The sequence below is a fragment of the Actinokineospora sp. NPDC051303 genome (assembly GCF_055586285.1).
The window spans coordinates 1-57671 of sequence record NZ_JBVJIN010000036.1; the positions used below are offsets into that span (position 1 = coordinate 1).

Here is a 57671-nt window from a genome sequence, read left to right on the forward strand (position 1 = left end):
ACCACCTCAAACGCCTCCGCATACACCGGATACGCCCCATGAAGCTCACGCCCCATCCCCACCCGCTGCGCACCCTGACCAGTAAACAAAAACCCGACTTTGCCGCGCATCGAGGTGCCTGAGGCGCCACTCGCCAACGCGCGCAGGCCCGTCACCAAGGCGTCGCGGTCGGCGCCGACCACCGCGGCCCGGTGCTCGAACGACGCCCGAGCGGTGGCCAGCGTGAAACCGATGTCCACCGGATTCTCCGTGACCACAGTGGACAGCAGCCGATCGGCGTTTGCGGCGAGCGCGGCGGCCGATTTCGCCGACAGCAGCAACGGGACCGCGGGCACGGCGGCGGCCTCGGGCACGGGCCGCGCGGTCGGCCGCTCGATGATGACGTGCGCATTGGTGCCGCTGATGCCGAAGGACGACACCCCGGCACGACGCGGGCGGTCCCGCTCCGGCCACTCGCGCTCCTCGGTGAGCAGCGAAACCGCGCCCGTGCTCCAGTCCACGTGCGGGGTCGGCTCGTCGACGTGCAGAGTGCGGGGCAGCACGCCGTGCCGCATGGCCTCGATCATCTTGATCACACCGCCGACACCCGCGGCTGCCTGCGCGTGCCCGATATTGGACTTCAACGACCCCAACCACAACGGCTCAGACCGGTCCTGACCATAGGTCGCCAACAACGCCTGCGCCTCGATCGGATCGCCCAACGTCGTGCCCGTCCCATGCGCCTCCACAACATCCACATCGGACGAAACCAAACCCGCGTTCGCCAGCGCCTGACGAATCACCCGCTCCTGCGACGGACCATTCGGGGCAGTCAAACCATTCGACGCGCCGTCCTGGTTCACCGCGGAACCACGCAGCACCGCGAGCACCGTGTGCCCGTTGCGCTCGGCGTCGGACAGCCGCTCCAGCATGAGCAGCCCGGCGCCCTCACCCCAGCCCGCGCCGTCCGCCGCGGCGGAGAAGGACTTGCACCGCCCGTCGGGCGACAGCGCGCGCTGGCGGGAGAACTCGACGAACGTCGTCGGGGTGGACATGACCGTGGCGCCGCCCGCGAGCGCGTAGTCGCACTCCCCCGACCGCAGTGCGTTCGCCGCGAGGTGGACCGCGACGAGCGAGGACGAGCACGCCGTGTCGACGGTGACCGCGGGCCCCTCGAAACCGAAGGCGTAGGACAGCCGTCCGGATGCGACGCTGCCCGCGCTCCCGTTGAACAGGTAGCCCTCGAAGCCGTCGCCAGGCAGGTCCGGGCGCGAGCCGTAGTCGTTGTACATGACTCCGACGAACACGCCGGTGCGGCTGCCGCGCAGCGCGGCGGGCACGATCCCGGCGCGTTCGACGGCCTCCCACGCGGTCTCCAGCAGCAACCGCTGCTGCGGGTCCGCGGCCAACGCCTCCCTCGGCGACATGCCGAAGAAGGCCGCGTCGAACTCGCCCGCGTCGTGCAGGAAGCCACCTCCGGTCGAGTAGGACTTGCCCACCTGGTCGGGGTCCGGGTCAAACAGATCCTCGGCCCAGCCCCGGTCGGTCGGGAACGGCGTCACCGCGTCGACCCCCTCGGCGACCAGCCGCCACAGGTCCTCCGGGCCGCGCACGCCCCCGGGATAGCGGCAGCCGACGCCGACGATCGCGATCGGCTCGGTGGTCGCGATCGCCGCGACGGCCGCGGCCGGATCGGTCCCACCGCCGGGCAACCGTGCGGACAGGTAGGCCGCGACGGCGGCCGGGGTCGGGTGATCGAAGACCAGCGTGGTGGGCAGCCGCAGCCCGGTCGCGGCGGCGACGCGGTTGCGCAACTCGACCGCGGTCAGCGAGTCGAGGCCGAGGTCCTGGAACGCGCGCTCGACCACGATGCCCGTGTGGTCGGGGTGTCCGAGCACGGCGGCCACCTGCGCGGCCACCAGGTCGAGCAGGGCGCGCTCACGATCCTGCGGGGCCAATCCGGCCAGCCGGGCGGCAGGCGAGTCGACCGGGGCGGTGCGACGGGTGGCGGGCCGCACCAGCCCGCGCAGCAGCACGGGGATGTCCTCGGCCCGCGCTCGCAGCGTGGCGGTGTCCAGGCCGGTGACCGCGAGGGCCGGTTCACCGGAGGCGACCGCCTGGTCGAACGAGACCATCGCCTCGGCCGGATCCAGCGGGAGCAGCCCGGTTCTGGCCATCCGCCTGCGGTCGATCTCGCTCATCGCGCCGGTCATGCCGCCGGTCTGCTCCCACACACCCCACGCCAGCGAGGTGGCGGGCAGCCCGTTCGCCCTGCGGTGCTGGGCGAGGGCGTCGAGGTAGACGTTGCCCGCCGCGTAGTTGCCCTGTCCCGCCGCGCCGATCAGACCGGTGATCGAGGAGTACAGCACGAACGCCTCAAGGTCGGCGGTGAGCTCGTGCAGGTGCCAGGCGGCGTCCATCTTGGGCCGCAGCACCCGGTCGACCTGGTCCGCGGTCAGTGCGTCGATCACGCCGTCGTCCAGCACCCCAGCGGTGTGCACGACCGCCGTCACGGGGTGCTCCGCCAACAGCGCGGCCACCGCGGCGCGATCGGACACATCGCACGCGACGAGCCGTGCCCGCGCCCCCATGCCCGCCAGGTCGTCGAGCAGCGCCGCCGCGGCGGGAGCCGCCGCTCCGCGCCTGCTGACCAGCACCAGGTCCGTCGCGCCGTGCTCGACGACCAGGTGCCTGGCGACCAAGCCGCCAAGTTCCCCGGTGGCCCCGGTGATCAGCACCGGCCCACCGGCCCAGTCCGGGGCGGGGGCGTCGACGGCCGCGCCGTGGCGGACCAAGCGGGGCGCGAACGCCTCGCCGCCGCGCACGGCGAGCTGCGGCTCGCCCGTGCCAAGGAGATCGGCCACCAATTCGTCAGGCAGGTCGGCATCGGTGTCCAGGAGGGTGAACCGCCCGGGGTTCTCCGTCTGCGCGGAGCGCAGCAGACCCCACACGCCCGCGTGCGTCAGCCCCGGCACGTCCTCATCGCCGACCGCGACGGCCCGTCGGGTGACCACGACCAAGCGGGACTCCGCCAACCGCTCGTCGGCGAGGAACTCTTGCGCCAGCCCGAGAACGCGGTGCGTCACCGCACGCGCCGACCCTCCACCCGCGTGCGCCAGCACCACCGGGCCCCGAGCGTCACCGAGGCGGAGATCGTCGCCGTCGAGCACGTCCCACCCGCCTGCCGACGTGCGGGCAGGCCGCACCGGGTCCCACCGCACCCGGTACAGGCGGTCGCCCTCGGTTCGGCCCGCCTCGCGCAGCGCCGCCCTCGACACCGCGCGCAGCGCCAGCGACGAGACGGCCGCGACCGGCGTGCCGGTCTCATCGGCGACCAACAGCGACGCGGTCCTCGGGTCGCCGCGCGACACCCGGACCCGCAGCGCGGTCGCGCCGGAGGCGAGCACCCGCACGCCGGACCAGGCGAACGGCAGGAGCAGGTCGTCGCCGTCCTGGGCGACACCGGGCAGCAGCGCGTGCAACGCGGCGTCGAGCAGAGCCGGGTGCAGCAGGAACCCGTCCTGGTCCGCGATGTCCGCGGCGACCTCGGCGAAAATCGAGTCGCCGTCCCGCCAGACCCGCCGCAGGCCGCGGAACAACGGCCCGTAGCCGTATCCGAGGTCGAGCAACCGGTCGTAGACGTCGCCGAGGTCCGCTTCGGACCCCGCAGGGGGCCACTCGGTCAGGCTGTCCATCGGGCTGCCCAGGTCCGCGGTGAGGACGCCGCCCGCGTGCCGCAGCCAGGGCCACTCGCCGGACCCGTCAGGTCGCGAGTGGACGTCGAAGGCACGCCTGCCGAACTCGTCGGCCGCGCCGACGACCACCCGTAGCGCCACGCCGCCCCGCTCCGGCAGCACCATCGGGGTGGCGATCGTCAACTCGTCGACGAGGTCGGCGCCGACCTGCCCGCCCGCCCACGCCGCAAGTTCGACGTACGCGGTGCCGGGGAGCAGCACGGTCCCCAGCACGGCATGGTCTGCCAGCCAGGGATGGGTCTCCAGCGACAGCCTGCCGGTGTAGACCACGGCGCCGCCCTCCAAATCGACCGCCGCGCTCACCAACGGGTGCCCCGCGGCGCGCTGGCCGAACCCGGTCGCGTCCGCGGCGCCGGGGGTGGGCGCCTGCCAGTAGGTCTCGCGCTGGAAGGCATAGGTCGGCGCGTCGACGAGCCGCGCGCCGGTCCCGCGCAGCGGGACAGTCCAGTCGACCGGCAGCCCCCGCGTGTACGCCTCGGCGGCCGAGCCCAGAAATCGGTCCAGGCCACCCTGGTCGCGACGCAGCGAGCCGGTGACCACCGCGTCGACGCCCGCGGCCTCCACGGTCTCCTGGACGCCGACGGTCAGCACCGGGTGCGGGCTCGACTCAAGGAAGAACCGGAACCCCTGCTCGGCGAGCGCGCGCACCGCCGGTGCGAACCGCACGGTCTCGCGCAGGTTGCGGTACCAGTAGCCCGCGTCGAGCGCGGTGGTGTCCAGCCAGTCGCCGGTGACCGTGGAGAAGAACGGCACCGCGGCCGCCACCGGCTCGATTCCCGCCAGCGCCTCGGTGATCCGGTCCGCCAGCGGTTCCACGTGCGCCGAGTGTGAGGCGTAGTCGACCGGGACACGACGCGCCCGGATCCGCTTGGCCGCGCACTCGGCGACCAGCGCGTCGAGCGCCTCGGTGTCGCCCGCGACCACAGTGGCCGAGGGCCCGTTGACCGCAGCCACGGAGATCCGGTCCGCCCAGGGCGCCAGCAGCGCCTCGACGTCGTCGGCCGGGAGCATCACGGAGACCATGCCGCCGAGGTCCGTGATCGCCGAGATCGCCCGCGAGCGCAGCACGACCACCTTGGCCGCGTCGCGCAGGGTCAGCGCGCCCGCCACACAGGCCGCCGCGATCTCGCCCTGGGAGTGTCCCAGCACCGCGGCGGGCTCGACACCGTGCGACCGCCACAGGTCCGCGAGCGCGACCATCACCGCGAACAGCGCGGGCTGCACCACGTCGACGCGCTCCATCGACGGCGATCCCGGCGCCCCGAGCAGCACGTCGGTCAGCGACCAGTCCACGAACTCCGACAGCGCTAGCTCGCACTCGGCGATCCTGGCGGCGAACACCGGCGCGGACGTGAGCAAGGCCGCGGCCATCTCCGGCCACTGCGAGCCCTGCCCCGGGAAGACGAACACCACGTCGCCGCCGTCGGCCATCGCGGACCCGCTGACCGTGTCCGGCCAGGTGTCGTCGTCGCCCGCGACCGCGCCGAGCCCGGCCACTGGGTCCTCCCCGAGCACGACGGCCCGATGCGGAAGCGATGACCGACCCGCCGCCAGGGTCCACGCGAGGTCGAGCGGGCGCACACTCCCCGCGGCGAGCAGGTCGCGCGCTCTGGCGGCCTGCGCGCGCAGCGCCTCGGCGCTGTGCGCGGACACCACGAACGGCAGCGCGGCAGGCTCCTGTCCCTCCTCGACGAGTGGAGCCGCGACCTGCTCGACGATGACGTGGGCGTTGGTGCCGCTGATGCCGAACGACGACACCGCCGCCCGCCGGGGCCGGTCCACCGACGGCCAGTCCCGCGCCTCGGTCAGCAGCCGCACCGAACCGCTGTCCCAGTCGACATGTCGGGTCGGCTCGTCGACGTGCAGGGTCTTCGGCAGCACCCCGTGCCGCATGGCCTCGATCATCTTGATCACGCCGCCGACGCCCGCGGCGGCCTGGGCGTGCCCGATGTTGGATTTGAGGGAGCCGAGCCACAGCGGCTCGCAGCGGTCCTGGCCGTAGGTCGCCAGCAGCGCCCGCGCCTCGATCGGGTCGCCCAGAGTCGTGCCGGTGCCGTGCGCCTCGACAGCGTCCACATCGGACGGTGTGAGACCGGCGTCGGCCAACGCCTGATTGATGACCCGTTCCTGCGACGGTCCGTGGGGCGCCGACAGGCCGTTCGAGGCGCCGTCCTGGTTGATCGCCGAACCTCGGATCACCGCCAGCACCCGGTGGCCGTGGCGCTCGGCGTCGGACAGCCGCTCCAGCAGGAGCAGGCCGACGCCCTCCGCCCAGCCGGTCCCGTCGGCCGCGTCAGCGAACGCTTTGGACCGCCCGTCCGGCGCGAGCCCGCGCTGCCGGGAGAACTCGACGAACATGCCAGGGGTCGCCATGACCGTCGCCCCGCCCGCGAGCGCCAGCGTCGTCTCGCCCTGCCGCAGCGACCGCACGGCGAGGTGCAGCGCGACCAGCGACGACGAGCACGCGGTGTCGACCGTGACGGCAGGGCCGACCAGACCGAGTTGGTAGGCCACGCGCCCGGAAAGCACGCTCGGGGTCCCGCCGGTCAGCAGGTGCCCCGCGCTGTCGCTGGCCTCGTGCATCCTCGGCCCGTAATCCTGCGCGGTGGCGCCGACGAACACCCCCGCGCGGGCGCCGCGGAAGTCCTCGGGGGCCAGCCCCGCGTGCTCGAAGGACTCCCACGCGGTCTCCAGCAGCAGCCGCTGCTGCGGGTCCATCGCCAGTGCCTCTCGCGGCGAGATGCCGAAGAACTCCGCGTCGAACTCCCCCGCATCATGCAGGAAGCCGCCCTCGCGGACATAGGTCTTCCCCACGCTGTCCGGGTCGGGGTCGAACAGGTCCTCCGCCCAGCCGCGCCCGGTCGGGAACGCCGACACCGCGTCGCCGCCCTCGGCGACCAGCCGCCACAGGTCCGCGGGTGTGGCTACTCCGCCGGGGTAGCGGCACGCCATGCCCACAACCGCGATCGGCTCGCCCGGCGCGGCCTCCCGCGCGATCTCGGCGGCGGCTTCCGTCGTGCCGGTCGTCCGCGCGCGCAGATACTCGATCAGCGCGGCGGGCGTCGGGTGGTCGAACAGCAGGCCGCTCGGCAGCGCCAGTCCGGTCGCGGCGGCCAGGCTGTCGCGCAATTCGACCGCGAGCAGGGAGTCGAAGCCGAGGTCGCGGAACGGCTTGTGCCGCTCCAAGGCCGTGCCGGGCGGGTACTCCAGGACGGCCGCGATGTGGGTGCGGACCAGGTCGTCGGCGGAGCGCTCCCTGGCTGGGGCAACAGGCGGGGCGGCCGAGGGGGGCGAGGTCAGAGCCAGGGGCGTCGCGGGACCGTCCACCCAATGGCGCCGCCGCTGGAAGGCGTAGGGGGGCAGGTCGATCAGGCGCGCGCCGGAGTCGGCATAGGCGTGGGTCCAGTCGACCGGAACGCCGCGGACGAACAGCCTGCCCAACGCGGACAGCGCGGTGCGGGGCTCCGGGCGGCCCGCGCGCAGCAGCGGCACGGTGGCCACCGCCGCCGGTTCGAGGACGGACTCCGCGGCCATCGCGGCGCAGACACCGTCGGGCCCGAGTTCGACGAAGGTCCGCACGCCGTCGGCTTCCATGGCGCGGACGGCGTCGAGGAACCGGACCGGGCGCCGCACCTGGTCCACCCAGTACTCCGGGTCGCCGAGGTCGGCGACGCCACCGGTCACGGTGGACACGACGGGAACGCGGGGCGCGTGGAAGGCCAATCCCGACACCACAGCGCGGAAGTCGTCGAGCATCGGCTCCATGAGCGGCGAGTGGAACGCGTGGCTCACCGTGAGCCGCTTGGTCTTCGCACCCCGCGCGGCGATTCGCGCGGCCACCTCGAGCACCGCGTCCTCCGCGCCGGAGACGACCACCGACGTCGGGCCGTTGACCGCGGCGATGGCAGCCCCCGCGCTCAGCAGCGGCGCCACGTCGGCCTCCGCCGCCTGCACGGCCACCATCGCGCCGCCCTCCGGCAGCGCCTGCATCAGCCTGCCGCGCGCCACGACCAGGGCCGCGGCGTCGGCGAGGGAGAGCACCCCCGCCACGTGCGCGGCGGCGATCTCGCCGACCGAGTGCCCGGCGAGCAGGTCCGGTCGCACGCCCCAGGAGGTCAGCCAGCCGAACAGCGCCACCTCGACGGCGAACAGCGCGGGCTGCGCCCACCCGGTCCGGCGCAGGTCGACGCCCTCGGCGATCACCTCGCGGAGCGGGCGATCCAGCAGGGGGTCGAGGTGCGCGCACACCTCGTCGAACTCCACGGCGAACACCGGCGAGGACTGGTAGAGGTCCAGTCCCATCGCGATCCGCTGCGCGCCCTGGCCGGTGAACAGGAACCCGACGCCGCCAGGGGTCACGCTGCCGGAGACGACCGAGGCGGCCGGGCTCGCGTCAGCGACGGCGGCGAGGCCGTCGACGAGTTCGTCCGTTGTCTCGGCGAAGACCACGGCACGGTGCTCGAACACCGATCTGGTCGTCAGCGCCGACCAGCCAAGGTCCAGCACGCCGGACTGGGCGGCGGTTTCGCGCAGCCGGTCCGCCTGCGCGCGCAGGGCCTCGGCGTTCCGGCCGGAGACCACCACCGGAACCAGGTCGCGCACGGCCGCAGTCTCGGCGGAGTCCGACCGCGGGACGGGCGCAGCGGCGACCACGACGTGGCAGTTCGTGCCGCCCATGCCGAAGGAGCTGACACCCGCGACGAGCGGCCGATCGGGTCGCGGCCACGGACCGAGCTCGGTCCGCACCGCCAATCCCAGCTCCGACAACGGGATGCGGGGATTGGCGGTCTCGAAGTTCAGGCTGGCGGGCAGTTCCCGGTGCGCGATGGCGAGCAGCGTCTTGATCAGTCCGACGATCCCCGCAGCGCCCTCGAGGTGGCCGACGTTGGTCTTGGCCGATCCGACCGGCACCGGGGCGTCCGGCCTGCCGAGCACCGCGCCGAGGGCCGCCGCCTCGATCGGGTCGCCCACCGGGGTGCCGGTGCCGTGCAGTTCGACGTACTGGACTTCGGCCGGGTTGACACCGGCGCGGCGGTAGGCCAGCCGCAGCACCTGCTCCTGGGTGTCCTGGCCCGGCACGGTCAGGCCGGGGGTCGCTCCGTCGTTGTTCACCGCGCTGCCCAGGAGCACGCCGTGGATCCGGTCGCCGTCCGCCTCGGCCTGCCGCAACGGCTTGAGCACGACCACGCCGCCGCCCTCGCCACGCACGAATCCGTTCGCCCTGCTGTCGAAGGTGTGGCTGCGTCCGTCCGGGGATAGCCCGCCGAAGCGCTCAGCTGTCAACGCGCTCTGCGCCGACAGGTTCAGGTTGACACCGGCCACCAGCGCCGCCGACGACTCGCCACGGCGCAGGCTCTCGCAGGCAAGGTGCACCGCGACCAGCGACGAGGACTGCGCCGTGTCGACGGTCAGGCTGGGGCCGCGAAGCCCGAGCGCGTAGGACACCCGGTTGGCGATGACACCCCGGTTGGTGCCGGTGATCGTGTGCTGGGTGATGGCCGACTCGCCGTGCAGGTGGAGCAGGGACGCGTAGTCGTCGCGCAGGGCGCCGACGAACACGGCGGTGTCGGTGCCCGCGAGGCGTTCCGGCACGATCCTGGCGTCCTCCAACGCCTCCCACGCCAGTTCCAGCACCAGCCGCTGCTGGGGGTCCATGGTGACCGCCTCACGCGGGGACACCCCGAAGAAGGCGGCGTCGAAGTCCTCGACTCCGTCGAGGAAACCGCCCCAGCGGGCTCCTGGACCGAGCGAGGCGGGCCACCGGTCCGCAGGCGCCTCCCTGATCGCGTGGCGGCCCTCGGCGAGCAGCCGCCAGAACCGCGCAGGCGACGCGGCGCCAGGCAGGCGACAGGAGATCCCGACGACCGCGATGGCATTCTCCGAATCGTCGTCGCTCGAATAGGCGGTCGCGGAACCGTGCTCACTCGTCATCGCGCTCGATTGCCTTTCCTGATGAGGAAATCGCGGAAACCACCCGCCCGGCCACGTTGTGCGCGGCCACCGAGAGAAACGGCGGAGGTCGACTTCCCGCAACCTACTGAGCGCGCGGTAACCAATCGCTCTCCGACCGGTGATGAGCGCCGAATTACTTCTCAGTGAATGAGGGGTGGAGCGGGGCCCGATAGCGTGGCGGCACGTCGCGACTTCACGTTTCGTTCGGCGACGCGGCCACGCGGAGCACCGCCAAGCCCGACCTTTGGACAGAAAGTGGGACGGTTTCGCCATGACCAGCACGCTTGCCGATTTCGAACTCACCAGTGACGCAGAAAAACAGACCGAGCTCTATGTGCGCGCCTTCAACGCAGGCGACGCCGAGGCGGTCAACAGCATGTACACCGACGACGCGGTCTCGGTCTGGGAGCCGGGCAACCCGGTCTCCGGCGAGCAGCGCCGCACCGAGGTGGTCGAATTCCTGGCCCAGCGGCCGGTCATGACCGCCAAACTCAGGCACGTCTACGAGGCGGGCGACGCCACCCTGCTCGTCGTCGATTGGACTCTCGATGTCACCGGCGAGGACGGCGAGCAGCAGCACTTCGAGGGCGTCGGCCTCGACGTCCTGCGCCGGGGCGTCGACGGCAAGTGGCGCTACGCCATCGACGACCCCTTCGGCGACTCCCACTGACCGCGCCACGACGCCGAACCGATCAACGAGGAGAGACACATGGCCACGAACGAGGCTGAGGCAGTGCTGAAGGCGGTGCGCGAGGTCGTCCCCCGCCTGCGCGACAACGGGTTGGCAGCCGAGGACAACCGCTGGATCCCCGACGAGAACATCGAACTGCTCGACAAGGCCGGCCTGTTCCAGATCGCCGTGCCGCGCCGGTTCGGCGGCCTCGACCTGTCCCTGGCGGACCAGTTCGAGATCCTCACCGAGGTGGCCCGCGGCTGCGGGTCCACCGGCTGGGTCACGGTGGCCTGGGTGTCCACCGCCTGGATCGCCTCGCTGTACCCGGACCAGGCCCAAGCGGAGATCTTCGCGGGCGGGTCGGTCCGCATCTCCGGTGGCTTCGCGCCCACCGGCTCGGTCACGCCCACCGAGGGCGGCTACCTGCTCAACGGGACCTGGCGGTTCAATTCGGGCTGCCGAGGCGCGCATTGGGACCTGCTCGGCGTGGTCTTGGAGCAGCCCAATGGCGACCACCAGGAGCTCTACGCCATGGTGCCGATGTCCGAGCTGTCCATCGCCGACGACTGGCACGTCTCGTCCGCCGCGGCGACCGGCAGCTCCACCACCTCGGCCAAGGACGTGTTCGTGCCCGCGCACCGGATCATCGACGCGGGCGAGGCGCTGTTCGGCCTGACCGGGGACCGCTCGAACCAGGGCGCGAACGGCCGCAACTACGGCCTCATCGGGTTCGTCATGGCCGAGTCCGTCGCGGCCTACCTCGGCATGGCGAAGGCGGCCTTCGAGCTGTTCGTGGCGAAGGTGCCAGGCAAGCCGATCTCCTACACCGGCTGGACCGACCAGAGCCAGCACCCACACACCCAGATGCAGGTGGCGATCGCGGCGAACAAGATCACCGCGGCCGAGGCGCTGGCGCACAAGTGGATCACCGTCCTGCAGGAGCGCGCCGACGCGGGCGAGCAGCCCACGATCGAGGAGAAGGCCGTCGGCCGCGGTCAGTGCGGGTACGCCATCCAACTGGCCAAGGAGTCCGTCGACATGCTGCAGGCCATCAGCAGCGGCTCCGCGATCGCCAGGAACTCGCCGTTCCAGCGGTTCTTCCGCGACATGGCAGGCCTGTCGCTGCACGGGATGATGACGCCCAACGCGAACCTCGAGGTGCACGGCCGGGTCGCGCTCGGGCTGGACCCCGACACCATGCTGCTCTGATCGCGGCGTGAGAATGGCTGTCCCACCCGGCTCGTCGACCGGGTGGGACAGCCATTCTCACGCTCAGGCCAGCACTTGACGGGCGGCGCGGATGCCGGACTCGATGGCACCGTCGATGTAGCCGTTCCAGCCCTTGGCGACGTCGGCGGTGGCGAAACCCAGTCGCCCGGTCTGGCTCAGCAGCGCGGTCTGCAATCCGCTGAGCTGGCCGGGCCGCATGCAGGCCGCCGCGCCCTGGGAGAACTCCTCGGCTGCCCAGTCCTGCCCCTTGATCGCGACCACCTCCGCCCTCGGCTCGATGACCCGCACAGCGGCGCGGACCTGCGCGAGGTCGGTGAAGTCGAAGGTGTCGTGGAAGCTGAACCCGACGAACAGCCTGCCGTCGGCGAGGTCCGCGAACGGAATGAGGCTGGATATCTCGTCGCCTTCCGCGCCTTGGGCGAAGAACCGGCCCACGTCGCCGCGGATGTGCAACCAGGTCTTGGCCCCGTTCGGCACCCCGATTCCCTGGCTGGTGGCCGCGGTGTGCGCGGCGGGCAGTTCCGGGGTGAACCGGATTGTCCGCCACACGTTGACCGGGACGGCCACCACGGCCACCGGCGCCGAGAAGCGCTCCCCGGAGCGGGTGGTGACGTGCACGCCAGCGGCGTCCTCGGTGATCGCCGCGACCGGCGACCGCAGGCGGACCTGCGCGGCGGCGTCGCCGAGGATGGCGTTCAGCAGCGCCTTGGTCCCCGCCTCGATCCGGTACCGCCCGGTCGCGTTGCCCCAACTGCCGTAGTCCCAGCCCGCGAGCGACCACCAGCGGGCCATCTGCGTGTACGCCCCGCGTGCGCTGTCGCCGCCGGAATAGGCCGAGGTCAGACCATTGAGCCAGCTCTCGTCCTGCGGGGACAAAGCTAGCTGGTCGAGCCGGTCCCGCAGCGAGAACCGGTCTGCGGCGCGCACCGCGTCGGCGTGGAACAGCGGGTCGAACGGACGGTCGAACAAGGCTTCCGCACCGTCGAACAGCGAGGTGAACAACTCGCCGACGCGACCGAACGCCTCGGCGACCGGGAACGAGCGCGGCCCGTCCTGGGTGGGCATGATCGCCCGGTCCGGCCCGGCGTCCTCGACGATCCCGAGGCCGTAGCGCAGCAACTCGGCCCACACGTGCGGCTGACTCCAGTGCACCCAAGTTCCGCCGCGCTCGACGAGCCTGCCCTGGAAGGTGTCGGTCCAGGTCCGCCCGCCGAGCCGGTCGCGCGCCTCGAGCACCAGCGGGCGGCGCCCTCTTGCCCGCAGCTCGCGGGCTGCGGTGGCGCCCGCGAACCCGCCGCCGACCACGATCGCGTCGTAGCCGGTCTGACCGTCCACCGCCGCGGCCTGCCGGTGTCCGACGCCGACCGCTGCCACAGCCCCGGCGACCGCTCCCGCGGCCAGGACCCGCCTGCGGGGCATTCCATCCGATCCACTCACTGTCACGTCATCCACTCTTTCTCTGGTCGGCATTGTTGGTCCAAAATATCCAGTCTGCCCGGAAATACGGTCACTGTCCGCCCTTCGCCGGGGCCTAACCAGCCGATTACCCGACAATTACTGAATGGCCGCCACCATTCGATAGCATCGAAGTGTCACCCACCCGGCTAATCTGAGAAAGGGAGGCTGCTGACTCATGACCACCAACCTCGAAATCGAAGACCTGGATCTCACCGACGATCCGGTGGTTCAGAATGAAGTCTTCATGCTCGCCTTCAATTCCGGCGACGGGAACATCTTCAACCGACTCTACCGGGACGACGCGATCTCCAACCTGTCGGGCGCGCCCCTGCGTGGCGAGGAGCGCAAGCAGTTCATCGTGGACTTCATCGCGAAGAAGCCGCACCTGAAGTCCACTGTCCGCAACGCCTATATCGCTGGGGACACCTCCCTGATCGTGGTCGACTTCGATCTCGAGGTCACCGGCGAGGACGGCGAACGGGTGCTGCTGCACGGCTCGTGCACCGACGTGATGCGCCGTGGCGAGGACGGGAAGTGGATGATGGCCATCGACCGCCCGATCGCGGACTCGATGCCGCAGTAACCGCACGGTTGTCGGCCCCGGAACCAGCGTCGAGCACCGGTTCCGGGGCCGACACGCTTTGTCTGGTGTGGATGGCCATGGCGGTGGATGGCTATGGTGAAAGGGACCGCCGGGTAGGCGGTCCCTTTCACGTTTCGGGTGCGCGCGGTCAGACTCGGGCCGCACGCTCGTCGCCCGGCGCGGGCGCCGGGGCGGGCCGGGACCCCCGGGAGTTGCGCAGCACGCGCATCAGCATGCTCGGCCGCATCAGCGCCTCCGGCGGGTCGACCAGCCCGGTCACCCTCATGTACGCGCTGGCGACCTCGCCGTCGCGGGTCGCGGCCTCCAGCACACGGCCGACGTAGGCGTGCCCCACTTTGATCTTGAATGTTCGCTTGCCCTCGACCTGCGGAAAGCTCAGGTCGCCCGCGTTCATCAGCTCCCACGGCGGATCCAGCACATCCTTGGCCAATTCGCGCAGGAACACCCTCGGCCGTGCGTCGCCCTCGGCCAGGTGCTTGCGCAGCGCGAGGGCGCCGAGCGCGGCGATGGTCATGCCCTGGGCGTAGGTTGGGTTGAAGCTGCACACCGAGTCGCCCAGAACGATGAACCGCTCAGGGAACCGGTCCAACCGCTCGTACCTGCGTCGCAGGTTCGCCGGGAACTTGTAGGCGACCGGCTCGTCGAGCGGCTCGGATTCCTCGATGGCGTCGTGGATGTCGGGCACCGGCAGGGACCGGATGAACTCGTGGAACCCGGCCGCGTCCGCGGGCGGGTGCTCGCCCGCGAGGCCGTAGGCGGTGACCTCGATCTGGTCACCGTGCTTGCCGCAGATGGCCCCGCGCGGCCGGTCCGGCGAGGCGATGATGTTGATCGAGATGTCGCCCCGGTATGGGTCGGTCCGCAGCCGGTAGTGCCGGGTGGTGTACCCGATCCCGACGGCCAACCGCTCCTCCTCCACCCGGTCGTAGCCCAGTTCGGTGAGCCACACCGGAGTCCGCGTGCCCCGGCCCATGGCGTCGACGACGAGGTCCGCTCGCAACTCCTCCTCGGCCTGGTCGACCCCGTCGGTTCGGCGGATCCGCACGCCGGTGACCACGGCGTTGTCCGGCGTGGTGAGCAGGCCGAGGACATCGGTTCGCTCGATAAAGGTCACGTTGGGCAGGCGGCTGACCCGCTCGCGCACGTGGAACTCCAGCATCGGCCTGCTCACGGTCACCGCCACCAGGCCGGACCGGCCGCGGCTCAGCGGCTTGCCGTTGAAGAACCAGCGCAGGTGGCCTGCGGTGTCGCCAATGCCCGCGCCCGCGGCTGCCAACTCGGCGGTGAACCCGTCGAACAACTCCTCCAGCACCTGTTGACCGCGCGCGAGCAGGCCGTGGACCTGTCCGCCCTGGGGAACCCCGCGCCGAGGTCCGCGCACCCCGGTCAACTCGTCGCGATCGATCAGCAGGACCTCCGAGTGGGTCTCGGCGAGCACCCTGGCTGCGAACAGCCCGGTGATGCTGCCGCCGAGCACGACCGCACGGCCTCCGACGCGACCGCCCATCGCGGTCACCTCCTTCGTTGTTGTCGGACCGGTCCGAGAGCGGACCGGTCAGCGGACGGCGACAGGGGCGATCCAATGGAAGGCCCCGTCGTAGAACAGCAGCGCGGGCCCCTTGGCGCCCTCGCCGAGACCGAGCAGGGTCCCGACGAAAATCGAGTGGTCGCCGCTGGCGTAGGACTCGGTCAACTCGCATTCCAGCCAGGCCAACGCCCCGGAGATCAGCGGCGCCCCGGTGTGCTCGCCCGGCCGCCAGTCGAACCGCTCGAATTGGACCGCGCCCAGCGTTCTGCGCTTGTCGGCGAAGTGCCGCGCGACGTCTTCCTGGCCCGCCGCCAGGATCGACACCCCAAACCGGCCCGCCCCGGTGATCGCGCCGTGCATGACCGCGGTGTGCGCGACGCAAACCAGCACCCTCGGCGGGTCCAGCGAGACCGAATTGAACGCGTTGGCGGTCATTCCGTGTATTCGCTCGCCACCGACGGTGAGCACGGTGACCCCGGTGGCGAACCGGGACATCACCTGCCGCAGCGTGACGACCTGGTCGCCCAGCAGAGGAGAATTCACGATGTGCCCTTCTCGGTCATGACGTCGTTTCCGGCCGCATATCCCGTGTCGATACACCGAAAGCGACCTTACCGACGAACCGGTTGCACACGGTCACAGTGCGGTCATCGCCGCCGCTCAGCGCGACGATGAGCACGCGGTTACCCGATGATGACCAACCTCGGTACAGGATTCGCGCAGACGCCGCGCATATGCGCGGGACCATCCGCGCGTTTTCCGGCGATTCAGCCGCGCCGATAGCGTCGCCGCACCGGACGCCAAATGGCACGAATTTCCCGACAGTTTCCCGACACGACAGCGGAAAAGGGTAGGACATGACTGCGTCGAATACCGAACTCGAACTCGCCGAACCGAACATGCGCGGGCTGCTGGCCACGGTGGGGCTCGATGTCGAGTACGTCCGCGCGCGGGGGAACACCATGTTCGCCGCCGACGGCGACGGCGGCGAGTTCGCCGTGCTCGACCTCGTGGGCGGCTACGGCTCGCTGATCCTCGGCCACAACCACCCCGAGATCGTCGCGCACGCCCACGCGCTGCTCGCGGCGGACACCGCGGTGCACGCCCAGTTCTCCCGGCACGGGTCGGCGAACCGGCTCGCGGTCGCGCTGAACTCGATCATCGCACGGGAGCAGCCCGGTGACGAGCCGTACCACGCGATCTTCGCCAACACCGGGGCCGAGGCCATCGAGGCGGGAATCAAACACGCCGAACTCGACCGGGTGCTGCGGCTCACCGAACTCAACTCGCGGATCGAGGCGCACCTCGACCAGGCGAGCGCGGCCGTCCTCGACGGCACGGCGGTCGTGCCCGGCGGCGTCTACGAGCAGGTGGGAGTGTCTGACTTCGACGAGTTGGCCACCGAGGTGCGCAGGCGCAACGCCCGCCAGTCGGCCACGCCGCCGCTGTTTCTGGCATTGGAAGGCTCCTTCCACGGCAAACTCGCAAGCAGCGTGCAACTCACCCACAACCCGGAGTTCCGAAGGCCGTTCCAAGCGCTCGCCGCGCAGTGCCGGTTCGTCCCAGCCGACGAGCCCGGCGCGCTGGCGAAGATCATCGACGGTGAGCGGGCCACCCTGCTCGACCTGGTGCTCGTCGACGGCGAAGTGGCGATCGTGCCGGTCGACGCGCCGGTTTTCTCCGCGTTCCTCGTCGAGCCGGTGCAGGGCGAGGGCGGCATCAAGGTGCTCACCAGGGACTTCGCCGACGAGATCCAGCAGGCGTGTGCGGCGCTTGGCTGCCCGCTGATCGTCGACGAGATCCAGACCGGCATGGGCCGCTCCGGCTCGTTCCTGGCGAGTTCGGCCATCGGCCTGCGCGGCGACTACTACACCCTGTCCAAGAGCCTCGGCGGCGGGCTGGCCAAGGCCTCGGTGTTGCTCGTGCGCGCCTCCCGCTACCGCGGCGAGTTCGAGTTCGTGCACAGTTCGACCTTCGCCAAGGACGGCTTCTCCTGCGCAATCGCGCTCAAGGTGTTGGAACTGCTCGAGGCAGCAGACGGCCACGTCTACCGGCTCGCGGCGAGCAGGGGCGCCGCGCTGGCCGCGGCGCTGCGGGCCGTGCTTGCCGACTTCCCGGACGTCCTCACCGAGGTCCGGGGTGTCGGACTGATGCTCGGGCTGGAGTTCCACGACCAGTCGACGTCGCCGTCGGAGCCGGTGGCCGAGAGTGCCCGAGCCGGGCTGCTCGGCTACCTCATCGCCGGATATCTGCTGCGCGCGCACCGGATCAGGATCTTTCCGACCGCGAGCGCGGCGCGCACACTGCGGTTCGAGCCGTCGGTCCACCTCACCGACGCCGAGATCGCGCAGACCTGCGCGGCGCTGCGCGAGGTCTGCGCGATCCTGCGCGACGAGCCGGATCGGCTCGTCGCGGGCTGACCGGGAGGCGGTCGGACCGTGCCCTCGCTACCCGTGCGTGCGGGGCGAGGGCACGTTGCCGCTGAGATGAAGTTCCTCGTCCCGAGTGGAAACCCGCACGGGTTCCTGCCGCAGCAGCATTCGCACGTACTTGCGGCGGATGTCGGGCTCGTCACCTGCCTGGGCCAGCGAGGCCCCGCAGTACCCGCCTGCCAAGTGCTCCAACTCGCTGTCCATCGTCGCGGTGAGCGACTCGGCGACCCGGTCGAGGGCCGCGTCGGAGAGCGGCTCCAAGGTGATAGTGACCGAGTGGCGTCTGCCCACGTCCCAGTCGGGCCGCCGTTGGAGCAGTTCCCCTCTGGCAGTGGCGATCACCAGCAGCGGCGCCGACTCGGCACGGTCGGCCAGGTTCTTCACCGACTCGAGCAGGACGCTGTCGGCGTGGTGCAAGTCGTCGATCACGATCACCAGCGGGTGCTTCCTGGCGATGAGCAGCAGGCAGTGCCGCCAGGCGTCGAGCACCCGGCCGAGCTGCGCCCGCAGGTGCGCGGCGCCGTCCGGCTCGACCAGGGCCAGCAGGCAGGTGGCCAGCCGGGTGGCCTCCTCAGGACCGGTTAGGCCGCGCATCGCGGTGACTACCTTCTCGCGCACGGTGGCGGAGTTGTGGCCGCGCCGAACCCCGCAGTAGGCGGCGAAGATCTCGGCTTGCACCGCGAGTGGGTTCTCTCGCTCGTCCGGTCGGGCCTGCGCACGACCGATCAGGAAGCGCACCGGGTCCTGGCCCGCGGTCTCGATCCGCTCGAATTCCTTGACCAGCCTGGTCTTGCCGATACCCTGCTCACCCAGCACGGTCACCACGTGGCAGCGGCCGCGGTGGCGGACCCGGTTCAGCACGCCGTGCAGCACATCGAGTTCGCACTCGCGGTCGATCAGCGGCACCGCGGCATAGTCGGCGTAGTCCGGGGAGGACTGACCGATGCGCCAGCCGGAAGCCTCCTCGCCAACCCGCTGGTAGTCGATCGCGGCCTCGGTCGAGCGCCGGGTGTTGTCACAGACCCAGATCTCGCCCGCTGGCACCAGCGACAGCATCGACTGGCATCCGTCGAGCAGGGCGCCGCTGACCCGGGGCGGCCCGTCGGTCTGGTCGCCCCGGTAGCGCACACGTGCCTCGCCGGTGGCCACCGCGGCGTGGATGCTCAGGCCGCGCACCGCCGGCGTGGTCTGGGCGGCCAGCATCGCCGAGACGCCGAGCCGATCTCGGATCGAGCGGGCCGCGCCGACCGCGCGTTCGGAGTTCTCCCCCGGCACATTCGAACTGCTGAACACCGCCATCGACACCGATCCGAAGGACGCGGTGACCGCGCCGCCGAAGCACTCCACCGCCTCGCGGATGGTGGTGGCCATGCATTCGAAGGTTTCGTCGACGTCGTCGGCGTCCACCTCGTCGAAGTCGGGAGTGAGCTGGGTGCGCACCACCATCACGCTGACGTTCCTGCGCTCGGTCTCGCGGTCGGACTGCTGAGCGGGCTGGCCGACCCGCTCGGTCTCCGGGAAGTCCGACCCGGCGGGCACGATCTCCGGCGGCGCCGCGGCGTGGGGCGGGCCCTCGACAAGGGCGCGGTTGCCCCGCATCCCCTCGCCGAGGGCCACGTCGTGGACGGCGTCGTGAACGGCGTTGTGGCCGACCGCGACGGCGGCATGCGGCAGGACGAGCGCCGGATCATGGGTGAGGATCGCGTGCTGGAGCAGTTGCAGCTCACGACCCGGTTCGAGGCCGAGGTCGTCGACGAGTTTGGCGCGCACCCTGCTGTAGACGTTGAGCGCGTCGGCCTGCCTGCCGCAGCGGTAGAGCGCGAGCATGAGCTGGCGACAGGAGCGCTCGCGCAGCGCCTCGCTGTCGACCATCGCCTCCAAGTCGCCCAGAATGGCATGGTGGCGGCGACAGGCCAGCTCAGCCTCGAACCAGTCCTCCATGGCGTCGAGCCTGGAGTTCTGGACCGCGGTGAGTTCCGGCCACGCGGTGCCCGCCTCGACCAGGTCAGCCAGCGCCGGACCCCGCCACAGGCCGAGCGCGTCGCGCAGGACGGCGGCGGCGGGCTCGCCCGAGCCCGCGTCGAGTTCCGCCCTTCCCTTGGCCACCAAGTGGTGGAAGCGGTAGAGGTCGACCTGGTCGGGGTCGACGCAGAGCATGTATCCGGGCGCCTGGGTCAGCAGGGTGGGCGAGCCGGGGATACCGGATTCGACCAACATGCCGCGCAGCCCCCAGACCGCGTTCTGCAGGATCTTCCTGGCCGAGGTGGGTGTGTCGTCGGACCATAATGCTCTGAGTAACTGGCTGATCGCCACCACCCGATTCGCGTGCAGTAGCAGGAAACCCAGCGTGCCGCGCTGCTTGACTCCACCGAGCGCAACTTGTCCGCCGTCGACCAAGACCTCCAGCGGGCCCAACATCCGAAATTGCATAGCCCCCCCAGGGTTGTATTCGGAACTGAGCCACGATCCCAGTCCTAATGGATTCCGGCCCAGCGATACGAGTATTAAGTTTTGTCCCCGACCTGGTCCCGCCTCGATGCGTTGACCACACTGTGCCGTCAAAGTGCCGGCCAGCACTCTTCCGCGCCTTTACGCGCAAAGGAAGCATTTCCTCAAGGCTAGTGAGGACGCAAAGTCGCGTCAACACCGCGCGCGACGGCTACTTTCCGTGACTTGGTCACCCGGTGAGCCTACCTTGCGCACCGGGGATCGTGCCATGGATTCCGGCGTAGGTCATAGCTAAAGCGGATGACCAGGTAGCTTCTGTCCCTCGAAAGCATAGTCCGCAATGGAGTACGTCCGACCTGGGGAATCAGCCGCATAATGCCGTTCGCGTGCTTCGGGCGCCGCGCTGCCATTGGCCCAGTAGCAGCAGCCCGGTGACGCCGCATGCCGCCCGTTGTCGAGGAACGGATTGAAGCCGTCCGTGGTGCCGCGCAGGGCGTGCTACCAGCACCAGCGGCGGCCACGGCGCGCAATCGTTGCTGGTGGCGCGCACGAGGCTCTCGGCCTCCACCGCGTCAGGCACGGCGCCCAAGTCGGCGACCACGCAAGGCGGTGCGCAGGTCGGTGGCCTGGTGTCCGAGTACGAGGGCCAGATTATCGACGGGAACCACCACACCCGCCTCACCCGAGCAGGCCGGGCGGTCGGTGGTGGCAAGCGCGGCGAGCAGCAACGCCCGGACGGCAGCCGGGGCACCGGGGGCCGACCAGCCCGAGCCCACGCGCGGCGGCGAGGTCCAGGGCGTTCTCGCGACCGTCGCGCACCCCAGCCCCGGTGCCACCGCGGTGCGCGGTGCGTCCGAAAGATTGAAACAAGTCGCAGAAATGCGACCACGACGGCGGAGGCGATGGAACACACCTTCCTCACGGCGTCGGCGAGAACGTCGTCGTCTCCGTCGTTCCAGTGGGTGTCGAGGTCGTGGTCGAGGTCGGACTTGTCGTCGGCACGCAGATGCGCGAGGTGCTGCCAGGCCGGGGCGGTCGCCGCGACCTGCACCGTGCTGCCCGGCCGAGGACCATGGACCGGCCGGTGCGAGCGGTTGCCCAGGACGGACAGCAGGATCGCTCAGGCCACGAGAGCGAGCAGCGCCGTGGTGGCGATCAGGCCCCGCAGCACCCGTCCGGCGAGACGACCGCCGCTTGCCAGGGCTGATCGGGCGCGGCGGCCCGTGCTCGACCGCGCCGGTGTCCGACGTTCGGGTGTGCGATGGGGTGGTCACGACGCGCTTGATTCCTTGGCAGCACAGGGTTACACGTCGATCAGCACCCCGCCGGGCGACACCGGACAGGACGTCTCCTGGGCGCCGTGGTGGTGTCGTGCGACGTCGGCCGGGGCGCGCCGTCTCGTCCGCGCAGGTGGTGTGGCAGTCGGCCGCCGTGCTCGCCGCTGGCGCCGGTGCCCTGGTCCGCGCGGTTCGTCCGCTGCCGCTCTCGACTTCCTCGGCGGGCCGCTTGCGGGTGGGCCGGGTGAGCTCGCGGCGGGCGCGGGCATCACGCCAGCGGGTGAGATCGGCGGCCGGTAGGTCGATGAAGGCGGCCAGTTCATCGATGTCCATGACGTCCTGCACGACGGCGAGCACATCGCCGAGTTCACGCTCGATGTCGTCGAGCTGCTCGGCGAGTACCGCCCGAGCGCGTTTCGCGCTGCGGGCGGCATCAGCCTGTTGTACTCGGTGTTCGATGTCCTGGGTCGTCGCCATTCCGTTCCTCTTTCTTGTTGACAAGCTGGGGATCGGCGTTCGCGTGGCCAGGGATCGATTGTCTGAACTGTCGCGAGTTCGTTGATCGATCTCAGGCCCAGGTCGGTCCCTGCCCTGGTGGGTGTGGGTCCACTCGATCGCGTGCAGATTCAGATGGACGATATTCCCGACAAAATGCCGATGTTCATGGTGCATGTCGTCTCCTGATGAACAGAGATGCGCATAAGTCTCGTCCGTCCTGTGTGGACTGCGCGTCCGCAGGATCTCCTGGCTGATCAACGCAAGCGTGGCCGAGCAGCGTCCACTGTGAATAACAAGGCAGGGACGTTGGCCGCGTTCTTCGACTTCCTGGTGGTGCGATATCAGGGCAACATCCACGCCCTTACCGGACATGTACTCGAGCAGCCGGTGGACGAGTTCAACTGTCCGTCCAAACCGGACTACGCGGACCTGCGAGTGCCGCCGTCGCAGGACGAGGTCGAGACCTGTTCACGGCGTGGCGTGACGCGTTGCCGCATGCCCGGAAGTTCCTGCCGGCGGCACGGGACTACATGGTCGCCTCGTTGTGGCGCCGCGCTGGTTTGCGGATCAGCGAGTCGGTGATGCTGGACATCAGTGACTGGTGACCCGATCTGGGCGACCATGACAAGCCGCACGTCCGGGTACGGCCAGGGCAACCGGCGCCGCGGTCACAAACCCGTCTGGTGTCGGCGATCAACGATGTGGACGCATTGCTGGAGTGTGAGCCCACCGACCTGCTGATCCGCGAGCCCGAAAAAGTCGCGGAGCGCAAGCCACGGAAAACGGCGGAAGCCACCGGCGGCGCGAGCACGGTGGTAGCCCTGCGGTTCGGGCGGCATCGATCGGCACCTCCGGCGTGAGCGGTCGGCCGTGATCAAGGTTCTGCCGTGGGTGTGGCCAGCGGCCGGTCAAGCACCGTCAATCGGAGTACTGCTACACATACCAGCCCGGCGGCCCGGTGACCCCGCCGCCATGCCAACGCTGCGGCTCGAAGGAGAACTACTACAGCGCGGGCTTGTGCGTCCACTGCCACCGGTTCTCCCCGCTGAGGATCGACTCGTGCGAGGACTGCTACGCGTGGGGCGCGACCGCCGCCGCTTCTGGCTGCCCGTCGTGGCCGGGAACCTCGAACTCGGCTGGCCACCACTACAGGAAGGCATGCACTTTCATGACCTACGCCACACTCATCCAGACTTGGCTCATCGAAGAGGGGCGTCCCCCGCGTCCTGCGCCTGTTCCAGCTAGGGCACCGCCGCCGGGATGTCGATGACGACTACAGCCACGTCACAGACTCCATGGTCAAGCGCATGTTGATCAACCCGCGACACCGCTGGGAGCAGAATGCGAGCTGGACACGGGCCGAACACGACGCATACCAACGGAAGCGGCCTACCCCTTCCGGTTGGGTATCCGGGTCAGATCACACTGCTCCTCAACGGTCAACACCCCGCCAGCAAGATCCGCTAACAGGGTGTTGACCTGCATGTATAACCAGTGGGCGATACTGGGATCGAACCAGTGACCCCTTCGGTGTGAACGAAGTGCTCTCCCGCTGAGCTAATCGCCCGGCGCGGCTGGGCCGCGTCGACGTGGAAGAGAGTACAGGATCTCTCGGCTCAGGTGAAAAGCGGGGACCCCAGCCAGGGCCACTCGATGCCGAACCAGTCGCCGACCAGGGCGAATCCGTTCAGCAGCCAGATGGTGGCGACCACGATGACGCCGGTGAGCGCCAGGACGAGCAGGCGCACGGCGAGGCTCTGGCGCTTGAGCCAGTCGGTCCAGGCGTCGTACTTGCCGCGGGCGTAGGTGAGGACGCGGTGGGCCCAGCTGAACTCGACGGCGAGGATCGCCAGGCCCGCGAAGACGACGAGCCATCCCGGGCCGGGGTACGGGATCATCAGGATTCCGCCCGCGAGAACGAGTCCGCCGACCACGGCGACGCCCGTGCGCCATACGGCGCGGGTTGTCGGGTTCTTGTCCGCCCAGTCCGGGCGTGCCAGACCTTTCCGACGAGTCTCGCCTGCCACTAGATCACGCACCTTCCACCCATCTGGCCCATTGTGCTCTGGGAGTACCCAGATGGCAGCGGGAACGATCAGGCCTGGCCGTGACCTGCGGGAAGGTAACTCTGGCCACAACGAGGACCGGGCGGCCCAGGTCAGCGCGAGATTGGTGCGCCAGGCACATAAACGTCGGCGAATATTCGTGCTTGAGGCGCTACCAACTGGGAGAAAAACCAGCCAGTATGGGAAGCGCCTCGGAGCGGGTTTGTCACTTTGCGAAGCGGCACGGCTGCCCCGGGTGCGCGGCAGTGGCCCGGATGGGTGATGTCGGCTCGTTCGGCGTTCAGATCGGGGCGCTGGAGCGTCACATAGTAGGGGCTCAGTCGTTTGGGCTGGGAGGGGAGAAGAAGGGTAGCGACGATGCGAAACGATCACGTCACGCTGCGGTCCACCGCGGTGTTCGACCTCTTGGCGCCGAGGACCCCAGCGGTCCCGGTGAAGGTCGAACTGCGGTACGACACGCGTGATCCGTACGCGGTGGTTGCGGCGTTCCGCACCGGCCGCGCAGGCTGGGTCGAGTGGGTTTTCGCCCGCGACCTCCTCGCCGACGGCCTCATCGCCGAAGCGGGCGACGGCGATGTCCGGATCCGCCCCGCGGTGGACGACCCGGAGGTCGTCGTGATCGAACTCAGCTCGCCGTCGGGCCACGCCGTGTTCGAGGCGTCGGCCCAGGAACTCGCCGACTTCCTCGACCGCACCTACGACGTCGTCGTCCCTGGTAACGAGCACCTGTGGGTCGACGTCGACGAGGCGCTCACGCACCTGATCTCCACCGACCTCACCTGATCACCACCCCCCGATTTGGAGCGGCGAACCGGCGTCCGATAGAGTTCTGCTCGCACCACGGAGGAAGGGCCGGACGGGAAACCGCCCCGCAAGCCCCCAAACCGGTGGCTTGCGGACGTAGCGCAGCTGGTAGCGCATCACCTTGCCAAGGTGAGGGTCGCGGGTTCGAATCCCGTCGTCCGCTCGGAAGCGGTTCGGCCTCTGCGCCGGCCCCCCGGGGGCCAACCCTTCGGGATCCGGCGGAGTGGCCGAGTGGCTTAGGCAAGGGCCTGCAAAGCCCTGTACGCGGGTTCGATTCCCGCCTCCGCCTCGGGCGATTAGCTCAGTGGGAGAGCACTACCTTGACACGGTAGGGGTCACTGGTTCAATCCCAGTATCGCCCACCAGTTATATAGGCTGGTCAGAAGCCCCATTCCTCCTCGTGAGGGGTGGGGCTTCAGCCGTCTATGGGAGACGGATGGGAGACGGCGTCTTTCTTACCGTCCTGGGTGTCGATCATGAGCCTGGCGAGAACCGGTCCGAGGTGTGGGAACCACGTCACCAACTGTGACCGTTCCGCCGTCGTCAAGGCGAGCAGGCTCGATTCCCAGCGGACCTCCAGGGCATCGAGGATCTGCTTGCGCATGACGTCGGTCACATGGTCGTAGATCCGGGCGATGCCCTTCATCTTCTGTCCCAGCCTGGCTCGGCGGGCGACCTCGGGGACACCGTCCTCGGTAAGCCAGGTGGCGTGGGTGTGTCGTCCCTCGTGGAAGGTGAACCAGGGCAGGATCGCGGGCGCGTGGTCCTCGGCGTCGGGGTTGTCGGGGTGGACGCCGTCCCATGCGGGCCGCCAGTACCGTTGCCGGAAATTCGACCGTCGCCACGGTTTGCCTTCGGGCGTGACGAACGCCCAGGAGTGCCGGTGGCTGTCGAGCAGCATCTCGTAGAACGTGGCGATGCTCGGTGGAAGTTGGATCCAGCGCGTGCCTGCCGGGGTCTTCGTCCGGCCCTTGCGCGCCGCCGCACCGCGTCGTCGCCGTGACGGCGACGCGACCGAGGGTGCCTCGGTCTCGGTCATCGCCTCGCCGTACTTCTTGAGCACGCCGCCCACCTCCTTCAGCGGCGCCTGGATGCAGATCGCCTTCTTCGACTCGTCGTATTCGTGCCGCTGCTGTCCGGCCAGTTCGCTCCACCGGGCTCCGGTGTAGAAGTCGGCCAGGCACAGGGAGAACCCACTCAGGCCGAGTCCGCCTTCGTACAACCGCATCGCCGCCCGCAATGCCTGCACCGGAGAGGCCACCAAACGCTCGGGCGCGTACTCACCGGAGGTCACCCGGACACCGCTGCAAGGGCTGGCCGGAATGATCCGCGCCTTCACGGCTGCCTTGAGGAAGGTCGAGAACGTCGCGAAGATCGACGCCACAGTGGACTCGGCGTAGTCCTCGTGCAGCTCCGACACCCACTTCTCGATCTCGATGTAGCTGTTGAAGATTCCGATCATCGGCCATGCTGACCACTGTGGCAGCAGTTGGTTGTCCAGGTGGGACCTGTACTTCGCGGCTGTTCCTTCGCCGAGGCGAGGGCTGATCGCGGTCAGATACTCCTCGGCGAAATCCCTGAACGGGGTCTCGGCGTCCCGAGGGTCGATCCAGTTGTTCCGCCGAATCAATGACTCCTGATCGTTTCCCCAATTCTCCGCCGCGGTCTCCGAGGTGAAGCCCGCTTGGCTTCCCCAGGTCCCGTCGGGGCGCTTGTATCGCGCCCGCCATCCATTTCCTCTGCGTTCTGCGTGTGCCATTTTCTCCTACTCTTTCACTGGTTCACGCCACTCTCGGCCGGGAGCGGCGGGTTCGCATGGTCTGTCGTGTCATCTGGAGAATCTCCGCGATGTCCTCGCGGCTGAACCGGTAGTGTTTGCCGATTCGGTGGTGCGGAATATGACCGGCCGCCGCGAGATCGCGCAGGGTGCGTGGGGACATCCGGAACAGGTCGCCCAACTGTTCCGCGGTGAGCAGTTCCTCCGAGGACACGGGAGATCTCGCGACCAGTTGCCGGATCGCGCCGGTCAACTCCATCAGGCTCGTCACCAGGTGGTCATGCTGGTCGTCGGACCCATCTTGTCCTGGTCTGTGCAGCCCGTCGCCGTCGGACGAAACGGTCGGTTCGTTCAGGCTGGAGAAGTCGAAGGGGGAGTTCGTGACAGCGTCAGTCATCTCGCCCACCGCGCATTCGATGGGTAGGGAAGAGTCGCGGGAACACGGTTTGTGTCATCGCTTGTCGCCGGACACTCCGCTGGACGCGCACGTCACCCCTCCTGCCCGGAGCAACGAGCAGCCTGTCATCAAGCAAACTACTGGCTGACCTAGTCAGGTGCAACCTGACTAGGTCTAGTTTCACGCAAAGATCACCGGCTGTGTGCTGAACACGCCGGGAGTTGTCGACCATGTTGCGGCAACCGTCGGGGACACTGAGCCGTGTTCGACGTCGGCGCGAAGCGCTGATAGAAGGCGAGGACAGGGCGGCGTGAGGGTGCGGATCCGTTGGCGACTGCGGCAGGTGATGGCCTCGCGGGACGTGTGGACGGCCAAGGATCTGCGTGAACTGTTGGCCCGCCGCGGCGGTCTCGAACTGTCCAAGCAGTCGATCTCGGATCTGATCAACCACCAGCCGGTTCAGGTGAAGGTGAGAACGCTGGAAGCGTTGTGCACCACGCTGCGGTGCACACCGAACGAACTGTTCGGTATCGATGCGCCACGGGAGGTCTCGATCAGCGACGAGCCCGACGGCACCTGTCCGCAGGAAGATTGCTGACGACACACGCGGTTGGCGAGGAGCGGCGTTGGTTGTCATGCGGCTTTCGCCCTCCTGTCGCTTGTTTGCTCGGGGGCCGCGCCCAGCGTTACCTGGACTCGGCGGTGCCAGTTGAGCGCGAACCGGAGGCAGTTGGATTCGCTGCGGTGGCTGGCTGTGCAGCCGGGGATGTACCGGCCGCGCATGCTCCAGGACATCGAGTCCGAGCTGAATAGGGCCTCGGCGTATCGATTGAGGCCGGTGATCTTGATGCCGAAGCCGTGCAGGGTCAGGTCGCGCGTGGCGAACGCGCGCATGACGCGCTCGACTTCGACGCTGCTCTGGCGTCGGCAAACTGTGCCCACGCCGACCAGTGGCGCTGACTCCAGGTCGATGCCGGCGCGGCTGTAAAGCTCGGCGCAGCGCTCGTAGTCCGCCAAAGTCCAGCCCTGCAACACAGGCACGAAGGGAAGCTCAGGCACGAGCTCCCGCAGGCGAACGAAGTTGCGGACGGTGCGCCGTTGATGCTCGCGGACCGTCAGGCCGGTGCGCTTGAGGATGCTCTGTTCGCACATCCAGTCCTGGGGTGCGGCCCAGGCGAGGTTGCCGATCTCGTCGGCGTAGCGTCGGATCGCCCGGACGTAGTCCTTCTCGGTGGTTTGCCAGCGACCGTGGAGCTGCAGTTCGGTGAAGCCGCCGGAGTCGAGCGCCCATTCGGTGATGGATCTGGGCAGGGTGCGGCGGTGGCCGAGTCGACGGTGCGAGACCAGCAGCGGAATGTCGCGTACGCGCGTCAGCCAGATGGGTTGATGGATGCCCAGGTAAAACTTCACGCTGGCACCGCCCTCCGGCGAGCGCAGGCGCCCGCGAGCACGGCGACCGCAAGAACGGTGGTGGCGGTCTTTCCGGCGAGTTGGCCGGTGAGGTAGGTCAGTGAGCCGAAGGCCAAGGGCAGGAACAGGAGGCTGTCGATGAGCAGCCCGATCGCGTTCGACAGACCCACGGCGGCGAGGCGACTGCGCTGTCGTAGTGGGGTGTAGACGGCGAGGTCGACCAGTTCGGAGACGGCGAAGGCCGCCGCGCTGGCGAGCGCGATGCGCGGCTCGGCGACCAACCCGGACAACACCGCGCCGAGCGCGATCGCGAGCAGCGTTGTCCGGGTGCCGACAGCGTCCTGCAGGAGGTCCCGGACGGTGAACGCAAGCCCGGCGATGAGCGCGCCTGCGGGAACGTGCAGGCCCGCGACAGCGACCGCCGGCCAGAGCGTGGTGGCCCAGTTCGCCCCGGCGATCGTCGCCGCGTACGCGGCGAACAGGACCACGGCGGCGACGTTCCACCGGCAGGTAGTCATGCCGCACTCGGCCGGGTACTGGCCGAGTCCTCCACGTCGGGCGGACCTTCGGCGGGGCCGGGCTGGGCACGGTGGAAGGTGCGCTCGTCGACCAGTGGTTCGTGCATCTTTGGTGCCGAGGTGACCCACTGCTCGATGGGTGCCGGGCGGCCTGCGATGGTGCGGGCCCAGACCTGGCGCCCGGTGTATTTGGCGTTGGTGACGATTCGTCGGACGGTTTTGGCGGTCCAGCGCCCGTTGGGCACTGGTGCCGGGTACTGGCGCGGGGCGTTGTTGAGTCGCGTGGCGATCGTGGCGAACTTCAGGCCGTCTTCGGTGCGCCAGGTGAAGATCTGTTTGACGACCGCGGCGGTCTGCCAGTCCGGGACCAGGACTGTCCGCAGTTTGCTGTGTCCGTTGGTTTCGGTGACGCGGATGCGCAGGGCGCGGTAGCCGTAGGGCGGTGGGCCGATCTGGTAGCCAGCGCGGACGAGTTCAACCATGGCTTGGCGGGCGCGGCGGGTGGTCTCGGCATGGTGCGTGGCAAGGGCTGCCCACTGGATGCGGTTGCCGCGGGCATCGACGAGTGCGTCGTTACCGGTCTGCTCATTCGCTCGTGCTTCGGTGTCGACGGCGGAGGTATCCGACTGGCTTGTCCACAGGTTTGCCCACAGGCGGGACCACCACGATGGACAGGTCTCGACCATCGGTGTGCCGGTGCAACGGTGGCGTGCGCCGGCGCGCAATGCAGCGCGCTTGCGTCGGAACTCGGGGTGCCAGCCGCACTCGCGGCAGTACAGGCGGGTGGTCATGCCGCTCGCCCCCGGCCGGGGTGCTTGGCGCCGTTGACGGCGGGGCGGGTGACCTGGTCCTTGGTCGGCCACGGGATGCCAACTGCCGCAGCGGCGGCGAGTTCGGCGTCGTGGGCGAGCTGGAAGACAAACACCTCGTGGTGCGCGGTGAGCACGGTCGGCGTCCCGGCAGCGCGTGCTCGGGCGGCAGCGCGGCGTTCAGCGAGCGAGGTTCGGGTGACCAGTCGGCTGCCGCGCAGTCCGGCGGTCAGCGCGATGCACCGCTCGACGGGCGCCAGCCCGGCCGCAGTTGCGGTGGCGATGAGCGGGGTGGTCAGGTCGACCAGCGCACCGTCCGGGTTCCGGAGGGGTCGCGCGATGACGGCGACGTGTCCGCCGGGGCGCAGCAGCGGCTCGCAGTAGAGCAGTGTCGTGGCGAGGTCGGCGAGCGCGGACTCGATCGGGTCGTGGTCCGGACTGCTCTCTCGGTCCGTGGTGCGCGGGGTGGTCAGGACGAGTCCGACTCGCCCGATCAGCCCGGCGGCCTGGACGGTTGCGAGCACCTTGGGGCGGGCGTCGAGGACCGAGCCGTCGGGCCAAGCGCCTGCGGTTTTGGCGGCGGTGACGTTGGCGCGGGCGAGGGTCCACCACCGGTTGCGGGTGGTGAGTCCGAGCGCGTGACGGCCTATGCGCAGTGCCGCGGTCAGGACGGTGCCCGCGCCGCAGTCGGGGTCGAGGACGAGGTCGCCGGGGCGGGTGTAGGTGGCGATCGCGTGGGCGGCGAGGTCGGGCGGAATCCGGTCGGTGTCGGTCTCGGTGCCGGGCACACACCCGGCGTCGCGTAGCTGCGCGAGCGGGTCGCGCTGGCCGGTCGGCCAGACCGACAGAGGCGGGATCGGCGGCTCCCCCGGTGGCAGGGGGAGTGGCCAGGGCGACGTGGGGTGGTCAGTCACCGGAGGTCTCCTTCCTGTTGGCGGCGTCGGCCGGGGATGGTTGGTGGTTGGTGAACACGAAGAGGTCGTCGTGCACCTGCGTGTGCCGAGCTGGCGTCGCGGGCGCCTGCGGTCGGGCGTGCGGGGCCGGGGCCGCGACGGCCAGCGCGCCGTCTCGGACGGGCACGCGCAGCAGAGTGATGCGGTCGAGGTAGCGCAGCCCGGCGCGGCGCGCGGCGCGCACCAGCGAGCCGGCGGGGTCGGCGAGCCGACCGCGGGAGTGGTCACTGTTCGTGATGACGGCGAGGGTGCCGGTCGGGGTGAGTAGATCGGCCCAGTCGGTGGGGCGGAACCGGTCGAGGGTGCGTGGGTCGGCCGCGGTGATGACGAGGTCGTAGTGGTCCGGACCGACGCCGATCGTGTCCGAGTCCGGTCCAGGATGGCGGTGTGTCGACGGCCCGGCGGCCTGCTTGGTGGTCGGCGGGCCGGTGCGCGGTCGGGGGCCGGACTCGGACTCGGTCGAGGCGTCGCCGGGGTGTTCGCCGACCGGGTCGGGGTGCGCGATGGCGGTCTGGGTTTGGACGCCGCGGCCGAGCCGGACCACGGTCCAGCCCGCTTCGCGTAGTCCGGCGTACGGGCCGGGCCGTGACTGATTGCGGCCCCCGGTCGGTGACCACGACGCGGGCGGGGCAAGGTAGGGCGCGGGGGCGAGCAGCAGCACCCGCTGGCCGGGCTGGGTGTAGGTAGTGACGGTCTTGACGACCGCGGTCAGCAGCCAGGCGGCGAGCAGTCCGGCGCCCTCGTGGAGGTCGTCCTGGGCGCATGGCCACACGGTGCTCGGCCGGGCGGAACGCGAGTGGTGCCGCGTGGGGCGCAGGGTGCGCATGCGCGGTGTTCGCCGCCGCTGTGGTCGCTGGATCGGGATGGTCGGGTGGTCGGTCGGGCCGTGCTCCGGGGAACCGTCTCCCGGTGAGCCGTTGCCGTGTGTCGGGGTCATCGCGGGTCTCCTCCGACGACGTGGGTGCCGTGCGTTCTGCCCCCCCTTAACTCCGTATTTGGACACTGTTTTGGACACGTACCGTCAATCTCTTTACGTCGTGCCGACTCGGGCCAATCGTGACTCGAAGCGATTAACGGTTCCGCCGAAGCCGTGACCAAGGAACAGCTTTGTCGGTCGTCCCGCGCCGCCGTGAGCCGCTTCCCGGGTCAGTCGCAGCCAGATTTTCAAGATTTTTCCGATGATGCAGCGTGGATCTTGCCGCCGGGCCGCGTCGGGGGCCCGCAGTGACTACCAGGGCTGTACTAGCAAACGACTAGAACCGCAGCTCGGCGGCTACTAGGTTCGATCAACAATCGTAGGTCACAAGGCCAGATTTTGATCTTGACTCGACGCGCTGGTGGGGCGAAATAGTAGTTTTCTAGTAGCCTCGCCGCAGTTCGCTGGTTGGCGACTAGTGGTGGCGTGGTATTTCCGTGGTATCGGTTGTGACTTCCTGGTGTCGTTATTGTTCGCATCGACGCCGTGGGAGTCATGACATGGCAGTGCACTCTGTTTTTCGTCGCGGTGGCGACAACGTTGCCCCGAACTCATTGGATATCGCGCGGGACACGTTCACCTGGCTGGTGACCGGGCCGCATCCGATGTCGCTGAACGGCCGGGCGCTCCTTGCTGGGCGGCTTGGCCCGCGCCTACATCGCGGCGAAGACCTTCGGCATGGTCGCGGGCAAGACCGGCGCGATCGGCAAGTCCGGCGCCGCAGGCGCGACCAAGACCCGTGCAGGCGGCGGCAACGGTCGGGGCGGCGGTAACGGGTCCGCGGACCCGTCGTGGCCCACGCAGCCGCGCCTGGCGCCCACTCCGGACATGGTCGCCAAGCGGCTCAAGGCCGCCCATGACGCCGAGCGCGCCCGCGCGGCCCGCCGGTCGCGGCTGCCCTCGCAGGCACCCCGGTTCCTGCAACCCGGACCCCAGCAGAGCACCCACGACCCCGCCGTCACCCCGGCGAACCAGGGACCAGCCATGCCGCCTGAGTTCAGCTCCGCACCCGCCCCCGCGACCCCCACACCCCCGCAAGGGACACGGCCCGGACCGAAACCCCGGTTCCAAGCCCCTGGAGGACCGCGTCGACACGGCGCCACCCCGCCAAAGGCCCGCCCGATCCGCACCGCATCGGTGCCCCCGCAACTGCGGTTCCAACCGGCCAATCCGCCGCCACCGCCACCCCCTTCACCGCCGAAGTCGACCTCGGCGCCCGGCGTGCCGGTGTTTCGGCAACCGACGCCGGAGCCGCGTATCGGTGACGCCTACCGGCGCACCCAGTCCGTTCCACCGCCGGTGTTCCGCGCACCGAAACCCGCTCCAGGAGGTGAAGGGAAATGAGCCAGCCGGTAAGGATTCCCGCCGACGTCGACCGCGAGGACCGGGTGATTGGGCCGCTGACCGTGCGGCAGCTGTTCATCCTCGCTGTGACCGGGATCGTGCTGTACGGGGCATACCTACCGGTTCGACTCTTCCGGAAGGACACAGTCGATCATCACCGAGAGTATGTCCACCGACGAGGGGCAGGCCGTGCAACTGCTGCCGTTCACCCACCCGGATCACCTGGCCGAAGCCGAACGTCCGGTGATCATTGGTGGATGACGTCCTCGACGAGGTCTACGCGAAAAGCGCCCGATCCGGGCAGCCCGCGGAACTGCTCACCACCCACTTGGCGTTCACCCTGGCCTCGGGCAGGCGACTGCGCGAGCGCGTCGGCCGTCTGCAAGTCGCGGACGACGTCCTCGGCGGCGCCTACTGGGATGCCGTGCTCCTGGCCGCGTTGACCCACGATGCGGGCAAAGTGCCCGCGGGATTCCAGCAGATGCTCTCGGGCGCGGTGCGCGTGTGGGGCGAGCGGCACGAGGTCATGTCCCTCGGTTTCCTGCCCTCCTTGATCGACGACCCGGCACTGTTGGCGTGGGTCGCCGCCGGTGTCGCCACACACCATCGTCCCCTCACCGGACGCGCGGGGCACGACCTGCAGTTCCTTTATGGCTCCGCTCGAGTAGACCAACTTCTCGACCGGATGGGTCCCATCGAGGCCAGCGAGGTCTCGGCCCTGATCCGGTGGCTTCGCCTGCAAGCCGCCCAAGCCGGGCTACCGGTAACCAGTGACGAGTACCCGGCCAGCACCACCACGGTGATCGAGTTCGCGCACCAGCTGCTCGACAACCTGCTGGACAGGTGGGCCTACGGCGCCGAAACCGAGGAGGGGCTCGCGGCGGTGCTGTTGCAAGGCGCGGTCACCTTGTCCGACCATCTCTCCTCCGCGCACGGCCACCTGTCCCTCGACCAGCCGCTCGACGGCTCCTTCCCCCGACTCCTCCACGATGACTGGCAGGCGAAGGGAAAAACCCTCCGCGACCACCAACGCCGCGCGGCCGACGTCGACGGGCATCTGCTGCTGCGCGCACCGACCGGCAGCGGGAAGACCGAGGCGGCGCTGTTGTGGGCCGCGACCCAGGTGACCGCGATCGGCAAGGAAACCGGTGGTGTGCCGAGAGTGTTCTTCACACTGCCCTACCTGTCCTCGATCAATGCCATGGCCACCCGGTTGGAACAGACGCTGCGTTCCCCGGGGCCGTGGGTGTCGCGCACTCCCGTGCAGCGTCCTATCACCTCACAGCCGCGATCCGGGGCGAAGACGGCGCCGAGGAATCCGATGCCGGTGGACCTTGCCGGATCGACGCCGCGGCAAAGGCACTCTCACGCGCCGCCGCCACCCGCCTGTTCCAGGAGAGCGTCCGGGTCGGCACTCCCTACCAACTGCTGCGGGCCGCTCTCGCCGGTCCGGCGCACTCCGGAATCCTCGTCGACGGGGCGAACTCCGTGTTCATCCTGGACGAGCTGCACGCCTACGACACCCAACGCCTCGGATACATCCTTGCCACCGCGCGCCTCTGGGAACGCCTGGGCGGACGCGTGGCGGTTCTCTCGGCCACCCTCCCGGCCGTTCTCGCCGACCTGTTCACCCGCAGCCTGACCGCGGACCGACGACGGTGCAAGCACCCGCGACGGATCGGCCAGCGCGGCATCGTCTCCGAACCCGCGACCACCACCTCACCGACGATGACGCGATCACCGAGATCCGCGCACGCCTCGATCGCGACGAGTCGGTCCTCGTCGTGGCCAACAACGTGGCCCACACGATGAACCTGTTCCAGACCCTGGCCCCCGCCGTCCGCGCACGGCACGGGAAGGACGCGGCCGTTCTGCTGCACTCCCGGTTCCGCAGAGGCGACCGCTCGAAGATCGAACACAAGATCATCGACCGGTTCAATACCCGACCCTCGAACGAAATCTCCTCGCGTCGCCCGGGATTGCTTGTCGCCACCCAAGTGGTCGAGGTGAGCATGGACCTCGACTTCGATGTCCTGTTCACCGCGGCGGCGCCGCTGGAAGCCCTGCTCCAACGCTTCGGCAGAGTCAACCGGCTCGGTCTACGTCCCCATGCCGACGTGATCGTCCACCGACCCGATTGGACCACAAGGCGCGGCAGTGCGGGCGAGTACGCCGACGGCATCTACCCCCGCGACCCCGTGGAGCAGGCATGGCGGATTCTTCTGCGCCAGGACGGCGACCCCATCGACGAGTCCGACGCCACCGGCTGGCTCGACCAGATCTACACCTCGTCCTGGGGCGAGACGTGGCGAGCCGATGTGGAGCACCGCAGCCAGGCGTTCCACCAGGCGTTCCTGACCTTCCGGTACCCTTTCGACGACCGCGCCCACCTTGCCGACGAGTTCGACAAGATGTTCGACGGCACCGAGGCCGTGCTCGCCCAAGACCGCGACGACTACATCGCGGCGCTCACGCAAGCCGACGGCGCGGTCGGACGCCTGCTGGCCGCTGAATACCTCGTGCCCGTGCCGTACTGGGCCGGGCGCCTGACCCAGTGGGAGAAGCGGCTCAAAGTCAACGTCATCGACGGCGAATACGACCCTGAACTCGGACTACTCGCCATCAACAACCGCGATAACGAGACCTACAACCGGGGGATGGTCCTGTGATCGGCGAGGACGATGTCGGCGGTGTGCACGTCAAGTACCTGTACCACTGCCGCCGCCAACTCTGGCTCTATGTCAGGGGAATCCGCCCGGAGCACCTGAGCGCGGCGGTGCAGTTGGGTGAGGCCGTGCACGACACCAGCTACACCCGTCACTCCCCCGTGGACCTCGGGGCGGCCCGGTTGGACTTCCTCGACGGGCAACTGTGGGTCCACGAGGTGAAATCGTCCGCCCGGCCGAGTCCGGCGGATCAGGCGCAGGGCCGTCACACTGCCACCGCCTGCGTCAGGTCGGGGTCGACGCGCAGGGCGCGGTCCTGCACTACCCCAAGACCCGCCGCACCCACCGCGACCCCTACACCCCCGAAGCCGCCCGACAGGCCGAGACCGACATCGCCGACGTCCTCGCTGTCGTCGCCGCGCCGTCCTCACCACCCAAGCTGGCTCGAAGTTCCTGCCGCGGGTGCAGCTTCACCGACTACTGCTGGACGGAATGACCATGCCCGCCGCGTCGAGAACCTACTGGCTCACCACCGCCTGCCGAATCCGCCGCAAGGACGAGTCCCTCGTCATCGAACGACCCAGCGCCGACAAAGTCCACATCCCGATCACCGACGTCCGCGATATCGTCGCCTGCGCCGAAGTCGACATCAACACCGCCGTGGTCGCCCTGCTCAACAGACACCGCATCAACATCCACCTGCTCAGCCACTACGGCGACTACGCGGGCTCACTGCTGACCTCGGACACCAGCACCTCCGGCGAAACCGTGCTCGCCCAAGCCCGCACCGCAGGCAACCCCACCGCAAGCCTGGCCATCGCCCGCGCCCTCGTCGACTCCTGCGCCTTCAACGTCCGCCGCGTCATCGACCGCAAACTCCTCACCCGCCCCTACAACACCCTGCAGGCATCCATCGAAACAGCGCGGACTTCCGCGCAACTCATGGGCGCCGAAGGCACCTTCCGCAGATCCGCCTGGGAAGTCCTCGACACCAAACTCCCCGACTGGCTCCAACTCGCCGGACGCAGCCGCCGCCCGCCGAAGAACGCGGGCAACGCCTTCATCAGCTACGTCAACGGCATCGTCTACGCCCGCACCCTCACCGCCATCAAACTCACCCCGCTGCACAGCGGCATCGCTTTCCTGCACAGCAGCATGGAACGCCAACGCCACTCACTGGCCCTCGACCTCGCCGAGACCTTCAAACCACTGTTCGCCGAACGACTCCTGCTCCGCATGGCCAACCGCAACCAACTCAAACAACACCACTTCGACACCGACACCAACCACGCCATGCTCAGCGAGACCGGCTGCAAACTCCTCGTCCAAACAGTCCGCGACGAACTCGCCACCACCATCGCCCACCGCACCCTGGGCCGCCCCGTCGCCTACGACGAACTCCTCTACCTCGACGCACTGGCCCTCACCCGCCACTGCCTGGAGGGCACCCCCTACAAACCCTTCCGAATCTGGTGGTGACCCATCCACGTTATTGTCGTCTACGACACCGCCGCCCACCGCAACCCCAAAATCCTCCGAACCTGCCGCCAATACCTCCACCACATCCAACGCAGCGTCTTCGAAGGACAACTCACCCCAGCCCAACTCCACAAATTCCGCGCCGCAGTCGAAACCCACCTCGACCTCACCTACGACAACGTCATCGTCTACACCTACCCACCAGGAACCACCCCCCAACGCCACGAATGGGGACCCACAACCACCGCACCCCAAGACATCCTCTGACCCCACCCCGCACGCCGAAATTTCAGCGACACCCCGGGCTCCGCAACACGACCGGAGGTTCACTGCAAAACCCGCCCAAATCAACCACCCGACACCTTGCCTGACCTGCGCCTTTACCTTCGGGTCCTCATCGCCCCTACGAGGGTTCGCAACGCCTCGGTCAGGGGCCGCTCCAGCGCGGCCGCCGCGTCCTCATCGCCCCTACGAGGGTTCGCAACATCTCGATCGTGGGGTCGATCAGCCCCAGGTGGCGGGTCCTCATCGCCCCTACGAGGGTTCGCAACTCCTCGCGCCACTGCTGCGCCGCTGGATCTCAGCAGTCCTCATCGCCCCTACGAGGGATGACAACGTCCAGCACGCCAGGTAGTGCGGCGCAGCAACCGCTGAGGTTCTCATTGGCCCCACGAGGGTCGGCAACCGTGCGGCGCTGACCACTCTGGGCCGTATTGGTGCTAGGAGGGCGGCACCCGTGTCCTCGGGTCACCTGATGCGAGCGGCCTCACGTCGCTGGTGACCGGTGTCGGGCTTCCGCGCGGCGACCTGGTCATTGGTTGGCACCTGGGTTCCCGCTGGGGCAACTGCTGGGCTCGCACACCTAACCGTTGCGGCAGAACAGTCAGCCCACCCGATCAACTCGTCCGGCCTGCGCTCGCGGCGCGGTGGGATGCCGTAGCGTGCTTCCTGGCATTTCGCGTCTGTGCACGACCAAGGTCTCGGGTGCCATCGGGTGTAACGGATGGGGATCTCCGTCGATCCGGTCTGTAGGTGTTCTGCTGTCTGGGGGTTGCGTGCGGCTGGTGTTGGTGGCTTCGTCGGGGAATCAGGCATATGTGTTCGCCAGCAACCGGTTGCGGGAGGCGGTGGGGGCGTCCTACCTGATTTCCGAGGCGACCACGTCGGTGGTGCGCGAGCACTTGGGTTCCGGTCGGGTGGTGCAGGCGTCGTCGGGGTCGACGTTGGTGGTGGTCGACTCGGAGGCCGCGGCGGTTGCCTTGGTTCGGGCGGTGTCGGAGTTCGTGTTGCGGGAGGCGCCGGGGCTTTCGGTGCTGGGTGCGCATGTGTCGATCGCGGACGCGGAGCCGACGGCCGACGAGATCGCCGCGGTGCACCTGGAGTGGCGGCGGCACGTCGACCGGGTCGCCGGGGTGGGGGCGCGCTGGCCTCGGCTGCCCGCTGTGGCCGCCTGTGTGTCGACGGATTTGCCTGCGGCCGGATGGTTTTCGGACGGGGACAGGGTGAAGGGCCGGTTCCCGTCAGGGAAGGAGCCGTTGCCGCTGTCCGCATCGGTTCTCGCCAAGCGGCGGGCTCGGTGGGCCGCGCACCGGCGGATGGCGGAGGTGCTGGAGTCCACGGCAGAGGGTGCGGGTCTGCGGCTGGTGGATACCGGTGACCTGCTCGGCGAGGTGGACTGGGTGGGGGTGGTGCACGCCGACGCGAACCGGTTGGGTCGGGTGTTCCAGCGGGCGCCCGAGGCGCTCGCCGGGCTGACCGGGTTCGCCGGAGAGAGGTCCGTCGGCGCGTTGAGCGAGGCCGTGCAACGGTGCGCTGACGAGGCGTTCGGCGCCGCGGTGGCTGTGGTCGCCGGGCTGGTGGGCCGGACGCGGGACTTGCCGGTAGTGCCGTTGGTTGTCGGTGGGGACGACCTGACCGCGCTGGTGGACGGCCGTTACGCACTGGCGTTCGCGCGGCGCTACCTAACCGAGTTCGGGGCGCGGGCCGCCGCCGAGCCGCTGGTGGCCGCTGTCGCGGGCGGGCTGACGGTCTCGGCGGGGGTCGCGGTGACCAAGCCGAACTTTCCGTTCTCCACCGCGCACGAGTTGGCCGGTGATCTGTGCCGGAGCGCGAAGCGGGTCGCCGCGGACCACGACGGGTGCCACGGCCTCGATGTGCACGTGCTGTTGGACAGTTCGGTCGCCGACCTGGCCGCGATCAGGGACCGCTACCGGGTGTGGGACGGGCGGGACTGGACGTCGGCCACCCGGCGGCCGTTCCTGCTGCCCGCCAGCGACCGGGTGCGGGTGCCCGCGCAGCGGGACTGGCAGTGGCTGGTGGATCACGCGGCGCTGGTGCGGGACGCGCCCAGAGGCGACCGGGAGCGGGTGGTGACCAGGACCCAACTGCACGCGCTGCGCGGCGAACTGCGCACCGACCCGCGGCTCGCCGAACGGCGAGTCGCGGAATGGGATAGGCGTGCGCTGACGCAGGAGGACAAAGCGTTGGTCGAGGCGTTGTCCGGTCCGGGAACCGCGCCAGTGCTGGACCTGCTGGAACTGGCCGAGTTCGCGGTCGCGGAGGTGTCCAGGTGACCGGGATGCCCGCGGTGTTGGCGCAGCGGGAGCCGGTGCTGGTGCGCACCATGTCGGATTGGCGGGTGGGGACCGGGCACGGCGTGCCGGGCGATCTTGACGAGGTGGTGCGCCGCGACGGCGACGGAATGCCGTACCTGCCAGGAACGTCGCTGACCGGTGTGCTGCGGGAAGCCTGCCGAGTGGTCGCCGTCGCCTTGGACGACGGGGAGCAAGACGGAGTGTGGCAACGCTGGCACACCCGGGTGTTCGGCTCGACGCGGACGCCGCGCGGTGAGGGGCGGCGCCTGCTGCCCGCGTTGGTCGGCTTCGGCGCGGCCAGGGTCGAGCGGGACGTGCGCGCGGCCGTCCTCGGCGCGGGCGCGCAGGAGAGTCTGCTGACCAGGCGGGGCGGAGTCGCGATCGATCCGGCGACTGGGCGGGCACTCGACAAGGCGCTGCGGTTCGTGGAAGTCGCCCGTGCGGGCGTGGACCTGCACGGCGAGGTGACCCTGGACCCGTTGTCCGCCGACGCGGTGGTCCCGGTCACCGCGTTGCTGGTGCTGGGTGCGGCCTGGTGCGCCCAGGTCGGCGCGGACCGGCGGCGCGGCCTGGGCCGGGTGGAGATCGGGATCGGCGACCACGATCCGGCGGCGTGGGCGCGGTGGTTGGCCGAGTCCGGTTTCCGGCCACCCGAACCGAGTGGACCTGCCCGGCCGGAGACCGACGCGGTGGCCGGGGTTCCCTCCGGTGGGTGGGTCGTTGCGGACATCGTGGTCACGGTGGACACGCCGCTGCGGGTGACCGAGCAGGTCACGGGCAACATCATGCGCGGACTCGACCACATCCCGGGCACCATCCTGCTCGCCTGGCTGGCCGAGCGCTGGGGACAGGCGGCCGTGCGCGCGGGCGTCTGGCACCAGGCGCTGATCGTGCGCAACGCCCTGCCCGAGGTCGCCGGGGCGCGCGGTCTGCCCGCCCCGCTGACGCTGTTCGCGTCGCGGGAGGACAACACCCTCTTCCACGTCGCCGACATGTCCACAACGGAACCCGCGGCCGCTCCGCCGACGGGGAGCAGGCAGGTCCGCGGCCGGTACACCACCGGCTCCGTCACCGACGGCACGATCGACCTCGCCGCGGTCCCGATGGTCAGGGCCAGCCACAACGCCATCGACCCACATACCCAGCGGCCGACGTCGAGGGCAGGCCTCTACCAGGTGGAGGCGATCCCGGCGGGAACCCGGCTGCGCGCCCGGATACTGGTGCGGGAGTCGTTACTAGGGGAGATTTCCGGTGACCCGTGGGCGCTGCTGTCCGGCCCGGCACGCTGGGGCGCGCGCCGCCGGGGTGAGTACGGCGCGGTCACTGTCGCGGTCGAACCATCTGCCCTGGCCGAGCACCCGGCGCCGGACCGAGGGGTCACGCTGTGGGCGGTTTCCGACCTCGTGGTGCGCGACCGCTCCGGCAGGTTGACCGCAGATCCGCGGCGGGTTGTCGCGACCTTGGCCGACGGACTCGGTGTGGAGGTGGAACTGGTGTCCGCGATCGCCCGCACCCGGCGCAGGGACAGTTGGCACCGGCAGTGGCAACTCCCGCGGGAAAGCGTCATCGGCGTCGGGGCGGGCAGCGTGCTGCGCCTGCGTTTCCCCGCCGCGCTGCCAGATTCCAGGCGGTGGAGCGAATTGCTTACCACGGGAATCGGCACCAGGACCGCCGAGGGCTGTGGCGAAATCGTCGTGGGTCTGCCGCTCACGGACGCGGGCGACGTCCGCACCGCCGAAGTCGCCGCGGCTCCGCCCGTGCGGTCGGTTGCGCTGGGCGACCTGCCGGAGCGGGTGCGTGCCGTGGCTGTCGCCGACCGTGTCCGCACGGCTGTGCCCGAGACCCGGTCCACGACCGAGTACACGGAGTTGGAGACCTACCTCAAGCCGCTCTCCCGCAGCCAGCGCGGGGAGTGGCAGGCCGCGTGCGTCGCGGCGGCCGTCGCGGGCGGGCTGGGACCACTCATCGCGCGGATCGACGGCGTCACCCGCGGGAACCTGCCGAGGCGAAAGTCCGAACGGGACTTGGCCCGAGTGCTCGACGACCTGATCGGGCGCCGCGTGAATCCGGACCTGCGTTCCTGGTGGCAGGTGCTCGATGACCACGGTGTGCCGGTGACCGGCGAGCCGGACCGGGCGGCGGCGATCACCGCTCTCGTCTCGGACGTCGTCGACGGTCTGCGACGCGACGGAGGTGCGGTGTGAACGCGACCGTGAGTCCGGCTGTGAGTGACGCCATGTCCACACGGGTCCGCGAGGACTACCGCATCGAGTTCCGCGCCCGCACCCCACTGCACATCGGGGCGGCGGGCGCGGACGCCGTGGCCGACCTGCCCATCGCCACCGACGGACTCGGCCGGATGATCGTCCCCGGCACGTCCTGGGCCGGGGTGCTGCGCGGCGCGATGCGCGTGGTGGCCCCCGACCAGGAGGCCGCGGTGTTCGGCTTCGCCGAGGGCGACGAGGGGCAGGCGTCCAACCTGAGCGTGTTCGACACCGTCATCGCCGACGCCGAGGTCGCGCTGCGCACCGGCGTCGGCATCGACCGCCGCACCGGCAGCGCGGCGGAAAGGCTGCTCTACGACCGCGTCGTCATCGCGCCGGGCACCCTGCTCACCGTGGAACTGCGCTACGAAGGCCCCGCCAGTCCAGCGCTGCGCGCGCTGGTGGCCCACATCCGGGCCGAGGGACTGACGGTTGGCGCGGCGAGCACACGCGGACTGGGCAGGCTGGACTGTCTCGGCGCAACCGTGCAGCGGACGGACCTGCACTCCCGTGCGGCGGTGCTGTCCCTGCTCGCGGGCAACGCCGACACCGAAAAGATCACACCTTCCACGACGGTGCCCGCCACCGGCATCCGAATCGAGTGGCGGCCACGGGAACCCGTCGTGGTGGGAGCCTCCAGCGAGGGGACCACCGCCCAGTTGGTGCCGTTGATGACGACCGGCGCCGACGGCGGTCTCGTGCCGGTGCTGCCCGGGTCCACGATCAAGGGCATGCTGCGAGCCGAGGCGGAGCGCGTCGTGCGCACTCTGATAGGACCGGACGCCGACCCCGGAGACGACCCGGTCGCCGCGGCCGACGTCCTCGCCGCGCGCGTGCCCGCCCTCGCCGCGCTGTTCGGGTCCCGTGAGCGGGCTGGGGCCCTGCGCATCCCTGATGTCGCCGCGACGATGGAATCCGGCGTTCCGAAGGAGGAATGGGCGCGGCAGTTCACCGACAAGGAACCGCCGAACCCCGCCTGGGCGCACCCGCGTACCCGGGTCGCGCTGGACCGGTGGACCTCCGGCGCGGCCGACGCGCGCCTGTTCACCACGCTCGAACCCCGGGTGTGGACGTGGGAACCGATCACCCTCGACATCAACCCCGCCCGCGTCGCCGACGACCTGCGCACGGCGGTGATCGTGCTGCTCGGCGTGGCCGCCGCGCCGCTGGTCGAAGACGCCGCCCGGGTCGGTCGAGGCACCACCAGAGGCTTGGGGGGCATCGAGCCGCTCGGTGTCACCGTCACCGGACTCCCGGGTTACCGCGGGGACTGGTGGGCGTGGCTGCTCGATTTGGCCGACGGCACACCCCTGGACACCCTCCTCGGTATCGGAGACCCCCGGTGAACCTGCACGTGCGCACCGCACCGACCCCGCTCACCCTCGACCAAGCGCTCGACGTGGTCTACGGCCGGGACATGGTGGCGTTCCTCAGCTCGGCCACCGACCACAGCGTCGCCCGTTGGCGCGACGGGGAACTACGCACCCCGGACGGACCCCGCGGGCGGGACACGCTGTTCTCCGCGCGGCTGTTCGACGCCGAGGTCGACCTGCGCTGGCACCACGACCGCGCGGGCCTCGGCCTCGCCGCCCTGGTCACCGAACGGGCGGACTTGGCGCCGGACTGGATAGCCGACACCGTCACTGTGGAGTCCACAGTGGATGGACTGTACGCCCTGTGGGGCAGGCACTTCCAGCTCATCGACGGCCACCCGGACTGGTGTCGTGCGGTGGAGGGGCGACTCGGCTGGATCGATCTGCCCCACCCACCGCCTTCGGCCACCCCGGCCAGCCAGGACTGGCCCAGCGAATACTTGCGCCTGTCCTACCGCGAATACCTCGTCGTGGACGAGTACGGCAACTTGTCGGTGCTCGATGAAAGGCTCACCGGCATCACCAGTGCCGAACCCATCGACGGCTCACGACACTGACCGGAGAAGCCACGGTGCCCTTCCACAACCCGTACAACTTTCTGCCCGCCTTCCCCCGGACGGACATGCCCCCCGGCCTGGGTGACGCGGCGCCCGCAGGCCACCACCGGTACCACCCCGACCTGCTCAGCGGCACCATCGACGTCGAGATGACCGCCGTAACCCCGCTGCTGATCATGCGCGACGGCGACAAGGTCGACAATCACCAGCACTGGCGAGTCGCCACTATCGCCGACCAGGACGGCATCGACCGTGTCGACCTCGCCGCGAGTTCGGTCAAGGGCATGCTGCGCTCGGCCTACGAGGCCATCACCAACTCCCGCTTCACGGTCTTCGACCGCGACCGATCTACTGGCTACCGCACATCGGTCGAGTCGGCGAACGGACTCATCCCTGTGATCGTGCGTGACTCGACGGTGGAGCAGTTGGGCAGTCTTGTCCTTGACGGCGGGAAGGGGTCCAGCGCGGCGATCCGGATCCCCGCGTGGGGCAACGACCACACCCGCGAATACCAACTCGGCACGTTCCGCCACCGACAGGAAGTCGAAGCGCTCATCTCCCGCACCTCGCGCAAGGGCCGGGGGGTCTGGCAGGTGAAGCGCCTGCTGTCGGAGGATGACAAAGACGCCTCGGTTGACGAAATTGAGGCGTCCGACGTCTGCTTCCGGGTCAGGGGCATCCTGCACATCACCGGCCCCACCATCAAAGGCAAGCGTGCGGAACGCCTCTTCGTCACCGAGATCGTCGACGGCCGCGGACGACTCACCTTGACTCCGTCCACCACGATCACCGGATCCGCCGCGGACGACCTGATCCGCGACCTCGCCAAACTCGTCAAGCACCAGCGCGACCTGCACCAGCACGCGGATGCCAGCGACATCCTCGACCGCGACGGCCGCCCTTGGAAGTACCTCGGCCCCGAACCCGGCAGCACCGCCTGGTCCCGCCACCTCTACCAGGCCCAGAAGGGTGACCCCGAGTGGCTGGGCCCCGACACCGAGATCCCCGCCGACCCGCCGCTGCCCTGCTGGCTGGAGCGCATGTCCGGCGGGCGCGGGCGACTGCGTCCGGTGATGATCTCACGTGCCCTGCACGACACGACACCTGTCGAATTGCTGCACCGGACCCTGCGACCCGCCACCGCACACGACCAACTCTCGCCAGCCGACCGTGTTTTCGGCTGGACCCACCCGGACGGTCACGGCGCCTACCGCGCACAAATCGAGGTCACCCGCTTGGACTGCCCCGCGGCCGCCGCCGCAACGCAGCGGCTCAGCAGGCTCACCCTGCCCCCGTTGTCGACCCCGAAGCCCGACCAGGGCCGCTTCTACCTCGGCCTGCCCGACGCGGTCGCGGGCACCAAGCCGCTCCCACCCGAGTTGGGCCGAGCCCAGTGGTTCACCGGCGACCAGGTGCCGCGCGGACGCAAGGTTTACCCACACCAGGGGTGGATGGAGACGGCGGGCCTCGACGAAATCATCACCCGCACTCGCTACCAACCGCCCGAGGGCAGACAAGCGCGGGACAGCCAGAACGCCACCATCCACGGGTGGGTCAAACCCCGGACGCGATTCACCTTCACCCTGGCTTTCCGCAACCTCAGCCGGATCGAACTCGGAGCCCTGCTGTGGCTGCTCGACCCGAACCGCATCGGCCTGACAGACAGGCCAGGGCGCCTTCGACTGGGCCGGGGGAAACCATTGGGCTTCGGCTCGGTCGAACTCCGCACCACCGCCACCACCGTCCACACCGGAACCCAGGTCGCCGACCGGCTGCGTTCCCTCGGCGCCGACAAGTCCACAGTGGATACTTCTGGCCTAGCGGCGGACTTCGTCGAAGCGATGAACTCCCCCCGCTGCCAAGCGCTGCTCACGGCCTTCCGGCAGGCCGCGGCAGGCTATGCCGCAGGCGAAGACGTGCACTACCCGCGCAACAAGCCCGACGAACCTGGATATGTCTGGTTCACCACCAACGACAAGGCCGGACGGGCGGCCCAGTCCCTGCCGCCCTTGGGCGGCCCGATGCTGAGGGAGAACAGGTGAAAGCGGCGACCTGGGCAGGAAACCGCTTGTTCGGCGCCCGCCGGAACCTGCAAAGCGTCTTCGTCGCCGTCCTGCTCGCCCCGGTCACCCCGGATCTGTTCGTCGACTGGTTCGGCGACCCGAGCAAGCCCGCGCGCAACGGCATTCTGCGGGTCCTTGCCATCGTCGTGGTGTTGACCGTCGCGGTGCTCGTCGGCATGGCCCGCAACCGCTGGTCCCGCCGCCGCGCGGAACGATCCCGCAAACCGTTCGCGGCACTGCCCAACGCGGACGTCCTCGTCCTGCCCATCAGCCACCGAGGCACCCCTTACACACGCGCGCACCGCCGCACGGGCAACCCCGAGCCCCCCGAGTACCTCTGCGAGCGAACCCGCCCCCGCGCCGTCATCGCCGTGCTCAACCCCAAGACCGCCGACCGCGCCGACACCTTGCGCGACGAACTGGCGGCCGACGGCATCGAGTTCTCCGCCGTGCACCTCGACAACGTCACCGACCCGGTCGCCACCGTGGCAGGCAGCGACAAAATCGTCGAACGCCTCCGCGAACTGGACTTTCCCCCCGAGCGCGTCCTCGTCGACGTCACCGGCGGCACCGTCCCACTCACCCTCGCCATGATGCGCACCGCCGCCACCTTCGGCGCCCGCTGCGTCTACGTCTCCACCGACACTGGCCCGGACGGCAAACTCAAACCGTATTCCCAACACGGCCGCACCTTCGACCCCGCCACCCTCACCACGGGGCCGTCATGACCCAGCGCACCTCGTCATTTTGGGAACCTCTCTGAGAAACCCACCAATCGCCCGGACATCGTTGCGGAGTTTTTTGGAAACGCGAATCTAACCCCGATGGTCGACTCTGCGAAGATCTCCAGCATGGCCACCCAGCAAAGCGATTGCCGCCCATGAGTGGCACTTGCCTGCCCGTCACTCCACCAAGACGTTCCTCTAGAGCTCGGCGGGGTGGCGACGCGTCGAGGATCGCTTCGATAATGTGGTCGTCTGCACCTACCCCGCCGCCAGGGACCCACCCCTCAACGCCACGAACGGGGACCGACAACCGCCGCACCTCACGACATCCTGTGACCCCAACCCACAACAGACACACCACCATGAACCCCATACGACACGCCCAAACTTCAGCGACACCCCGGGCTCCACGACACGACCGGAGGTTCACTGCAAAACCCGCCCAAAACAACCACCCAGCACCCCACCTGACCTGCACCTTTACCTTCGGGTCCTCATCGCCCCTACGAGGGTTCGCAACAGATATTCCCAGTGGTGGCGGCTGTTCCTGTCGTCCTCGTCCTCATCGCCCCTACGAGGGTTCGCAACAGACTGTCCGTGAGCGCGACCACCGACAGCCCGTGGGTCCTCATCGCCCCTACGAGGGTTCGCAACTCCGGAGCAGCCGCACGCGGCCGATCGTCGGGATCATCCTCATCGCCCCTACGAGGGGTCGCAACATGCCCAGGGCGGCGGCGACCGCGGTCACGGTCGGGCCCTCATCGCCCTACGAGGGTTTGCAACTCAGTGGCCCTGGCTTTCTCGTGCGCTGTTCAAGGACGATACCGTTGGCGATGTCCTGGATACGTCGGACCGACCAGTGGGCATTACGGCTCACGTGACCACTAGCTTTCAGGGGTTAGTGGCTTACGGGTGGTGTGTGTGCCCAGGGCGCGGAGGATGTCGGACAGCCAGGTGAGGTGGCGGGTGGGGGTGTCGGTTCGGCCGTCGATCAGGTCTTCGAGGTGGTCCCAGGACTCGGAGATCTGGCCGACGCCCAGTGGTGCGGGGTCTTTGTAAACGTCGTAGAGGCTTTCGTCGTCGATGGACCAGAAGTAGTCCCGTTGGAGTTCGACTGTGTCGCCTTCGGTAGCGGCCAGGTGGGTGAGGATCATGTCGCAGGCCGTTCGTACGCGGTCGATCGAGATGCGTAGGGGTTCTTCGGTCATTTGCCGCCTCCTCGGATGTCGTTGATCTGTTTCTGGAAGGTTGCTATTTCGGTCTCAAGATGGCGGATTCTACCGTCGATAATGCGTTGTCGGATTTCCGGTGTCGGTGCGTTCGCCAGGATGCCCTTGTTGTCGTAGGCGTCCGGGTCGGCGCGGTAGGAGTCGAGTTTGGTCTGGTGTTCGGCGACCTGTTTCTCCAGGGAGCGCAAGGCGCGCTGTTCGGAGACCGACAGGTCGCGGTCGTCGCTCTCGGGGCGGTCCTCGTGGGGGTGGTCCGGGTCTTGGGGGTGGTCAGGCTCGCCCGCGTCGGTTCGGTGGTCGCCGTCAGGTCCGTCCTTGCGGGCTGCTTTTCCGATTTTGCCTGCGATCGACGCGGCTTTGAGGGTTCCGCCGCCCATCGCCGCTCCGCCGAGGATGTTGCCTATCGTGCGTCCGGGTTCCTCGACGAAGGAGTTCCAGGTCTGCTTGGCGAATCCGACCGGGTCCTGCGCGGCGGCGCCGATGCCTTCGACCAGTGCGGGGATCGTTTCACCTGGGTTGGTGACCAGTTCCCACACGAACTCGCCTGTCCCGGAGACCGACTCCCACACGCCTTCACCGACATCGGCGACGAAATCTCCCACCGTGCTGGCCGCGCTCTCCAGCCAGCCCGGTTCCTCCGGCGCCTCGTCGCCCTGGGCGCGGATCACGCCCGCGGCCCAGTCGGCGGCCTCCAGGACCTGTTGCCGGGCTCGGGCGAGGACGTCACGGGCTGCCTGCCGCTTCTGTTCGCCCGGATCGGTAAATGGGGCCACCGTCACCACGGTCGGGTCACCGGCCACGGCGTTGGCGCGCGACTGCGCCTCGGCGTCGGTCACCGCTCGATCGTGATCGGCGCGGGCTTGCCGAGTCGCTGCCTCTCCCCCGTCCCAGAGTCGGATGGCCTCGGCGGCTTGGCCTTGAGCCCAGCGCAACGTGCCCGAGTACCCGTCAAGGGCTTGAGCTGTGGCCTCGAACGCGTCCGCCGCGCGCAGCCACTTCGGCGGCTCAAAGGAGAACTCGTCCCGGAACCGGTCCCCGGACTCGCCGTTCCACGCGTGCGCGTCTATCGCCCGCAGGCCCGGACGACCACAGCCAGACCGCTGCCGACCCGGCCCCGCGCCTTCTGCTCGATGCCCGCCCCCCTGCCCATGAACGTCGGGCACACCGTTCCGGCATCGCCCCCTCCGCCTCACGACACCGGGCGCGGAGCGACCGCTGAGCACGCCGGGTCTCCCGGTGACCAGTCACACCAATCGGGGAAGCCGCCAGGACCAGACAACACCGACCAGGGCACGCCGCGGTGCCCGCTGGCCGTGCGTGTGCTGGGCCGAATCCACCTGGTCCTATACGACGACGAGGGTGAACGCGAACTCGGCGGCGCGCTCACCCCGAAACAACGCGAGGTGCTCGTCTATCTCGCGCTGCACCCGCACGGCGTCCGCCGCGAAGTCCTCAACGAGGCCATCTGGCCCGACAGTCGACCCCCGAGGCCGTACAACAGCTTCCACAACACCCTATCGATGCTGCGCCGCGCCCTGACCGACGCCACCCACGGCACCATCACCAACCTCGTCCTCAACAACGACGGCCGCTACCACCTCAACCCCGACCTGGTCACCGTCGACTTCTGGCACCTCCAGAACACCCTCCAAACCCCACACGTCCCCAGCGACGATGCCCACCTGCACGACGCCATCGCGCTCTACCAAGGCGACCTCGCCGAAGACCTCGACGCCCAGTGGATCGAACCCTTCCGCGAGTCCACCCGCCGCGACGTCCTCGACGCTCTCGCCACCCTCATCCACACCCACCGCGAGACCGACCCGGAAACCACCCTCACCCTGCTGGAACGCACCCGCACCCTCGACCGCCACAACGAAGGCGTCTACCGCGACATCATCCACACCCAAGCCCGCCTCGGCCGCCACACCGCGATCCCCCGCACCCTCGCCCTCCTGACCACCACCCTCGGCGAGATCGGACACCACCCCAGCCCCGACACCCTCAACCTCGCCGCCTTCCTCCAACGCCGCAACACCCGCCGCATAACCTCTAACGACAACGCTGCGGCCAGCTGACCCACCCCTGGCCTCCCAGTCAGTCGAGCAGATCGTCCTCCGCACGCTCGTTGTCCGCCCCTCGTCTTGCCGTCGTGGGCTGAGACTCCCGCAGGCGCTCGATCAGATCGAGGTGCTCCTCAGCCCAGCCGATCAGCGGCCGCATACTGACCAACAGCTTCGTGGCCGCGGACATCAGCGAATAGATAACCGACCGCGGAAACACACGGTCCTCATAGCGCAGTATCAGCCCCGCAGTCTCCAAACGCCGCAATGTTCGCCCCAGGGCCCGGCGCTGAATCCGGCGCTCCTGTCCGGTCCATGGATCGAATTTGTTCTTCTCCTGGATAGCCCTGTGCAACTTCCAGTAATGCAATAGACCCGCACTCAAGGCCACCAGAATGGGCGATCCACTCCCCGTTCAGGAGCATGACGCAGATCCCGCGACCGCTGTAGGTACTTGACATCCCGAGTTGCCGTTGACACGTTCCACGCTCATCCTTGAAGGGCCACCAGCGCCCCTCGCCGCGACATGGGAAATCTGTGACCGAAAGCCAACAACCGCATCCCCTCAACACAGAGGGCACGCAATCCCGGCCACCCAACGAGGGCGATCACTTGTCAAGGTCATCAAATTACGCCAAACGAGGTACTCATTGCAGCGTAGATCTCGTACTTAGCACTAGACCAGCATCGTCACATCGAGTGACCGACTAGTAGGTCAACAGCGCATGAGGCGAGCACTGTAGGGTCTCGCCGCCGGTGACATGTTGATCTTCTTGCTGCCTGTGCATTCCTGCGCTGTCTCACTGCGATGTCACCATGATCAGTCTCAGAGATCGTGGCACTTCCTCAGGGTCTGGTAGACGTCGTGGGCGCGGAGTGAAGTGATGGGCGGGTTGCGGCGATCCTGCTGGGATCGTTGTTGTCCGTGTGGTCGAGGGCGTCGAGTTGCCGCAGTACCCCTCTGGCGTCTGAATCGCGGCCTTGTTGCCGATACATCACCAGGGCTTCGCGCCAGGCCGCGCGGGCATGGTCGTGCTGGCCGAGAGCGGCGTGCGGAGAGCCGAGGTGCTCGAGGGTGCTGGCGGCGTCGTAGGCGTTGCCGAGGCTGCGGCGCAGGACGAGGGCTTGTCTGTAGTAGTGGATGGCTTGGTGGTGGTCGCCGGTGTTGTGTTCGACGTAGCCGAGGCTGTCGAGGCCGTTCGCTTCGCCGGTGGGGTTGTGGTGTCGTCGGTGCAGGGTGAGGGCTGCGTGGAAGTGGCTGCGTGCGGTGTCGTGATCGCCAAGTCGGGCGGTGTACCAGCCCACGGCGTGGTGTCCGTGGGCTTGGCACAATGGCCGGTCGACGTCGAGGAACAGGCGCAGTGCCTGGGTGGCGTGGTGAAGGGCCTTGCGATCATCGTGCTTGCCCCAGACCCGTGCGAGTGCTTGGTGGGCGTGCCCCTGCTCGTAGCGGGCTTCGTGGTCTTCGGCGAGGCTGAGGGCATGGTGCAGGTGTCCGATGGCTTCCTCGTGCAGCCCCAGGGCGGCGCAGGCGCGGCCGAGGTGCCGGTGGGCTACGAGGCGGGGCACCTGATCGGGCAGGTGGTCTGCGGCGTGCGCCGCGGCCCGCCATGCGGCGAGGCGGTCGTGACGGTGGCCTCGTCGGTGGTGGAACGTGTCCAGGGACAACGCCAGCCACCACACGGTGTGGTGCTGGCACTGGAGGGCCGCGACGTGCTGGGCGGCGAGCAGGGTAGCGCGCTCGGAGTCGAACCAGGCCATCGCTTCCGGCGCATCGGACAGCGAATGGACATGCGTGCCGGGTGAGGGCGGCGCGAGGAGGCATCCTGGATGATCAGCGATGCCTGTTCCAGGCCCAGCAGTAGCGCCCTGGTGTCCGCGAGCGGAAGCCCGACGAGGCAGGCGGCTGCGGGCAGGCTGATGTCAGCGCCGGGGGCGACGCCCAGCAGCGCGAACAGCCGATCCTGCTCGGACGTGAGCGTGTGGCGTGACCAGGACAGAACTGTGGGCAAGCTGGCAGTGGGTTCGTTGTCCTCCAATGCGCTGAGGCCGAGGTCGCGCAGGTCGGCGGCCAGCGTGGTCAGGGACAGGTGGGGGCGCGTGCTCGCGTGGCCCGCGATGATGCTCAACGCCAGCGGGAACCCACCGCACAGCTTCACCAACTCGTCCACTGCGGCGGATTCGTCTCGCACGCGGCCGGCGCCGAGACGCTCGATCAGGAGGGCGCGGGCCTCGGCGGCGGACAGCACGTCCAGAGACAGATGTCGAGTTCCGTGCCCGATGATCAACCCGGGGAGCCGGTTGCGGCTGGTCACCAGCACCATACACGTTTCAGTGCCTGGTAGCAGCGGAGTGATCTGGGTGGTGTCGGCAGCGTTGTCGAGCAGGACCAGCATCCGTTTGCCGGTGGTGTGGGTGCGGTAGAGCGCAGCACGGGCGTCGGTGTCCTTTGGCTGGTGGTCGCGGTCAACGCCTAGGGCGGCGAGGAAATCTGCCAGCACGTCGGCCGCTTGCCTGGGATGGCCTGGGCTGAAGCCGCGTAAGTCGGCCCAAAGGTGTCCGTCGGGGAATCGGTCGGCGTGGTGGTGGGCCCAGTGCAGTGCCAGCGAGGTTTTTCCCATTCCTCCGGTGCCGATGATGGAGGCGATGCCGACTGTGCCGGCGGTACCCGTCGCGTTCAACCAGGCGTCCAGATGCTGCAGTGCGTCCTCACGGCCGACGAATGACGAGAGCGCGGCGGGCAGTTGACGAGGCACCACCGGCTGGGTCGCTGTGACTATGTGTGTTGTGCTCGCGGGTGCGGCGATGAGGCGGGGATCGGCGGAGAGGATCTGCCGATGTAGCTCCTGCAGGGCGGTGCCGGGTTCGGTGCCCAACTCCTCAACGAGTTGCGTGCGGACCTGTCTGTAGTGGGCCAAGGCGTCAGTTGTGCGCCCGGCTCGGTGCAGGGCTAGCAGGTACTGGCCCGCTACTCGCTCCTCCAACGGGTGCCGTGCGGCACGGGCGGACAGCTCGGCCAGCAGCTCCCCGCCGTCTCCTGCGCGCAGCCGGACGTCGACCAGTTCGTGTTCGGCCGCCAACCTCTCTTGTTCCAATCGATCACGCTCGGCCGCCACCCACTCCCCGGCCACACCGGTCAGCGCTTCCCCGTGCCACAGCGCGAGCGCCTCGGTCAGCAGCCGAGCCGTCAACTCGTCGTCGACTGCCGCCTCAGTGGCAGAGCACAAGGCTCGGAACCTGTACAGGTCCACCACAGGCTCGGCCGCGTCGGCAATCAGGGCGTAGCCGCCCGAGCGGCGCACGACGGCCACCCCGGCCGCACCGGCCAGCACCCCTCGCAGGCGGGAGATGTAGTTGTGCAGCGTCGACCGCGCCCGCGGCGCCGCGTCCACGCCCCACACGCGCTCGACCAACCGGTCCGCCGGCACGACCCGCCCGGCGTCGATCGCCAACGCGGCCAGTACACACCGTTGCCGGGGCGTGCCTAGCTCCACCAGTCGCCCGTCAACCTCCGCGCCCACCTCGCCCAACAGACGTACCACCGCCGCCACTGCACAGTCCTCTCCCAGGTGCCTCCAGGGACACCAGGCATAGCCGCTTGAACAGCGCCGTACAGAAAAACTGTGAGCGGTTCACACGATCGGCCGCACATCCTGGTGCAGGTCCACAACAACCGAAACCCGGAGGCCAGCGGCACCGGGCAACGCTGCGGCGCTACATCCACTGTCGTACCTCGCTACGAGGCCACAGCCGGATCGCCCAGCGCCAAGAATCGAGAAGGGCACACGACAGATGCGTATGTTGAAAGTTTTCTGCGCCGCACTGGGCATGGCCGCGCTGATCACGACCGCCTCGGCGACCACTGCCCAGGCAGGCGCCGCGAGCGGCGATGGCGGTGTGTCGATCACCGCGTACGCCGACTGCCCGGCTGGCTGGTTCTGCGTGTGGGAGCACGCGGGTGGACAGGGACGGATGGCGCGATTCCAGGTCGGCACACCCGACCTCCGAGACTTCAACCTCAACGACCAGGTGTCCTCGGTGTGGAACCGCACCAGCAGGATTTGGTGCACCTACCTGGACATCAACTACGCCGGAGCCGGCTGGCGCGTTTCCGCTGGCTGGCAGGGAAACACCAGCCTATACAACCGCAACGACAACATCAGCTCACTGCGCGCTTGCTAGGAGGGGAGGCAGCATCATGCGTCCACTCGTCAAGCTCGCTACCGCGGTAGGTGCTGCAGCGCTCGCGGCCGTCCTGCCGGTTACCGCCGCCCAGGCGGCTCCGGCTGCAGACGAAGAAGTCGTGTCGATCACAGCATTCTCCGACTGCCCGGACGGCTGGTTCTGTGTCTGGGAGCACGCCGGCGGAACCGGCAGAATGATGCGGACCCAGAACAGCATCGGTGATCTGGGAGACATGAACAACCAGATTTCCTCGCTGTGGAACCGCACCGGTGTGACCTGGTGCGCTTACGACGAGATCAACTTCGCTGGACCAGTACTTCGGATCGGAAATACGCAACTGCGAGATCTCCGCACGTTCGGTTGGGACAACAGAATCAGTGCCCTACGCCGAGGATGCCCGTAGTGAAGCATTTCCGTCCCCGACCTGGAGGCGGGTAGGCAACAGCGTTGATAAAGCCCTTGGTAGACAGGTTGCTGCCAACAGTCAACCAGTCTCCAAGGGCTTCACCATGCCGACGATCACGGAGGACATCTTGCAGGGTCTCACCGCGCGTGACATGTCGATCTTGCTTGGCTGGAGGCTTTGGCGGTTGCCTCACTGCGGTGCCACCAAGATCAGTCTCAGTTTCGTGACGTTATCCTCAGTAGTTCGGCGCGTTGCAGTGCTGTTGCTGTTGCCGCTTCGGTCGAGCGTCGTCAGGACTTGTACTACGTCTTGCGCGAATTTATCACCGGTGGGTGTCAGCCTGATGCCGCCGGAGTCAGGTTTGGTTTCGAGCAGTGTGGCGCCGATGGTGTGTTCGAGCTGGTCGATTTGATTGCTGAGGACGGCTTTTCTGGTGCCGAGGTGTCTGGCGGCGTGGTCGAGGTCGGGGTGTCCGGGGGTTGCGAGCAGTCGCCGGACGCGTTGTTCGGCTCCGCGGGTGGCGAAGACGGTCCAGATGGTGGTGGGGAATGCGTCCGGTCCGCCGTATGCGCTGAGAATGTGGTTGTGCGCGGCGACGCCGTGGCGGACAGCGAGTCCGAGCTTGCGGGCGTGCCGGGCCAGGTCGGATGGCGGGATGTCCAGGTCGGCGGCGATGTCGGCGAAGGAACGGTGGTTGTCTTCGTATTGCTTGCGCAGCCAGGCGGGGTCGAGCGTGCGGAGAACCTCTCGTGGCGATGGCGGTCCGATTCCGTTGCTGGCAAGGAGTTCGCTGATGCGTTGGTGGTTGTGGCCGGTGAGTTTCGCGAACTGACCTGGACGGAGTCCCTGGCCCACGTAGGTGCGTAGTTCGTGTTCGCTGGGGAGGGCTGCGGGTGGGCGGTCCGTGCGTGGTCCAGATCGATGTTGTGGGGTCCTGGGTTGTGGGTGACGGACGGCGGCCAGGTGGATGCGTTCGGGTGTGGTGTGCAGGCGGGCGGCGATCTCGCTTCGGGTCAGTCCTGCCCGGACGAGGCCCCAGAGTTGTTGTGGGAGAACGTCGTCGGGGTGGGGACCGGGCCAAGAGATGGTGCCGGCGTGGTCGAACGGCGGTTCCCAGGTGACGGGTTCGTCGATGTGCAGGCGCCGCAGGAGGGTCTGGGCTTGCTGGTGCAGATGCGTGGACAGCTGCGCGGGAAGGTGGAAGACGAAGGCGGTGTAGTTCTCGCCGTCGAGTTCCGGGGCCAGTGTCAGCGGCTGCGGGTAGTGGTAAGGGTGGCTGCCGGTGAGCAGTTCGATCAGGTGTAGTCGCGCGAAGCGTTCCTGGCGGTCGGACGAGCGGTGGCGAATCTGTGTGCAGGCGGCCCGCCAGGCTGTGCTGTCCAGGGTGGCGGCGGAGATGCGGCGCCATCGGCGGCGGCGTCCGTAGTCGATGGGTGCGGGTTGATCGTCGAGTGCGCGGGCGAGGTGGCCGAGCGCGGCGAGCACGGGCTCCCAGGCGCCGGCCTCACGGAGTGTCTTGGTGAAGTGGGCGCAGACGGCGTTGCTGGCCGCGGGCAGGTGAAGCAGTGTGCGGGCGGCGGTGTAGTCGAGGTCACCGAGTCCGGCGATCTGCAGCAGCATGCTCAGCGCCTGACGGTAGGGCAGCGGGTCGAACAGGCCCTGGGGTTGAGACGCAGCGCCAATCCTCGCCAGAACAGGCTCGGGACGCTGGCCGCTCGTGTCGTGCCGTGCCCGTGTCGCGGGCGGCGTGGGGTGGGGGTCGCGATGCCGTAGCGGAGCTGGTGCGCGGGGTTGAGACGAGGACCGATGCAGGTGAGCAGTGAGCTTTGGAGTCCGGGGCTGGCGTTGTTCCATTGGACCAGCAGGCGGGAGAGGCGGGCTTGCGAACCGCCCGTGGGAGTGTGCGCGAGCCAGCCGGTGATCACCGGGTCCGGTGTGGTGGAGCCGGTGGCGAGCATGAGGTGCGCCGCGGTTGTGCCGAACGCGACGTGGGCGGCGTCATCGTGGTGGGCGTTGTCGGACAAACCGTGTTCGGCGACCAGATCGCGGGTGATCGCCGTGATGGATTCCGGTGGTGTGGCCGGGGTTCGCAGGGCGGCCAGTGCTGCGCGGGCGGCGACGTGCAAGTCATCGAGGATCTGCTGCGGTGGTACCAGGCCAGCTGGGGTGCGCCGGGCGGCCAGCAGCGCGGCGATGGTGGTGTTGACGTGGTGTTGGGCACGCAGCACAGGGCTGTCGGCGTCGAGTGGGACCGTGTCGGCCTCGGGCAACGGGTAGGTGCAGGCGGATGGCCCGCCGTGCGGCGAGTGCTCGAGGAGGGCGAGCCCCAGATCACCGAGGTAGGGCGAGCCGGCGAGCTGGGAGCGGGTCCGGACGTGGCGGCGGCCGCAGGCCGGACAGGCGTCGAGCAGCAGCGTGTGGTGGCGGGTGCAGGCGAAGCTCCAGGCCAGTCGCCAGGACAGCATCCACCGGTTTCCGTTGTCGGCCAGACAATGGGGGCAGAACCGTGATCCTCGCAGTCCGCGCCACCAGCGTGGACGGCCGCGAGCTCGTGCGGCCCGGTCGGCGATCAGCCCGGTTCCGGCGTAGCGGTCCAGGGTCAGGGCGGCCAGGGTGCCGGTCGGGACCCCGGTGGCGGTACTCACTGCGGTGAGTTGGTCGACGTCGAGGTGGTGCACCCAGGGTTTGCGGCTTTTCGCGGTGTTCCATCGCGTGGTCACCCCCCGCGAACCGGAAGAGATCGAAGACGTTGGTGTGCAGGCGTTCGGCCAGTGCTTCCAGCCAGCTGTCCAGTGCTTCGCCGGGCAGCGGCGGCAGGCGGATCGGCAGGGTGCGCGGGCTGCTCATCCGGCGCGGCGCCCGGTCTGTGTGAGGCGGGTCGTGAGCCGGCGGGCCTGGATCGCGGCGTCGAGCTCGCGGCGGGTCGTTTCTGCGGCGGCGTCGTTCTTCACGCGGTCGAGTAGATCCCGGTCCAGGCGTTCGGTTCCGGTGCGGACGGCCCGCTGGCAGCCGCGGTTGATCAGGGTCATCAGCGAGCCGATGTGCCCGGTGCTGCGGGTGAACAGGTAGTCGGACAGCTCATCGGCCAGCATCCCGGGGTATTTCCCGGCCAGCACCAGGCGTTGTCCGATGGCCAGCAGTATCTGCCGCCACTCGTGCCGCCCTGTGTCGGTGTCGAC

44 protein-coding genes, 4 tRNA genes and 2 pseudogenes (1 of these 50 running past the window's edge) are annotated in these 57671 nt (G+C 69.2%); 28 read left to right on the plus strand and 22 right to left on the minus strand.

The genetic code is table 11. The features are described 5' to 3' along the window. Positions 1-9665: type I polyketide synthase (locus ACZ6SD_RS23920; RefSeq protein ID WP_465319208.1), on the minus strand; the 9665-nt coding region annotated here is incomplete at its 3' end. Between the two features lie 292 nt (positions 9666-9957). Here ACZ6SD_RS23920 and ACZ6SD_RS23925 point away from each other — a divergent pair. Together ACZ6SD_RS23925 and ACZ6SD_RS23930 are read left to right on the plus strand one after the other, a co-directional pair. After that, entirely contained in the window at positions 9958-10356 is a 399-nt protein-coding gene (locus tag ACZ6SD_RS23925; protein WP_465319210.1) for a YybH family protein, read from the plus strand. 39 nt (positions 10357-10395) lie between these two features. Next, positions 10396-11568: an acyl-CoA dehydrogenase family protein gene (locus ACZ6SD_RS23930; protein WP_465319211.1), complete on the plus strand. Its 1173-nt coding sequence runs from the start codon at positions 10396-10398 to the stop codon at positions 11566-11568. Between the two features lie 63 nt (positions 11569-11631). Here ACZ6SD_RS23930 and ACZ6SD_RS23935 read toward each other — a convergent pair whose 3' ends face one another. Then, entirely contained in the window at positions 11632-13008 is a 1377-nt protein-coding gene (locus ACZ6SD_RS23935) for a flavin monoamine oxidase family protein (RefSeq protein ID WP_465319212.1), read from the minus strand. Positions 13009-13222: 214 nt separating this feature from the next. Between ACZ6SD_RS23935 and ACZ6SD_RS23940 the strand changes: the two genes are divergently transcribed. Next, a complete protein-coding gene (locus ACZ6SD_RS23940) occupies positions 13223-13630 on the plus strand; it encodes a YybH family protein (protein ID WP_465319213.1) in 408 nt (135 codons plus the stop codon). Positions 13631-13778: 148 nt separating this feature from the next. Here ACZ6SD_RS23940 and ACZ6SD_RS23945 read toward each other — a convergent pair whose 3' ends face one another. Together ACZ6SD_RS23945 and ACZ6SD_RS23950 are read right to left on the minus strand one after the other, a co-directional pair. Then, positions 13779-15158, minus strand: coding sequence for an FAD-dependent oxidoreductase (locus ACZ6SD_RS23945; RefSeq protein WP_465319214.1), 1380 nt, complete (start codon positions 15156-15158; stop codon positions 13779-13781). Between the two features lie 48 nt (positions 15159-15206). Next, a complete protein-coding gene (locus tag ACZ6SD_RS23950) occupies positions 15207-15722 on the minus strand; it encodes a flavin reductase family protein (protein WP_465319215.1) in 516 nt (171 codons plus the stop codon). A gap of 314 nt (positions 15723-16036) precedes the next feature. Here ACZ6SD_RS23950 and ACZ6SD_RS23955 point away from each other — a divergent pair, with 314 nt between their 5' ends. Continuing rightward, positions 16037-17599 (plus strand): aspartate aminotransferase family protein, encoded by a 1563-nt coding sequence (locus ACZ6SD_RS23955; protein ID WP_465319216.1) that lies wholly within the window; start codon positions 16037-16039, stop codon positions 17597-17599. Positions 17600-17626: 27 nt separating this feature from the next. Here the strand turns inward: ACZ6SD_RS23955 and ACZ6SD_RS23960 are convergent, their stop codons facing one another. Then, on the minus strand, positions 17627-20029 hold the full coding sequence (locus tag ACZ6SD_RS23960) for a BTAD domain-containing putative transcriptional regulator (RefSeq protein WP_465319217.1): 2403 nt from the start codon (positions 20027-20029) through the stop codon (positions 17627-17629). A 988-nt stretch (positions 20030-21017) separates the two neighbouring features. On the opposite strand from ACZ6SD_RS23960, the gene ACZ6SD_RS23965 reads away from it, so the two are divergent. Then, positions 21018-21266 carry a hypothetical protein gene (locus ACZ6SD_RS23965; RefSeq protein ID WP_465319218.1) on the plus strand — a complete coding sequence of 83 codons (249 nt, stop codon included), beginning with the start codon at positions 21018-21020 and terminating at the stop codon, positions 21264-21266. Positions 21267-22517: 1251 nt separating this feature from the next. After that, positions 22518-22694, plus strand: coding sequence for a hypothetical protein (locus tag ACZ6SD_RS23970; protein WP_465319219.1), 177 nt, complete (start codon positions 22518-22520; stop codon positions 22692-22694). 635 nt (positions 22695-23329) lie between these two features. On the opposite strand, the gene ACZ6SD_RS23975 is transcribed toward ACZ6SD_RS23970, so the two are convergent. Next, a tRNA-Val gene (locus ACZ6SD_RS23975) sits at positions 23330-23401 on the minus strand. 49 nt (positions 23402-23450) lie between these two features. After that, complete coding sequence (locus ACZ6SD_RS23980) at positions 23451-23861, minus strand: TIGR02611 family protein (RefSeq protein ID WP_465319220.1); 411 nt, start codon at positions 23859-23861, stop codon at positions 23451-23453. A gap of 396 nt (positions 23862-24257) precedes the next feature. Here ACZ6SD_RS23980 and ACZ6SD_RS23985 point away from each other — a divergent pair, with 396 nt between their 5' ends. The 4 genes from ACZ6SD_RS23985 to ACZ6SD_RS24000 all read left to right on the plus strand — a co-directional run bounded on the left by ACZ6SD_RS23985 (position 24258) and on the right by ACZ6SD_RS24000 (position 25069). Next, entirely contained in the window at positions 24258-24683 is a 426-nt protein-coding gene (locus ACZ6SD_RS23985) for an SsgA family sporulation/cell division regulator (RefSeq protein WP_018687187.1), read from the plus strand. Between the two features lie 111 nt (positions 24684-24794). After that, positions 24795-24867, plus strand: a tRNA-Gly gene (locus ACZ6SD_RS23990). A 54-nt stretch (positions 24868-24921) separates the two neighbouring features. After that, positions 24922-24993, plus strand: a tRNA-Cys gene (locus ACZ6SD_RS23995). Between the two features lies 1 nt (position 24994). After that, positions 24995-25069, plus strand: a tRNA-Val gene (locus tag ACZ6SD_RS24000). A 50-nt stretch (positions 25070-25119) separates the two neighbouring features. Here ACZ6SD_RS24000 and ACZ6SD_RS24005 read toward each other — a convergent pair. Then, entirely contained in the window at positions 25120-26166 is a 1047-nt protein-coding gene (locus tag ACZ6SD_RS24005; protein WP_465319221.1) for a tyrosine-type recombinase/integrase, read from the minus strand. Between the two features lie 319 nt (positions 26167-26485). Then, positions 26486-26878 carry a helix-turn-helix domain-containing protein gene (locus tag ACZ6SD_RS24010; RefSeq protein WP_465319222.1) on the minus strand — a complete coding sequence of 131 codons (393 nt, stop codon included), beginning with the start codon at positions 26876-26878 and terminating at the stop codon, positions 26486-26488. Between the two features lie 310 nt (positions 26879-27188). On the opposite strand from ACZ6SD_RS24010, the gene ACZ6SD_RS24015 reads away from it, so the two are divergent. Next, positions 27189-27476 carry a helix-turn-helix domain-containing protein gene (locus ACZ6SD_RS24015; protein ID WP_465319223.1) on the plus strand — a complete coding sequence of 96 codons (288 nt, stop codon included), beginning with the start codon at positions 27189-27191 and terminating at the stop codon, positions 27474-27476. 35 nt (positions 27477-27511) lie between these two features. On the opposite strand, the gene ACZ6SD_RS24020 is transcribed toward ACZ6SD_RS24015, so the two are convergent. The 5 genes from ACZ6SD_RS24020 to ACZ6SD_RS24040 are packed head-to-tail and all read right to left on the minus strand — an operon-like array spanning position 27512 to position 31505. Further along, entirely contained in the window at positions 27512-28288 is a 777-nt protein-coding gene (locus ACZ6SD_RS24020) for a deazapurine DNA modification protein DpdA family protein (protein WP_465319224.1), read from the minus strand. Continuing rightward, positions 28285-28806, minus strand: a complete 522-nt coding sequence (locus tag ACZ6SD_RS24025; protein WP_465319225.1) for a VUT family protein — start codon at positions 28804-28806, stop codon at positions 28285-28287. The genes ACZ6SD_RS24020 and ACZ6SD_RS24025 overlap by 4 nt, the downstream gene beginning before the upstream one ends. Then, entirely contained in the window at positions 28803-29597 is a 795-nt protein-coding gene (locus tag ACZ6SD_RS24030) for a recombinase family protein (RefSeq protein ID WP_465319226.1), read from the minus strand. Before ACZ6SD_RS24030 ends, ACZ6SD_RS24025 begins: the two co-directional genes overlap by 4 nt. Beyond that, positions 29594-30529 carry a DNA methyltransferase gene (locus tag ACZ6SD_RS24035; protein WP_465319227.1) on the minus strand — a complete coding sequence of 312 codons (936 nt, stop codon included), beginning with the start codon at positions 30527-30529 and terminating at the stop codon, positions 29594-29596. The genes ACZ6SD_RS24030 and ACZ6SD_RS24035 overlap by 4 nt, the downstream gene beginning before the upstream one ends. After that, on the minus strand, positions 30522-31505 hold the full coding sequence (locus tag ACZ6SD_RS24040; RefSeq protein WP_465319228.1) for a hypothetical protein: 984 nt from the start codon (positions 31503-31505) through the stop codon (positions 30522-30524). Before ACZ6SD_RS24040 ends, ACZ6SD_RS24035 begins: the two co-directional genes overlap by 8 nt. 681 nt (positions 31506-32186) lie before the next feature. On the opposite strand from ACZ6SD_RS24040, the gene ACZ6SD_RS24045 reads away from it, so the two are divergent. The 14 genes and pseudogenes from ACZ6SD_RS24045 (at position 32187) to ACZ6SD_RS24110 (ending at position 46612) form a co-directional block, all read left to right on the plus strand. Further along, complete coding sequence (locus ACZ6SD_RS24045) at positions 32187-32888, plus strand: hypothetical protein (RefSeq protein WP_465319229.1); 702 nt, start codon at positions 32187-32189, stop codon at positions 32886-32888. Beyond that, positions 32885-33016 (plus strand): annotated as a pseudogene (locus ACZ6SD_RS24050) (PrgI family protein); the annotation flags it as partial. The gene ACZ6SD_RS24045 and the pseudogene ACZ6SD_RS24050, both read left to right, overlap by 4 nt. Before the next feature lie 125 nt (positions 33017-33141). After that, positions 33142-34530, plus strand: coding sequence for a CRISPR-associated endonuclease Cas3'' (locus tag ACZ6SD_RS24055; protein ID WP_465319230.1), 1389 nt, complete (start codon positions 33142-33144; stop codon positions 34528-34530). A gap of 16 nt (positions 34531-34546) precedes the next feature. Then, the gene (locus ACZ6SD_RS24060) at positions 34547-35557 is read left to right on the plus strand and encodes a hypothetical protein (protein ID WP_465319231.1); all 1011 of its coding nucleotides are present in this window, start codon (positions 34547-34549) and stop codon (positions 35555-35557) included. Between the two features lie 23 nt (positions 35558-35580). Beyond that, positions 35581-35757 (plus strand): annotated as a pseudogene (locus ACZ6SD_RS24065) (Dna2/Cas4 domain-containing protein); the annotation flags it as partial. A 2-nt stretch (positions 35758-35759) separates the two neighbouring features. Further along, the gene (locus ACZ6SD_RS24070; protein WP_465319232.1) at positions 35760-36050 is read left to right on the plus strand and encodes a Dna2/Cas4 domain-containing protein; all 291 of its coding nucleotides are present in this window, start codon (positions 35760-35762) and stop codon (positions 36048-36050) included. Then, the gene (cas1b, locus tag ACZ6SD_RS24075) at positions 36017-37033 is read left to right on the plus strand and encodes a type I-B CRISPR-associated endonuclease Cas1b (protein WP_465319233.1); all 1017 of its coding nucleotides are present in this window, start codon (positions 36017-36019) and stop codon (positions 37031-37033) included. The genes ACZ6SD_RS24070 and cas1b overlap by 34 nt, the downstream gene beginning before the upstream one ends. Before the next feature lie 12 nt (positions 37034-37045). Then, positions 37046-37300 carry a CRISPR-associated endonuclease Cas2 gene (locus tag ACZ6SD_RS24080; RefSeq protein WP_465319256.1) on the plus strand — a complete coding sequence of 85 codons (255 nt, stop codon included), beginning with the start codon at positions 37046-37048 and terminating at the stop codon, positions 37298-37300. Positions 37301-38130: 830 nt separating this feature from the next. Beyond that, the gene (locus tag ACZ6SD_RS24085; protein ID WP_465319234.1) at positions 38131-39606 is read left to right on the plus strand and encodes a Cas10/Cmr2 second palm domain-containing protein; all 1476 of its coding nucleotides are present in this window, start codon (positions 38131-38133) and stop codon (positions 39604-39606) included. Positions 39607-39611: 5 nt separating this feature from the next. Beyond that, a complete protein-coding gene (locus tag ACZ6SD_RS24090; protein WP_465319257.1) occupies positions 39612-41831 on the plus strand; it encodes an RAMP superfamily CRISPR-associated protein in 2220 nt (739 codons plus the stop codon). 32 nt (positions 41832-41863) lie between these two features. Continuing rightward, positions 41864-43237, plus strand: coding sequence for an RAMP superfamily CRISPR-associated protein (locus ACZ6SD_RS24095; protein ID WP_465319235.1), 1374 nt, complete (start codon positions 41864-41866; stop codon positions 43235-43237). Further along, on the plus strand, positions 43234-43821 hold the full coding sequence (gene csx19, locus ACZ6SD_RS24100) for a type III-D CRISPR-associated protein Csx19 (protein WP_465319236.1): 588 nt from the start codon (positions 43234-43236) through the stop codon (positions 43819-43821). The genes ACZ6SD_RS24095 and csx19 overlap by 4 nt, the downstream gene beginning before the upstream one ends. 14 nt (positions 43822-43835) lie before the next feature. After that, a complete protein-coding gene (locus ACZ6SD_RS24105; RefSeq protein ID WP_465319237.1) occupies positions 43836-45863 on the plus strand; it encodes a TIGR03986 family type III CRISPR-associated RAMP protein in 2028 nt (675 codons plus the stop codon). After that, complete coding sequence (locus tag ACZ6SD_RS24110; protein ID WP_465319238.1) at positions 45860-46612, plus strand: hypothetical protein; 753 nt, start codon at positions 45860-45862, stop codon at positions 46610-46612. Before ACZ6SD_RS24105 ends, ACZ6SD_RS24110 begins: the two co-directional genes overlap by 4 nt. Before the next feature lie 881 nt (positions 46613-47493). On the opposite strand, the gene ACZ6SD_RS24115 is transcribed toward ACZ6SD_RS24110, so the two are convergent. Both ACZ6SD_RS24115 and ACZ6SD_RS24120 read right to left on the minus strand, forming a co-directional pair. After that, complete coding sequence (locus ACZ6SD_RS24115) at positions 47494-47817, minus strand: hypothetical protein (protein WP_465319239.1); 324 nt, start codon at positions 47815-47817, stop codon at positions 47494-47496. Further along, positions 47814-49001, minus strand: coding sequence for a putative T7SS-secreted protein (locus ACZ6SD_RS24120; RefSeq protein ID WP_465319240.1), 1188 nt, complete (start codon positions 48999-49001; stop codon positions 47814-47816). Before ACZ6SD_RS24120 ends, ACZ6SD_RS24115 begins: the two co-directional genes overlap by 4 nt. Before the next feature lie 150 nt (positions 49002-49151). On the opposite strand from ACZ6SD_RS24120, the gene ACZ6SD_RS24125 reads away from it, so the two are divergent. Beyond that, complete coding sequence (locus ACZ6SD_RS24125) at positions 49152-49916, plus strand: AfsR/SARP family transcriptional regulator (RefSeq protein WP_465319241.1); 765 nt, start codon at positions 49152-49154, stop codon at positions 49914-49916. Between the two features lie 19 nt (positions 49917-49935). Here the strand turns inward: ACZ6SD_RS24125 and ACZ6SD_RS24130 are convergent, their stop codons facing one another. From ACZ6SD_RS24130 to ACZ6SD_RS24140, 3 genes are all read right to left on the minus strand, one after another. Further along, positions 49936-50292, minus strand: a complete 357-nt coding sequence (locus ACZ6SD_RS24130) for a winged helix-turn-helix transcriptional regulator (protein ID WP_465319242.1) — start codon at positions 50290-50292, stop codon at positions 49936-49938. A 455-nt stretch (positions 50293-50747) separates the two neighbouring features. Next, positions 50748-51470, minus strand: coding sequence for a tetratricopeptide repeat protein (locus ACZ6SD_RS24135; protein WP_465319243.1), 723 nt, complete (start codon positions 51468-51470; stop codon positions 50748-50750). After that, the gene (locus ACZ6SD_RS24140) at positions 51455-53353 is read right to left on the minus strand and encodes an AfsR/SARP family transcriptional regulator (RefSeq protein WP_465319244.1); all 1899 of its coding nucleotides are present in this window, start codon (positions 53351-53353) and stop codon (positions 51455-51457) included. Before ACZ6SD_RS24140 ends, ACZ6SD_RS24135 begins: the two co-directional genes overlap by 16 nt. A 340-nt stretch (positions 53354-53693) precedes the next feature. Between ACZ6SD_RS24140 and ACZ6SD_RS24145 the strand changes: the two genes are divergently transcribed. Then, a complete protein-coding gene (locus ACZ6SD_RS24145) occupies positions 53694-54083 on the plus strand; it encodes a peptidase inhibitor family I36 protein (protein WP_465319245.1) in 390 nt (129 codons plus the stop codon). A gap of 16 nt (positions 54084-54099) precedes the next feature. Continuing rightward, entirely contained in the window at positions 54100-54489 is a 390-nt protein-coding gene (locus tag ACZ6SD_RS24150) for a peptidase inhibitor family I36 protein (RefSeq protein ID WP_465319246.1), read from the plus strand. Positions 54490-54681: 192 nt separating this feature from the next. Here ACZ6SD_RS24150 and ACZ6SD_RS24155 read toward each other — a convergent pair whose 3' ends face one another. From ACZ6SD_RS24155 to ACZ6SD_RS24165, 3 genes are all read right to left on the minus strand, one after another. Further along, positions 54682-56112: a LysR family transcriptional regulator gene (locus tag ACZ6SD_RS24155; RefSeq protein WP_465319247.1), complete on the minus strand. Its 1431-nt coding sequence runs from the start codon at positions 56110-56112 to the stop codon at positions 54682-54684. Between the two features lie 2 nt (positions 56113-56114). Continuing rightward, complete coding sequence (locus ACZ6SD_RS24160; protein ID WP_465319248.1) at positions 56115-57212, minus strand: TniQ family protein; 1098 nt, start codon at positions 57210-57212, stop codon at positions 56115-56117. A 123-nt stretch (positions 57213-57335) separates the two neighbouring features. Further along, positions 57336-57671, minus strand: partial view of a hypothetical protein gene (locus ACZ6SD_RS24165; RefSeq protein WP_465319249.1) — the 3' portion only. The gene runs 147 nt beyond the window's last position; the window shows 336 of its 483 coding nt (coding positions 148-483); its start codon lies off the right edge, out of view; its stop codon occupies positions 57336-57338.

Coding starts and splice junctions, on each gene's coding strand:
- ACZ6SD_RS23925 (WP_465319210.1), top strand. CDS start 9,958: ATGACCAGCACGCTTGCCGATTTCGAACTCACCAGTGACGCAGAAAAA.
- ACZ6SD_RS23930 (WP_465319211.1), top strand. CDS start 10,396: ATGGCCACGAACGAGGCTGAGGCAGTGCTGAAGGCGGTGCGCGAGGTC.
- ACZ6SD_RS23935 (WP_465319212.1), bottom strand. CDS start 13,008: ATGCCCCGCAGGCGGGTCCTGGCCGCGGGAGCGGTCGCCGGGGCTGTG.
- ACZ6SD_RS23940 (WP_465319213.1), top strand. CDS start 13,223: ATGACCACCAACCTCGAAATCGAAGACCTGGATCTCACCGACGATCCG.
- ACZ6SD_RS23945 (WP_465319214.1), bottom strand. CDS start 15,158: ATGGGCGGTCGCGTCGGAGGCCGTGCGGTCGTGCTCGGCGGCAGCATC.
- ACZ6SD_RS23955 (WP_465319216.1), top strand. CDS start 16,037: ATGACTGCGTCGAATACCGAACTCGAACTCGCCGAACCGAACATGCGC.
- ACZ6SD_RS23960 (WP_465319217.1), bottom strand. CDS start 20,029: ATGTTGGGCCCGCTGGAGGTCTTGGTCGACGGCGGACAAGTTGCGCTC.
- ACZ6SD_RS23985 (WP_018687187.1), top strand. CDS start 24,258: ATGCGAAACGATCACGTCACGCTGCGGTCCACCGCGGTGTTCGACCTC.
- ACZ6SD_RS24005 (WP_465319221.1), bottom strand. CDS start 26,166: ATGATCGGAATCTTCAACAGCTACATCGAGATCGAGAAGTGGGTGTCG.
- ACZ6SD_RS24010 (WP_465319222.1), bottom strand. CDS start 26,878: ATGACTGACGCTGTCACGAACTCCCCCTTCGACTTCTCCAGCCTGAAC.
- ACZ6SD_RS24025 (WP_465319225.1), bottom strand. CDS start 28,806: ATGACTACCTGCCGGTGGAACGTCGCCGCCGTGGTCCTGTTCGCCGCG.
- ACZ6SD_RS24030 (WP_465319226.1), bottom strand. CDS start 29,597: ATGACCACCCGCCTGTACTGCCGCGAGTGCGGCTGGCACCCCGAGTTC.
- ACZ6SD_RS24040 (WP_465319228.1), bottom strand. CDS start 31,505: ATGACCCCGACACACGGCAACGGCTCACCGGGAGACGGTTCCCCGGAG.
- ACZ6SD_RS24090 (WP_465319257.1), top strand. CDS start 39,612: ATGCCCGCGGTGTTGGCGCAGCGGGAGCCGGTGCTGGTGCGCACCATG.
- ACZ6SD_RS24095 (WP_465319235.1), top strand. CDS start 41,864: ATGTCCACACGGGTCCGCGAGGACTACCGCATCGAGTTCCGCGCCCGC.
- ACZ6SD_RS24115 (WP_465319239.1), bottom strand. CDS start 47,817: ATGACCGAAGAACCCCTACGCATCTCGATCGACCGCGTACGAACGGCC.
- ACZ6SD_RS24145 (WP_465319245.1), top strand. CDS start 53,694: ATGCGTATGTTGAAAGTTTTCTGCGCCGCACTGGGCATGGCCGCGCTG.
- ACZ6SD_RS24150 (WP_465319246.1), top strand. CDS start 54,100: ATGCGTCCACTCGTCAAGCTCGCTACCGCGGTAGGTGCTGCAGCGCTC.
- ACZ6SD_RS24155 (WP_465319247.1), bottom strand. CDS start 56,112: ATGCTGCTGCAGATCGCCGGACTCGGTGACCTCGACTACACCGCCGCC.